Here is a 51,669-nt window from a genome sequence, read left to right as displayed (position 1 = left end):
TCATCTAATATTTCTTTTGATTGTTTCCTAAACACTAGCGGCTTGCCGTTTACAATCGGCCATGCCGCATACTGCACCCAACGGGGTGGTGTTTTATCATACTTAAATAGTTCTTTTATCTTCTCTTTGCACCACTTAATTTTTTCAGTCTTAGTTTTTAAGTCTGTAGGAATTTTGTTAATAATATTTTCAATCAAAAAATTTTCTTCATTTGGGCTCACATCTAGCCAACTGGGCTGAATGTCTAAAAAGAATTTATATCTGTTTTCGTAAAATCTATCAAATTTAATTGGTATATTGTTGCTTTCAAAATAAAAACTTACACATATATGCAGCATACTAGAATAATAGTAACTACTAATGTTTTTAATTGAATTTATAAGAGTATTTGCGGAACACCACCATCCATCACCATCTCTTTTCTTAATTTCATTGTTTATTAAAATATTTCTAATATCTTCACTTGCCTTAAACTCTTTCCAAAAATCTTCTACAGTTATTTTGCCTTCCACAAAATCAGTTAAAATCTGAATTGTTTTTTTATCATGTTCCATTTTATTTCTCCTTTAAACTTCTTTTTACCATTATTGCCCTCTCCTAAAAAATATATGTGAGACCTTGGATAATAAAAACTCCAAAATATAATAAAAATGCCGCACCTGAAACATATGGGATACCAGTTGCGGCAATTATACCTAAAGCTTCACCTGATATACCTAAGAAAGTCTGCCCTTGGGGAGTCTTAAGCCACTCCCAAATATTGTTCACCTGCTTCCCATATGCAGAAGCCACATCCCACATATGCTGTCCTACTTTACTGATTGTTCCCCATGCTTCGTCAAAGAAAGCTTTTGATGTTTCCCAAAAGTTAGCTCCTGAATTTGATGCATTGCTTGCATTAATCGCACCGTTGATTACAGCGCCTCCAACAATTCCTCCAACCCCTATCAGCAGAAGTATTAACAACAGCGGGTTTCTGCCATTTGGGTCGTGAAATTTGTTTGGGTTATTAAGACAGTAAGCGTATAGGTTTAAGCCGTTGATGGCACTTGGGTTTAGCTTCTCTAAGCTATCCATATTAATAAACCTACCCGTCTCGCTATCATAATACCTTGACTTTAGGTAATACAGACCCGTCTCTTGGTCAAAGTAATAACCCCTGTACCTAAACGGATTCAATGTGCCTATGCCGTCAACATCTGTCACAATCGTGCAGTTTCCCCAGGCGTCATATGCATATTGTGCTACAACTGTGCTGTAATTTATTATAATAAAATTTTAAAATCATGTCAAACAATTAAATTTTGAATAATATTGTAGAACAATATTAAAGAATAACAGCCGGCATTTTGCCGACTGTTATTTTTTTAGCCTAGCTTATCTTTTCTAAACATTGAAGCAAAACATATACACAACATAATCCATGAGCATATATGTATGCCCCCTGCAATACTGAAATAGAGTAAATCTATTATATCACACAAAACCAATATAGAAAGTACTATGACTATGAAATATGAGACGACATAAATAAAATTAATAATAATATAGAAAATATTTACATATCCCATAAATTTGATTCTGAAAATTGAAAGTTTTTTAAATTTAAAAGGATTTTCTTTAAAATTTTTACTTTTTTCAATTTTATGTACAAAAACCATAAAATGTACCCAATTAACCAGAATAAGCATAAAGGTAATAGCCAAAATACCTGCAACATAATTAAAAATCTCCATTTCAAACCCTCTTTTCAAGTTCTAAAACCAATATGAAAATAATTTTTCCAAATAATACGTTCCTGTTCCACCCATAAATCTCAACAAACCCGCCTGAACTGCATTTATTGAAAAAGGTTGTATAAAGTGTCTGCCAACCGTCCTACCAAAAGCATCAATCCCCGCCATCAGTCCTCTACTATTTACAGTTTGTATAACATTATTACTTAGCCCATTTGCCATATTAAAAGCTTTGGCGCCATAAGTTAAACCATTTCCACGAAAAGCTCCAGCCACAAGTCCAATTCCGAAAGACATGAATAGACCTGCTTCTATTATTTGGGTACCTTGAACTGCCGAAGCTAATGCATAGTTTGCCATTGATAACATACCGCCAACAGCCATTTGTCCTAGTACTCCAATGGGAGAAACAGCCAATACCCCTGTTAGAGCACCAAACAACGCATCTACTCCAGCAACGCCCCAATTAATGTCATTCCAACCATTGGTAGCCCATTGAGTTCCAACTGAAACTCCAAATCCAACTCCAGCTCCCACTAAAGCTGCTACGCCGAACAAAAGCAGTATCGGAATAACATTTCCATTGGGGTCAGTATGTGCAATCGGGTTATTCAAGCAATAGGCATAAAGATTAAGACCATTAATAACACTTGGCTGTAGATAGGATATATCATCTTGATTAATAAATCTGCCCGTTTGCGGGTCATAATAACGACTCTTGAGGTAGTAAAGTCCAGTCTCAACATCGTAGTAATAACCCCTGTACCTAAACGGATTCAATGTGCCTATGCCGTCAACATCTGTCACAATCGTGCAGTTTCCCCAAGCATCGTATACATACTGGGCCACAACAACATTGCTTGAATTCAGCACGTGTGTTATGTCACCCTGCAGGTTTTTACGATAGTTGTATTGTGTCCAGTTGGCTTCACCTGTCTTTTTTACTCTGAAGCCGTCTATACCGGTGGTATGGTTGTAAGTGAAGTGGATAAGTGTTTCCTTAATGCTGTCAACTGGTTTGGCAATAGAATACAAGTCGTCTCCACAGCGCATATCGTCTCCGCAGTAAATGTTTAAGTCAATGCTGCTTGTGTCAACCGTTCGTTTCTCAGCCATCAGCCTGTCACCATTCCAGATGTATTTGGTTTGTGTGAAGCCATTGGTCTTTCGGGTTCTGAGCCCTGCAACATTGTAATCAAAGATTACTCCGCCTATTGACTTAAGGTTTTTAAGCCTTTCCCATGTCAAGGTCTTTCCTCGGTAAGTTGTAGGGTTGCCAAGTATGTCATAAATGCAACTCTGACCATTAAATAAAGTGAGCTTGTCACCACTGTAAGTATACGCAATCACATCACCGTTTGTCAAATTATTTGTTGGGATATTTGGGCTGAATGGATAAACGGTTTTTGTCAAAATATTGCCATTGTCGTCATATGTAAATACTTCTGTCTTGTTAAGACTTTGATTATCCTCACGCTTCAGACGGTTGATGCCGTCATACTCATATTTTGATGTGTTTCCGCCTGCAGCATATTCTGAAACATTCCCCCTGTCATCATAGTCGTAGGTATAAAGGGTGGCTCCATTCTTAATTCCAAGACTGTTTGCAAAATTTGTGGTGTATACCCCGCTGCCGCCGGCATGACTATATGCCACACCGTTTTTGTAACCGATTTTGTAGGTGACACCGTTCATCTTAAACTCATCCAGCCTGCCAAGCTTGTCTTTAGTTGAACTACTCTCTTTTCCTACCCCATGATTATACTCCCAGATAAAATCACCCTTATTGTCATAACTAAAACTATAGTTATCTATTATACCGGTTTCTCTGTTTCTTATTAAAAGGCTGCTTGGCTGTGCTGAGTTGTTTAGGCTGATGGAAGTAAGGGCTGAAGGTATTTGATTGTTTTCAGTCCCTATGAGTGTGCCCAAAGTGTCATAAGTATAATTGATAATTTCACCTGTAATGCAGTCACAGCTTTGGACAATGCCATGTTCACCATAAACTTGTGTTGACAGGGCTTGTTCATTCCCGCCTGCATCATAGTAGTATGTTTCAACCACACCACCTACAGCATCAACACGGGTTTCAATCTTTTCTCCGCTTGCATAAGTTGAGGTAACAATGTCCACGCCACTCACTCGCTTGTGCGCTGTGCTCACATATACCGTTCCGTCAATTTTAATGTCCTGCTTTGAGTTATATAAACTGCCGTTTTTGCTGTAATATTCAAAGTCGTACACTGTCTTATTGCCCCCGCTATTGCTCGATAAACTCGTCAAAAAATCTTTTGCGTGAGATATGTCGGTTTTGTTAACTATGCCTGAAACATTAGCATTAATCTCCGTGACCTCATAAGTGTCTGGCTTAAAGTTAACCGAAATTTCATTGCTGTCAGGGTCAGTGACTTTTTTCGCCACATTTGTGTCTGGTAAATATTCAATGGATGTCTTCTTTAACGGGTTAAGTTCGCTATACTCCTCAGTAGTGCGCCCCTCCTCCACTTTAACTTTGTGATAAAGCCTCTTGGCAGGCTCATTTGCATGATAAGTCTCCCATTCCTGTATATCAGGAGTTAAAGGATTGATTGGCAATCTCTTTTGAATAATTCCAACTGTTTTGCTGTAACTATTTGTGAAAGTTCTTTGAACTATCTCTTCAAGTTTGTCATCTAAATCATAACTATAATTAAGTTCAGATCCCCTACATATTAATTCTCCTATTACAACAGGACCATTTTCAGTTACCCAAGTTGTTAATGTCTCTTTCTCCAGTTTACCGTTGCCATACTCAAAAGTTTTTGAAACGTCTTTGCGCACAATGTCACCGCCAGCTGTTTTATAGGTACTCGTACTTCCTTCTTCTGTCACACTATTTTGCGGGTCAACCAGCCTACGTTTGCTATGATTTCCACAATAACAATAATCACGTGTATTATTGCCAAACATATCACGTGAATATGTAATATCCCCTATTAAAGGATTATTAAGAACTGTTTCAGCAACCTCAAAACCATTAGTTTTATCCGTACGCTCATAGTCGATTTGCAAACCTGTAGCAACATCATTTTTGATTGCTTTGGTGCCACTTAGATAAGTAAACGCCATTTCCCCACAACCATCAACACCTCCGCTGCCATAATCTGCAACCCCTGATGGTTTTATACTTGCAAAATGAAGAGTGTTTTTTATGTTTGACACCTTATTATTTGTCCAAGTAATTAATACACCCGCCTTTGCTTCACCATAAATTTTGTTAATAAAACTTCCTCCGTTTTGTGATTCAATATAAGTACAATCTCCGTCAGGATAAGTTATTTTACTAATTGTATTATTTGAATAGTTAAACTGAATCTCTCTGCCATTTGCATAAATAATTTTATTAAGCATTCCCGTTATATTATATTGAAATTCAATTAAAACGACCTGTGTCTGATGATCCCTTATTTCCTTATATTTATATTTTGTTGCAGGGTCATAAAAAACCACATCAACTTTCTCTTGATAAAAATCACTTGGATCATTTTTATTGTAGTGCGGTCTGAGAGATATATCAAAATTCTTTCCGTAAAGAGGGTCGGTGGTAGTAGCCGTATTTTTATTGGGGTCCTGATAACTGCAATATGTATGTATTACACTAACACCCTTTACATTGCTTATCGGCGATACATCTTCATGCACATAAGTTAGAGAGCCGCTAGTTAAAGTACTGCTTATCATGTCTATTCCACCGTTACCCGCTTTTCCCAAATCAAATGTATGTATCATTTTTTCTTTCTCCTTTTGTTAATTTTTACAGCCACGACTTGGCGGCTATTTGCTCCTGTGTTTTATTGGTTACTACTTGTTCAATTTCTTTTGCCATTTCTGCTTTTTCTTTAGCCTTCATTCTTACATTTACTTTACGGGTAAGCTCTACAAGCTCTTCCACCTTTTCGCTTACCTGGTCTTCCTTAAAGGGAATATCATTCTTTAAGGCAAACTGACTTGCTTTTGTCATAACATAAGCCTTTTTCTCTTCGCCGGTGTAAGCAGTAAATTTTTTCGCCTCTTTAATAAACGGCAGAACGGCATTGCCAATTTTTATCGCCTGCTCAGCAACCCTTTTGGCTTTTGAATTGCTAACGGTTTTTGCAATAAACGTAAAAACCGTTATTAGCAAACCCAAAATGGTGCCCGACATCGATAATATAACTTCTAAATTTGCCATAAAAGCCCACTATATCCAAATTGGATTATTAAGAGTGTCGGAAGCTTTACCTTCCAGCCATTCAGGTTTTTTAGGTGCCTGCTTTGTGTTAGTAACATTTAGCCAAGTTTGATACCACTGTGATAATTCTTGTTTTTGATCAAATGTAAGACTGTCATACCAAAATTGACCTCGGTTAATTATTGGAAAACATTCCTGTTCACGCCTAAATCGCAAAATATCTACTTCATTCTCTTGAACCGGATCAGGTTTTGTGACGATATAATAATCTTCAAAATCTTTAATAATACATTGATTACTATTGCACCAGTTGGCTAATTCTGTATACTGCTTTTCAGTTTCACTGTTTAATGGTTTTAAAATTTTAGTTCCTATCATGATTTCATCCTCCTTATCCTTTACCAGCGGCGTACCATGTTAAGCCGCTTGAGTCTGCTCCAAAAGTTCCGATTTTCATTCCTGTTTGATTTCTGCTATAAATATTGCCTCTGCCGTCACGATTTTGCCATGCACTGTTATTTTTAAATGCTGAAACCACGGAATAAAAATTTAAATCTGTAAAAGGTTTTGGAAAAGTCAGTGAAAAGTCTCGCATATCCCCTATGTTGTGAACGCCGCTATTCCAATATCCGCCTTGTTCTATCCATCCGCTTTTATACTTGCGCCACCAAGTGTTCATTGTCTTCCCATTCCAAGCGCTATTGTTTAATCCGTTTATGGTAACACTTCCGGTTCCGGAATCAACTACGTAATCAGCACCTGCTTTAAAGTTGTTTAGTTCAGAAATAATATCGGTTGTTATGGCATTTAAATTTGCAGCATTAATGAGTGTGCCCGCAACATTTGGCGGACCGTCATCTCTTTCGATATTAACATAAATATCAGGTTCCCCCGTAGGGACATTATTCACATCTACCTTAATTAGTCTCTTTTTACCAGCCATCCCTTGTGCTGGTACTCTGTCTACAAAATTCATAATTTTCTCCTTTTGTTTCTTTAAAATTTATTTGACCTTTATCTTCGGCATACCCCTCCTAAATATACTTTTGAAAGTATACAATAAAAACAAGTGCCTCAAAGTACAGAAAATCCTGTACTTTGAAGCGCCTTTAAATGTGGTATAATAAAAGTTTTACTTCAATAATGATTTAAGCTTAAATAGCAACGCTCCATAAGAAACCTCATCTCTTTCCATAAACTTTTTTGCTATTTTATCAAATCTACTCACACAATCCCTGACGGTTTGTTGAGATACATAATAGATTTCCCCAATTCTTCTATAAATAATATTCTTATTACTCAAAAATAGCATATGGAAGATTTTGCTGTGTTTTGTATTATTAATCAAATCATCATCAATCACATATTCATGCACCTTTTTAAACAACTTCTTAAAATAAATAACATCTTTATCCTCCAATATAACCGAATTTAACTTACAAACTTCTTTATAGCAAAACAATATGCTTTTTCTTTTGTTCATTACTTAATCTCCTGTAAAAAAACTTATTTTTCGTCAAAATATGTTTCATTTTACCATTTTATTCAAGTCTGTTTGTGTAACTTTTTGCTTATTTTTAGATATAATTAAATAGGAGCTCAGTAAATAATTAAAAAAGATTTGGGTATGGTAAATATAGTTAACAAAATCGATAAGTTGAGACAAGAGCGAGGCTGGTCAATGTATAGGTTATCCATGGAAACGGGGCTGACACAACAGACTATTCATGCGTGGTATAATCTAAAAAAACCAGCCGTTCCTTCTATTGCTACACTTGAAATTATTTGTGAAGCTTTTGGAATAACATTGGCTGATTTCTTTACGGAAAGCAATCTTATTGAAGTAACTCCTCAGATGAAAGAATTTTATGATAATTGGTGCGCTCTCTCATCCCAAGAACGTGAAGCACTTAATAACCTTACGAAAATAATATTAGATAATAAAAGGTAACTTCTTGTTCGTCTACAACCCCTTGACTTTTTTCCCAAAATTTGGTGTTTTCAATTATAATTAAGGGGTGTTTTTGAACTACAGAGGACAAAATCTGCTGCTAAAATTTATTGATATGGAAAGCGACAGCTATGACGCTGTTTTCAATGCCGTTCAAAAATATACAGTAAATAATAAAAAACATATATTTCGAAAAGAGTCATTGCAAAATGGATATATAAACTCGGAATATACTGAACTTGACTTTAAGTTCGCAGACAAAATAACTATCAGTGAAAATACCGTAAATTTTGACTTGATTGTTGAAGGCACATTTGCCACACAAGTCAAGACGAAATATGACTATGAAGATGATTCGGATACGGCATGGTTTAGACTTAACTGTCAGATGGTTGTAACCGACCATCTTTACAATTTCAAAGTTATTAATACCAACGAATACTCAAGAGTTAATTATGCAAAAGACAGCAAGTCCGCTACACAAGACTTGGTGCCCATAATTGAAAGAAAAGATTTTGATAGGGAAGCAGAAGCATTTTTAAATAAATACTGCCCTGAAGCGTTACAAAGCCCCATGCCCGTTCCTATTTATGAAATTGCAAAAAATAAAATGGGGTTAGAAGTTGTTTTGGATAAAATGCTTACTTCCGAACACGCAATATTTGGTCAAGTTTGTTTTCTAGACGGAGTAATAAAAACATATGATGAATTATCGAAACATTACATAGACACCGCCGTAAAAAGAGGGACAATATTCATTGACCCTCAAACTTATTACTATCGAAACTTAGGTTGTGTAAACAATACCATTGCACACGAAGCCTTTCACTGGGAAAGACATCGTATTTTTGCAACTATCAAAAGCCTGACTCTGAAAAAAGATATTATTGTTCACCGCTGCCCAATAAGCCAAAGCAGATTATCTAAAGATTTAGATTCCTCACCCGAGGCTTGGCTTGAATGGCAGGCAAATAATATTGCTCCCAAAATTCTAATGCCTAAAATAACAGCAGATAAAAAACTGCGTGAATTAATAACTAAATATGACTATCTGCCGGACGATAATCGCTTAGATGAGCTCAAGCTAATTATTGATGAGTTAGCTGAGTTTTTTCATTTGTCAAAACAGGCAGCCAAGATACGTGTAATTGAATTGGGCTGTGAGGAAGCGACCTTGGTTTACAATTACGACTCCGACACTTCCTTCTTATCAAATAATATCTCTAACATTGATGCTTTTTCCGAATTAATGAACAATCTCGAGTTTCAGACGCTATTCAATCAAAAATCTAATCTCTTCCGTTTTGTCGAAAACTGTTTTGTAATTAACAGCCCTGATTATATACATCATGGTAAAAATGGTTTAGAACTGACAGATTATGCAAGAGAGAATATAGAAAAATGCACCTTACAATTTAAACACAATTTAGAATTAATAGTTAAGACCAATAGAAAGAACGGTGTGTTGTACAGAGACGGTGTGGATATTAAGGATGTGGGGAAGTTTGTCAGCACACAACAAAATGAGCAAGTTATAAATGAGGCTTTGATAGCCGCTGAAAAATTTAAAAAAGATTTTGACCTTACAAAGAATCTATCCGGAACCACAGCCGAATGCATAGCCAAAGTTATGAAATCTAAAAAGTAGAACAGCAGCATATTTACGGATAAAACTGAACTGTCGGCAAACATATACAGTCAGATAAATAATGACAAAGATAAAAAGTTTGAACTGCCAACATTAATTGCAATTCTTGTGGGACTGCAAATAAGTCCAATTGTTTCTAACTACATAATCGCCAAAGCGGGCAGAATACTCAGACATGATGATATAGAGGAAAATGCATACTCATTTTTAATAACCAACTTATCCGGCAAATCTATTTTAGAATGCAATGACTTTTTAGATAGTGTAGCCGAGCAGCACAACTGTGCAATAAGAAGGCTTGGGACATTAAGCCATGCAGAAAAAGCAACGAATGAATGAAACATGATTTAAAGAGTTCAACCAAATATTAGCCGCATTTGCAAAAGTTTGTGAAAAATTTGTGAAAAACGGCACTTTTGGGGGTAATTGACTAAAATTCTAATTAATCATAAATTAGAATTTTTTTAACAGTTTTGCGATTTGATAAAATTATAACAAAAAAACCACTTGTGTTTGTAAGTGGCTTTTTTGAGTTTTTACCACAATATATTGTGGTTTTTGGTGCGCCCGTCAGGATTCGAACCCGAATCAATAGTTCCGAAGACTATTGTGTTATCCATTACACTACGGGCGCAGATTGCAATTTTTAAGGGATAAATGCGAACCCCCGTCTACCCTCTCCGAAGACCGGTGTGATATCCATTTCACTATAGGTGCAAATTTAAGCACATGCACCACCTATAGTAAGTTTATTTCAAAAACACTAATTGGTGCCTGTGTTACCTATTATACACTAAACGCACAATTTATTCAATTGTTTTTTTGTTTAGAATTGTGTTTTTTAGCAAGCCCGAAAATTTTAGAGATAATTGAATATATAGCACTTAATCGGTGTATTTACGGGGCTTTTAAATAGGCGACCAAACGGTCAGACGGTTAAAACCGCGCAGTCGGACGAATATTTGAGGTTTTGGAATGATATTTTGACTTTCAAAAATACTATAAATATAGAAACTACCCGTGGGAGGGATACTCAAAAACAAGTTTGCTAAAAAATAAATATTTTGATATAATTATAACATGAGCACAGAAAAAGAGTTTCATGATATATCTCAGTCTGAGGATATAGCGGCCATACAAAACCAAAGCAAGAAAAAAATGCCGTGGTACGCCGTTTTGCTTGCGGTTGTTTTTTGTATCGCGGCATTTATCTTGCTGTGCTATTCTGTGTTTACTTTTATCTTTGTCCGCACCGAGGTAGTAGGAGTTTCGATGCAGCCCACCTATAACATAAACCTGACTATCGGCACCGACTATGAAAACTCACCTTATAAAGATATTGTATACGTCAACCGCTTTAACAAGGGCGGACATGAAGACATTGTTGTAATAAAGCAAACCGCCACAAGAAATATAATCAAACGCATTGTTGCAGTTGAAGGCGACAAAATTGATATATTGAAAGACCCGTCTGATAATCTTTATTATGTATATATTCAATATGCCGGACAGGGTGAATTTATAAAACAAGACGAGCCCTATATCAATAGCCGTCTTGAAATGCAATTTGTATATACCGAGTGGCAAAGCTATAAACTAAACAACGGAATACCATCCTCAAGCCCGCTGACTGTGCCTGAAGGCCATGTGTTCGTAATGGGTGACAACAGAGCCCACAGCGAAGACAGCATCAATCTGGGGCCGATAAAACGAAGCGATATTGAAGGCACCGTTTCGTTTAGCCTAAGGTATAATCAAAGCTTTTTAGAGTATTGGTGGAAACGTATTTTTGGCTAAAAAATTATTTACCTCAATCAATCCTTTAGGAGTTCCTATATCAAACCTTATTCCCTTTATGTCAGCAGCATAAAGGGCTTTTTCTTTGGCCATCATATTAAACGCATCAATGATACCCTGTTCCTCTCTACCACATTCTGTGTGAATATACTCAAAAATCTGTGGCTCCAAAATGGCTGATCCGATATATGCCAGATTGCTGGGAGCCTGCTCGATTTCCGGCTTTTCAACAATTTCTTCTATCTTTATAACGTCTTGATAAATAGGTTTAACAATGCCATACCTATTTACCTCCGCTCTTTTTACTTCTTTAACGGCTATAACTGACGTACCTGTCTTATAAAAACTTTCAATAAGCTGCTGCGTACGCGACGGGTTAGCCACAAAAAGTTCGTCACCGTAATGCAACAAGAAAGGATTTTCTCCCACAAAAGTCTTTGCGCAAAGCACAGCATGCCCCGTGCCTCTGGGTTCAATCTGTCGTATAAAATGAATATTAGCCATGTTGGTGAGCTTATTTAGCTCCGCAAGAGCTGCCCCATTCCTGGTTTTCTTCATCTGCTCTTCAACTTCTATGTTTTTATCAAAGTGATCTATTATGCTTTCCTTTCCGCGTCCTACCACAATCAATATGTCTTTTATTCCGGCTTCGGCAATCTCTTCAACCACATACTGAATTATCGGTTTATTGATAGCGGGCAGCATTTCCTTTGGTATGCTTTTTGATATAGGCAGAAACCTTGTTCCAAGGCCGCCGCACAAAACAACTGCTTTTGTAATCATACAAATATATATGAAATTTTCTGCACCATTGTGCAAGTTTGTGCCGCAGGCAATTAGCAATTCACAAGACCAGAGTAATTACAAAGACGCGGTACCCATTGCGAAGCAACAAGATTGATGGGCCACAAGCGACGCAAGCAATTATTGTTTGAAAAACGATTGAAGTGTGTTAAACTATTAACATAAAAAGGAGAAACACTAAATGAAAAAAGTTTATGATTTTTTAAAAAAATGCAAAACATTTTATGTAGCTACAATTGACGGAGATCAGCCCAGAGTGCGCCCATTTGGCGTGTGTGAGATTATTGAAGATAAGTTATATTTCTCCACATCCAATACCAAACCCTTTTGGAAGCAAATAACTAAAAATCCTAACATCGAAATCTGTGCTTATGACGGCCAAATTAATTATCTGAGAGTTTCAGCAAAAGCAATCCCTGACAGCAGGAATATAGTCAAAGACGCGATGCTGAAAGGAAACCCTCACCTTGAACAAATATATAAAGAATATGATAAAACGGTAATATTGTTTTATATATCTCAGGCCACGGCCACTTTTGAGGATTTCAACGGTAAAAAAGAAATCATAAAGTTTTAATCGTTTTTACTATTCACTATTATTTATTTTTATATAACACAACATTTTATCAACTGCAATTAAAACAAACATTTGGTTGTGTTGAAATCTGCGTTCGCTCGACTTTATTCATGTAAACATGACTTATTCTCACTCTCTTGATTATAACACAATAATTGCCCGCAGGAACATGAAAGTGAGGCACCCCACCCCAGCAAAGAAAAAGACGGTATCTCCGTCTTTATTTTTTCTTATTCTTTATCACCAAGCAACTGAAGCAGATAATCTCTTCCTGCGGCTTTTTCATCGCCGCCGCCACCCATGCCCGGAAGGTTCATTGAGGCACCTTTGTTTCCGCCAATAGGTTTTGCCTGCGGAGCATCGTCATCATCGTCGTTAATCACAGGCTTTGGCGCCGGTTTGGGTGCCGGTGCCGGGGCAGGAGCTACCTGAGGAGGAGGTGCGGGTGCAGGTTGAGGAGGCGGAGCAGCCTGATACTGTGGCTGCGCCTGAGGCTGTTGCTGATATTGCGGCTGCTGTGGGGCTTGATACTGCGGTTGTTGCTGATACTGCTGTTGATATTGCTGTGTCATCCCTCCAAAACTAGGTGCGCCGCTATACATCATGTTGGGATTATAAGCCGGCTGGTTATACATTGGTTGCTGGCCATAAGGAGAAAGCTGCGGCGGAAGGTTAATTCCGTTTTGCGAAAGCCGTTGCATACCAAACATAATAACTGAACTTTCAAATTGCATAAGCTGATTTGAAACATTCATGCTAAACATATCACTCTGTCTGTCCTGACGCATTACTCTAGATAAGCTTTGCACTAAATCCACAACAGACAAAATACTGCCTACAACCGCAGCATTATTGCCATATGACATTATCATTCTGTCATTCTCAATATTTCTAAGTGCATCCGCAAATTCTTTTAGTTGCATAGTCTATCCTTTCATTTCGACAAAAAGTCGCATTGACTTAATGCAAATCACGGTTGAGGCAGAAGGCAAGCCCTCAGTGCCAGCGCCGCTCATACACCGTGCCAATGCGACCAAATGTCAGATTAGAATTGTCCAAGCAGATAGAAGCCCTTAACATTTGCCATAACTGCATCTTCTTGAATAATAAGACGTGGGTCGTTAAATAGTTTCTTTAAGTATTTTTCATATTGCAAAGCGCCACCGCCGGTAAGGATTATACGGTAGAATTTGTTAAATTCAAGTCCGAGTCCCATAATGGCTTCATGAACACGTTTTGCCTGCAACTCTTTGTGCTTTTCAGCAAGCTTTTCAAGGTCATAGTTTCCAAACGGAGTTTCTACAACATAGCTTTCAAGAAGCGCCAAGTCAAGCTGGTGAGGGTTAAGCGCATAGATGCTTGCCTCAGGATATCTGTTGTTTACTTCTTCCTGAAGATCGGCTATGTAGTCACTTACACCGATATCAAAACCAAATGTTCCTCTAACACGGCTAAACTCAAGAACAGCAAGGTCAAGGGTGCCCCAACCAATGTCCACAACAAGAGAGCGCTGCCCCAGAACCTTCTGGTTAAGCTCTTTGGTTGCAGGGTCATATACAAAGTTATACAGAGTTCCAAGCGGTTGCGGAACAACAATTACTTCAACGATATTAAATTCAATATCGCTTACCTGATCCCATTTAACTGACTTAACGGAGTGCTCGCCAACCAAAGACTGTTTAAGCTCTTCAATTACGTTTGAGTTTTTACTCAGCACGCTGGGCACACCGGTAACAACTCTGATTTGTTCCTTTCTGCCGGGCTCCAAAACGCTGGTAATACCAATAATAGCTTCAATTTTAAAGGTTGCAGAGTTATAACGCGATTTACCACGTCCACCGCTACCCATAACTGCAATGTCACCAACCTCATAAACTTCTTTGTTGTAAACATACATCTGATAGTCGGTTTTAAACGAATAAACCAGACCTGCGTCATTAATCTCTTTTATAGTGTTTCTATAGGCAAGGTTCTTATCGTCAGTCCAAACCTTGATTGTAGAGTTGGCAACGTCTATGCCCACAACTCTGCTATAATTTTTGCCGGCGTACTGAGCTCCGGTTTCACTTTTCTTTGTTTCTTTCATATTTTTTCTCCCTTTCCTTTTTATCTATTTTGATTTTTTAAAACATAGCCGAAACTATATTGTTTTAACTTCTGATTTAAGCCGTCTCCAATGTGGATACTGTATGTGTTGTCGTTTTTATTAAACTTAACCATTGAGAACAATCCGGTTTTCTTTAAGGTTTCTCCGCCAAACAGAAATACGTCAATAACCTCATCATAATTGTTATAAGCCACTACCGCAACATAACTGTTGGGTTTTTCAATATTAAAAATGTCTTTAGAAAAGGTTACGGATTTGCTTGAAGTTTTATACCCCAGCGGCAGGAATTCTCCCACATATTTGTCTGCAGCAATTGTTTTAACCGAAAGATAATTTACGTTGTTCAGCGCAGCATAGCCCGTCTGAGAACATAAAAACTGAAAGTCTTTTTTTGCTTTGATGTGCAAGGGGTCGTCAAAAAATCCTTTGTCCTTAAACTGATCGGTCAGCCGCATTGCGTTTAGATTTAGTTGATCCATATCTCTTACTCCCCTTTCTTTTTGAATTGGTCCATTACATTAAAGTCAACAGGCTTTTCTTCTTTTACTTCTTTTTTGGGCTTTTCTGTTTGAGAACCAAGATTTCTATCATTCAGTGATGACTTTTGAGTGTTGACAACCATTTGGTTAATTCTTTTGTCAAACTCAGGGTCATACTCTTTTGTGTCTCCTGCTTCTTCTTGTGCTCTTTGGTTTTTAAATACATTTTCGGCCATTACTTTTGATTTTTCATCGCTTGTCTTTTTCTCTTCATTACGCTTTGCTCTTGCTTCATTTTTTGAGCTGATAGAACCAATAATTTTCTTTCTGAATATTATCAGCAGCGCAACAATAACAACCAGCAATGCAATGCCCACAAACAAGAAAGTAACTGCCACCCAATTGTTCCAAAAATCACTAGCCAACAACAAACTCATATTCCACTCTCCTTTTATCAATTGTGACTTAAAAAGTTTGTATAATTATACCTAAATCAAAAAAATAAGTAAAGCAAATAACCCAAATTTTATGCTGAACACCTTAAAAATACACGCATTTTCATAATTTTAATATCCTTTTACGGCATTTTTGATTGGTTTGTCATTTCTTGACGATTTTTAGCGTTTTATTTTCTATAATATATCCATACTGCTCAGGGTCGTCATCGTTATATTCATAGAAGTTTTTAAGTAATTTGCCTTCATAATTATACATCGAAAGCACATGTGTAGTTCTGCCGCTTATAACATCCGCCTCATCATAGCACAGCAAAATCGAGTTGTCTCCGATATAGTTGACCTCATTAAGCTTAGAAAAATTTATGGTAACTTCATCCACTTTGGTTGAGGGCTTTAGCTTGCAGAACGAAATCTGACTGACTACATCGGGCACATTGCTTTCGGCTACCACTAAAAACACCGCGCCGGTCAGCCTCTTTATCTTTATGTCAAGTTTGGCCGACAAAACTATCAGCTGCCATGCTTTTGACACCGCATCGTTAAAGATAACGATTTTATAATATTCCTCACCATAGCGGGTGATTTTACTGACCAGCACCGAAACATCGCCATATGAAAAAATAGTAGACTTAAAATCCTTGGTGATTACCGAGTGCATGGTATAATAATCTCCCTTAATCTGATGTGCACCATCTTCAATATCTACTTTTTCTGATATTTTTATTTCGGTGTTTTCTACAAATATTTTTGCCATTTCCCACCCAATTAAAAATTTTTGTATTAACCCAGCTTTTCCAGAATTTTTAAAATATCTTCCGGCTTTACGGGTCTTGCATTTCCCAGCAGAATGTGATTCATACTGTCTTGCACTATGTCATCAAGTATATCTTTTATCTTGTCTTTTATCTTCGGAACAAACACCCCTGTGTTATTTATTATTTCACCCACGGCTGCTTTTATGCTCCTTTGTTTGGTGTAACCAAACACTTCCTTCAGATTGTCATATTTTGGTTTGTTTGCCTCATAATTAAATTCACAAACGCTTGGAGCCACAATGGCAAGCGCTATGCCCGTGTGCAGGTTTAGCCTGCCGCTAAGTGCTTCACCAATTGCGTGAATTGCGCCAAGACTGCTCATCCCCACCGCCATAGTAGAGTTAAGTGACGCTATAGCCATCTGTTTTATATACTCCACCTTGTTGGGCTCTTTGAGTATCTTTGGCATAGTCTTTACATATTCCTTAAGTGCCTCCAGCGCGAAGTTGTCGCTGGACACATTGCTAAGTGTCGAAGTATAGGCCTCAATAGCTCCGGCAAAGCATTCAAATCCGATGCCTGCCCAAAGCTTAACGGGAATATTTTTCATAAGCTCTGGGTCTATATATGTGGCCTCAGGCACCAGATAAGGGCTGAATATTCTTTGCTTGCGCCCATTTATAGTAACAGCACTTATGGCGGATATTTCCGCTCCTGTGCCACAGACCGTCGGGATTGTTATGTGATGAATGAGATTAGAGGTTATGCTGCCGGTGCCCAAGCTTCCGCCCAAAACATAATCATGCAAAAATCCACTGTGAGAGAGCAACAAACTCACCAACCTGCCGCAATCCATAACCGAGCCTCCGCCAACCGAAATTATGCAGTCTATATTTTTGTCCCTCACAGAATTGGTTATAAGATAAACCTCACCGTCAGCGGGGTTTGCGCTTATCTGCGAATATACAATATACTTGCCTTTTTTAAGATGCGGTTCTACTTTCTGCTTGAATATATCGAGTGAGTTTTTGGGCCCCGTCAAAACCAAAATGTTTTTAAATTTTTTGGTGTCAAGACGGTTTATCACTCCTATATCCAGATTGATTTTGGTAGAAACTTCCTTTTTTAGTTGTTCCATACAAAACTCCTAGTAATTAATTATAACATAACTAAGTTATGTTTAATTTATCTTCGTTCACAAATACCTGTGCAAACACGGTACTTAGCTCACTCTATGTAAATTATAACACAACAAACAAAAAAGAAAAAATCATTTGGACTGTTTTTTGCTTTTTTATAGCCTATATAACTATTATCTGCTCAAAAAACAGCGTTAAATATCCAACCGCTACGCTCAAAACAAACAATGAACCCAAAATTGCAAGATTTTGTTTAATATTTTTATTTTGCTTAAACAAAATTATAAACCCAAGTCCGGCATTAATACATAACCCGGCCAGGCACGCCCCAAACGGAATTCCGCCCACAATATAAAGCTCGGTAATAACAACAGACGAGGCGCAATTTGGAATAAGCCCCACAGCAACCGCCAACAGAGGTGTAAACCAATAGCTCTGCATCAAAAAGTCAGTTAGGGCTGCTTCCCCAACAAAATAGATTATAAACCCAAACAAAATATTTATAGCCAGAATAAATCCAAATATCTTAAGCGAATGAATTAGCGGGTGCAGAAGATATCTATGCCATCTGCTGTGCGAGTGCCCGACGCCGTTTTCACAGTCTACATGGTGCCCGCAGCAGCCTATGTGGTGCTCGTGCGGATTTTCTCTCATACGGCTTCGGCCTCTTGCATTTTTCACCGTCACCTTGAGAAGTGTAGCGTCAAGATTTTGCGCCGCCGGCTCCGCACTTGGCTGGTGCACAAATTCACCGACAGTCTGTTTATTTTTCTTAAGCCTCAGCGCTGCGTCAACCAAAAGACCCACGCTGAGCGCAAACACAAACTTAATAAGCAGCAACGGCAAAAGTGCACCTATGCTTTCAGGATTAGCTAAAATCACGGGTATCGCTTCGTCACTTGTTGCAATAAAGACTGCAAATAATGCTCCAAGCGTAATCTGACGCTTGCTATACATATCTGCCGCAACTACGCTGAAGCCGCACTGCGGAATAAGTCCGAAGCCGGCGCCGGCGATAGGCGTCCACCATTTTTTGCCTTTGATTTTTTTGGCGGTCACCGCGGTTTCAATTAGCTCTATTAATATATAGGCGGCAAGCAAAATAGGCAGTATCTTTGCGCTGTCTATCAAAGCTTCAAGCAAAACTTCCCACCACATAAAAAACTCCTTTGGTGTTTCATAATACACCAAAAGATGCATGTCCGTCAATAAAAAAACAAAAATCGTGCAGACTTCGACATTTTTTGGCATAATATATAGTAGCTAATGTTTTTTTGGTTTTATCTTATTTACTATTTACAAATTTTCTGTATAGTGCTATACTATATTTAGTAAATCTTATTAGGGGGATAAATTTATGCTTAGAGAATTTTTTGGTTTTTTAAAGAACCCACAAGAAGTAACGCCCGGAAAAATGTCCGACATGGGATATTTCATGGCTACAGCCGCACCTGTCTGCATTATTTCCGACAGCAAAACAAAAGAAGAAAAACCGCCGGAACAAAACACCTAATTTTTTGGAGGTGCATTATGTTTCTGTTTGACAAACAACAGATTGACAACATATCGTCAATAAACGATAATCAGTTTTTATTCGCAGATGGTCCGGAACCAAGAAGACCTAGTCCATGTTCATGTGAAAGCCAATCAGGGCCGGGACCAAGGGGAGGAACTCCCGTTGGGTGTCTTAAAAACGATTCACCTTGCGTGCCTTGTTATGATTGTGAGCCCGGCTTGTTTGGGCGTTTTCTAAAATTATTTGCATTATCAATGATTATGCATCAGCACTGCACCGAAGATGACGGAAAAGGACTTTTCTTATAAAACATTTTTTAAAACAGAAAAAACCCAAAGCCTTGGGTTTTTTCTGTTTTAAGTTGTCCACAACGGGGGGTGGATTTACCACTGTCGTACCCCCGCTGAAAGGTTTAAGAGTGAAGATTAAAATTTTTACGTCGCAACGACAACGTCTCCCTGAGGCAAATCCTCTTCATCCACAATTTCAACTGAGTTTTTGCTGAACTGACTGTTATAAAGCTCGGCATAAAATCCGCCTCTTACAATAAGCTCTTTGTGTGTGCCGCTTTCAATGATATTGCCGTCTTTCATAACAAGTATCAAGTCTGCATTTTTGATTGTAGAAAGCCTGTGAGCAATAACAAAACTAGTTCTTCCTTTCATAAGCTTATCCATAGCTTTTTGTATCTGCTCTTCGGTTCGGGTATCCACCGAGCTGGTGGCCTCGTCAAGTATGAGCATAGGTGCGTTTTGAACCATAGCGCGCGCTATGGTAAAGAGCTGCTTTTCACCAACACTGAGATTACTCTCTTCGCTAAGCATCATATCATAGCCTTTGGGCTGTGCCTTGATGAAATGGTCAATGTTGGCAGCCTGACAAGCCTGTTCAATCTGTTCCTGAGTGGTGCTTGGGTTTCCAAAGGCCATATTTTCTTTTATGGTGCCTTCAAACAGCCATGTGTCCTGAAGTACCATCCCAAACAAGCTTCTGACAAACTCTCTGTTCATGTCTTTTATGGATACACCGTCTATAGTTATTTCACCGCCCGTAGTCTCATAAAAGCGCATAAGAAGGTTTACGATAGTAGTTTTTCCGGCACCGGTCGGCCCTACAATCGCCACTTTATACCCGGGCTTTGCTACACAGCTGAAGTCATGAATAACTTCTTTGTCAGGGTTATATCCAAAACTTACGTTCTTAAATTCAACAAGACCCTTAACCTCAGGAATAGTAATCACCTTTTCACTCTCATCCTGCTGTTCGGTTTCATCCAAAAATTCAAATACTCTTTCGCTGGCGGCAGCCGTCTGCTGAAGCGTGCTTGCAGATGTCGCCAAGTTTTGAAGCGGCTCGTTTAATCTGTTGATGTATACAATAAAGAACGGGAGTGCTGCAAGCAAACTATAGTTTCCGGTCGAGATAACTTCCATACCCGCAACAAGAGCTATAAGCACCATATTAATGCTGCCTACTGCCCTCATCATCGGCATCATAAGTCCGCTTAAAAACTGTGATTTATACGCGCTGGCAAACAGTTTGCCATTGCCTTCATCAAATTTTTCAAGCGCTCTTTTTTCGCCGTTAAAAACTTTTACCACCGTGTGAGAAGAAAATACCTCCTCAATGTGTCCGTTGACCTCGCCCAAAGAGCGCTGCTGACGTATAAAATATTTTTGTGAAATTTTAATTATAACAAACATTCCAACCAAAACCAGCAAAACCACGCCAAGTGCTATAAGCGTCCACTTAACGTTTATCGTAAACATTAAGACCGGTATGCCTATTGCAGTAACACACGCCATCACAAGACTGCTTAAGCTCATGTTCAATGTTTGTGCAATGGTGTCAATGTCGTTTGTTATGCGGCTCAAAGTGTCTCCATAAAGGTTGTTGTCATAATACTTGAGAGGCAGCTTGTTTATCTTTTCAATCATTTCACTTCTAAGTTTCTTTGTTATTTTGGCTGTGATGCCGGCAAATATAAAGCTCTGAATAAAGTTAAATATTGCGCTCAAAACATACATTCCCAAAACAATAAGGCTGAAATAAATAATCACGCCCATATCAATCGGCAAACCTTTAAGCACATTAGTGATTTCATCTGTTATGTTAATTGATATTTTTGGTCCCAATATTGATATTACGCTGGCCATCACCACGAGTGTTAAGGCTACCACTAAAATCACACGCATAGGTTTGAGATATTTTAATAGTTTGCCTATACTCTTCTTAAAATTTTTCGGCTTCTCAGCCACTCTCATGCGGCCGCCCGGTCCGCCGCCCATTGGAGGACCGCTCTTTTTCTCACTCATTTTTCAGTTCCTCCTTGCTCAATTGGCTGAACGCAATTTCTTTATATATCTCGCAGGACTTAAGAAGCTCTTTGTGTGTGCCGCACCCTACAACCATACCCTTTTCAAGCACCAAAATTTGGTCAGCATCCATAATTGAACCTACACGCTGCGCCACAATAAACTTAGTGGCCGAGGTACAGTTTTCTTTAAGGCTCGCCCGCAGTGCCTTGTCAGTTTTATAGTCAAGGGCCGAAAAGCTGTCATCAAATATGTATATTTCCGGATTTTTAACCACGGCACGTGCAATCGATAATCTTTGACGCTGTCCACCCGAAACGTTTTTTCCGCTCTGGGCTATCTGATAGTCAAGCCCGCCTTCCATCTCAAACACAAACGACGACTGAGCAATTTCAAGTGCTCGGTTTATTTCCTGATCATCGGCATTCTGTTTGCCGTATTGTATGTTTTCTCTGATGCTTCCGCTAAAGAGCACTCCTTTTTGCGGAACAAAACCAAGCTTATTGTTGAGTGCCTCAAATTTATAATCTCTTACATTTATACCATCAATCAAAATTTCGCCGTCGGTTGCGTCAAAAAATCTTGGGATAAGATTTATCAGCGTACTTTTTCCGCTGCCGGTAGAGCCTATAAAAGCAACCGTCTGCCCGCCGTGTGCCGTAAACGAAATATCTTTCAGCATATATTCATCGGCATCGGGATATTTAAAGCTTACATTTTTAAATTCCACCTGCCCATGCAGATTCTGCGAATTTCTTTCTCTTATTTCCTCTTCACCCAAAGCTCCCTCTATAATTTGGTTTCGGGTGTTAAGCACTTCTCTTATACGGTTTGCCGACACCTGACCGCGCGGTATCATAATAAACAGCATAGCAATAATCAAAAAGCTCATAATAATCTGAATTCCGTATGTTGCAAACAAGACAACAGTATCATAATTTGTTGCGCCTGTTCCAATAAGCTCAGCCCCCAGCCAATAAATCATTACCGTAAGCGTTCCGAAAATAAGCATTACTATAGGCATAAGCATAGCTGAAATACGTGCAACAAACAAGTTCATATTAGTAAGAGAGGAGTTGACCCCTTCAAACTTTTGCTGCTGAATATTTTCGGCTCCGTTTGCTCTTATAACTCTGATACCTGTCAGATTTTCTCTTGACACCGAACTCAATTTGTCGTTAAGTTTTTGAATTTTTGAAAACTTGGGCAGAATAAATGCTGCAAGAGTTCCCAGCAGAATAATCAGTACCGCAACAGCTATCCAAATTACTGACGACAGCTCTATGCTTTTACCTATAATCTTTGTTGCCGCAATTACGACCATAATGGGAGAATATACCGCCATCCTCAAGGTCATAACCAAAACCGTCTGAAGCTGAGTTATGTCGTTGGTTGTTCGCACAATCAAGCTGGGAGTAGAAAATTTATTCATCTCCTGCATCGAAAATCCGTTTACCTTTTCAAACAGCTTTCTTCTTACCGTGCGGCTAAGCCCTGCCGCTACGCGGGTAGCAAACCAAATGCTTATAACCGAACAAGCAATTGAGCCTCCTACAATAAGAAGCATGTGCCAGCTCTTGTCCCATATCTCTGCGCTTGTGGGAGCCTGCCCGGGTCCGAACAATCCTATTATCTGGGTCATATATTCGGGCACGGTCAAATCAAGCCACACACCTGCACCGGTAAGTGCCAAAACCAGGACCACCATAACCCATTCATGCCACTTTAAATATTTTAATATCTTTATCATAATTTCTCCTCAATTGCCTTCATACAATTTTCAAGCATCTTTTTTTTAACGCGCCTAAACACTTCTATGTCTTTTTTGTCTATTCCTTCAAAGCTGGTTTTATACCACTTCTGAGTAATCTCACGAATTTTTCCGGCAATCTCCTGCCCATCTGAGGTGAGCCGAATTAGCGTCCGCTTATCCTGCGTTATCTTTTCTATAAGCTGTTTATTTTCAAGCTCAGACATCACCCTTGATGAATTTGCTTTGTCATAACCCAATATTCTGGTGGCCTCAATCTGAGTTATCCCCTCACCTGATTTTGCAATCAATGCAATGTAGGGTACTTGAGGGCCGGTTATACCCAACTCTGCCGCCTTTTTGTCAAAATAACTCTTTAGTATCATCTTAGCCCTGTTTATCTGCACTGACGGAAAGTCTCCCTCTGAATACATACCCCTACCTCCTGTTTTTTTTGTCTGCTGAAATCTCGTTATAATAAAAAATATCTTGCGGCAATTCTTTCATCGGTAAATTTATAAATTATTTAACCGCAAAAAGCCTGCTCGATATTTTAGAGATATCAGTATTATATTCCAACATGGTTGAGTTGTCAACTACTTTTTGTGAATATTTTTGTTTTTTTTATTTTCTCATTTATATATAAAAACCGTTGGCAGAGCCAACGCCATAAAAAATAAGTCTGTATTGGTTTGATAAAAAAAATACTTAATAGCTGTTTTTCTTTGCTACAAAAAACAGACCGACCGTTCGGTTCTAACCGTCTGGTCGGTCTATTTTTTAAAACTTAAACTTTTCTATTCTTTTTTTCAAACTCTGTTATACGTTCTTCAACTCTATCCCAATTTATTATATTAAGATAGTCATCAATATAATCTGTTCTGACGTTGTAATGCTTCAAATAATACGCGTGCTCCCAGACGTCCAGGTTCAAAATCGGATATAAATTCAGCGGAATGGGTGTATCCTGATTTGCGGTCTTTATAAGTTTCAGTTCACCAGCCTTGTTAAATCCCAGCCATGCATAGCCCGAGCCAAACACACCAAGACCCATAACTTTAAGTTGTTCCTTAAACTTATCCATGCTGCCAAAGCTTTTGTCTATAAGCTGAGAGGTTTTAGGTCCTATCTTGGTGCCGCCGTTTATCAGCCCGTCAAAATACAGCCTGTGATTATATACCCCGCCACCGTTGTTTATGACCGCGGTCTGTATGTCAGCCGGAAGCCTGGCTGCGTTATAAAGCAGTTCTTCCAATGTCCACTCCTGATATTTGGGCTGATTATGCAGCACTGTGTTCAGGTTGTCGATATAAGTCTGTAAATGCTTGTCATGATGAAGCATCATAGTTTTTTCGTCAATGTATGGTTCCAACGCATTATAGGCATAAGGAAGAGGAAGATTTACAAAGGGATATTTGTTGTTTGTTTCCATATATGTCTCCTTTTTCACTCAGCACCAAACTGTTCTTTGGCTTTCCTTTTGTCAGACAGCTTTTGAAAGAATTTCACTATCTCGCACACCGGAATAATCATCAGCGACATCACGATTGTGACAATCCACTGCATCAGCGACAACTCTGCCACCTGGAACAGATAACTCATAAACGGCACGAAGCAAACTACCGCAATAAGCGCCAAGCCTATTATAAATGCTATCCAGAACATTTTGTTTTTGAAAGGATTGCTCTTGAATACTGAACCGGTTGTTCTCACATTAAACATGTGCAGTATCTGTATCAGGTTAAGCGAAATAAATACCATTGTTGCCGCAATTACATCTGAGTTAAACATATACAGTCCTGCCATAAATGCGCCTACAACAATTATAGCTTCAAATATTCCCTGATAGAGAATATTTACGCCAATCCTGCCGCCGATAATGCTTGCACTACTCCTTCGCGGCGGCCGCATCATAACATTACGTTCGGCGTTTTCCATGCCAAGGGCCACTGCCGGCAGCGTATCGGTAACAAGGTTTATAAACAAAATCTGTATGGGCAGAAGTACGGTAAGTTCGGGATAAGCAAGTGTCAAGGAGAATAAGACCAAAACTTCAGCAATGTTACAACTTAACAAGAACTGTATGGTTTTTTGTATATTACTGAATATCTTTCGGCCCTCTTCAACTCCCACAACAATAGTTGCAAAGTTGTCGTCGGTCAAAACCATATCTGCCACTTCCTTGGTCACTTCGGTGCCGGTTATGCCCATACCGATGCCTATATGTGCAGATTTTATGCTCGGCGCGTCGTTTACTCCGTCACCCGTCATAGCTACAACCTTTCCGTTTGCCCTCAAAGCTCTTACTATTCGCACCTTATGCTCAGGGCTCACTCTTGCAAAAACCGAAAACCTGACAATTTCCACTTTAAGCTCTTCGTCATTGAATTTATCCAGATATGCTCCTTCAATTACCTCTTCTCTCGATTTTATCATTTTCAGCTCTTTTGCAATGGCATAGGCTGTGTCCATATGGTCGCCTGTTATCATAACAGCTTTCATTCCGGCAGTTTTACATTTCTTGATTGCCTCCTCAACCTCTGCTCTTGGCGGGTCCATCATGCCGCTGAGCCCCACAAATGTCAGGTTCTTTTCTGCAATGTCACCTGCCTCAATGTGTTGAGCAGACACACCGCTAAAATCGCTTATGGCATAACCCAAAACTCGCAGAGCCTTGTGCCCCATGGTGCTTGCTATATTCATTATAACCTGCTTGTCTTCATCAGTTATTTTTCGTCTGGTGCCGTTTATTATAATATGCGTTACGCGTTTCAAGATTTCGTCGGCGGCACCTTTGGTATACACTACCACTCTTTCGCCGTCAATGTTGGCTGTTGACATAAGCTTTCGCTGACTATCAAACGGAATTTCTCCCAAGCGCTTATGCTTCATTTCAAGTCCGCGTTTTTTATAGTCAAACTTTTCGGCAAACTCCGCAAGAGCCGTTTCAGTGGGGTCACCCAAATAAACCTCATCATGCTTGTGGCTGTCGTTGCAAAGCGTCATACATTTAAGAAGGTTTATGGAGTTGGGTACCTGAGGGTCAAACTCTTCGGTAACAATAAGCCTGCCGTCCAGATACACTTCACGCACTGTCATTTTGTTTTGAGTGATTGTGCCGGTTTTGTCAGAACATATCACGTCGCAGCACCCCAGCGTTTCGACTGCGTGCAGTCTTTTGATTATAACATTCTTTTTAGCAAGCCTCATTACTCCAAGTGACAATATTATGGTCACTACTGCAGGCAAGCTTTCAGGGATTGCCGCAACGGCAAGGGCTACCGCCGTCAAAAAGGCATTGAGCGGCTCGCCGGGTTTTACAAATATATCCACCGCAAAAATTACAGCAGCGATAGCAAGCACTGATATTGTGATTATTCCGCCAAGCTTTACAAGACTTTTTTCAAGCGGAGTTTTGTCGGTCTCTTTGCTGCCAAGCATAGTTGCAATCTTTCCTATCTCGGCCTCAACGCCAGTAGCCACTGCAATACCCACACCCCGGCCATACGCCACCGTGCTTCCGCTAAAGCACATATTACGCCTGTCGCCGATAGGGGTCTTTTTGGGAAGAACTACTCCCGCTTCTTTACGAGCAGCTCCGCTCTCACCCGTAAGGGCAGCTTCGGAGCATCGCAAACTTGCAATTTCAGTCAGGAGTATGTCCGCAGGAACTATGTCGCCAGCCTCAAGGACTATTGTATCTCCTACAACTATCTCATGGGTAGGAATACTCATTCTCTTGCCACCTCTTATTACTCTGGCGGTAGGCTCGCTCATCTTTTTAAGCGACTCCATAGCGTTTTCGGCCTTCATTTCCTGAACAAGCCCCATAAAGGCATTTATCAAAACTATAATAATAATAATTATGGCGTCAATGACCTCCGTCATATCACCGTGGGCACTGAAAAGGCCTACAAACAACGATACTACAGCCGCAGCCACCAAAATGATTATCATAATGTCTTTAAACTGTTTAATAAAACGTAAAAACATACTCGGCTTCTTGATTTCGGGAAGCTTGTTCTCTCCATACTTTTTCAGCCGAATTTTTGCCTCTTCGTCGCTCAGCCCCTCTTCGGTGGCACCAAGCTCACTATATACCTCTTCTACTTTTTTGTTGTGAAAATCAGGCATAATAACCCCTTTAAAAATTAGCAACTGCTACATCTTTGGTATGCTTGCAATATTTAAAAGCTCAAGTCCCGTGTTCAAAACTTTTTTTGTGGCATATGTCAGCATAAGCCTGCCTATGCTCACTTTGCCGTCTTCAATGATGCGGTTGGTGTTATAATACACATTATATGCATGGCTTAAGCTGATTATTAGTTTGCTGATTATGCTTGGTTCGTAGCTTTGCAAGGCACTTTCAACAGCCGCCGGAAATTGATTTATCAGTTTAATTAGCTCAAATGCTTCGGTATTATTTATATCTTTAGTTTCAATTTTGCCACTCATAATTTGCTCTATAGGTTTGTTTAGCACTTCCTCAGCTTTCTTCAAAATGCTACAACATCTGGCATATGTATATTGCATATACGGCGCGGTCTCACCGTCAAAACTAAGCGCGCTTTCAAGATCAAAAACCACATCCCTATTTTTTTCGTGTTTGAGGGGGAAGAATACTACTGCCCCAATGCCGATTTGACGAGCTACAGTTTCTATGTCAATGCCTTCGGCGCCGCGCTCCTGCACAATCTTTTTGGCTCTCTTTATTGATGCATCCAGAATGTCTTTTACTACTGCCTGTTTACCCTTACGGCTTGCAATCTTGCCCTCAGGCAGACTAAACCTCCCATAGCTTATATGCACAAGCCCTTTTGCATAAGTTTTTTTCAAAAGCTCACAAACCTTAAACCATTGAGCAAAATGCAGCTTTTGCGAAACATCGGTTATATATATTCCTTTGTCAAACTTATATGTTTTATACCTATCCTCAACTGCTGCCAAGTCCCTTGTGGCATAAAGGCTTGTGCCGTCACTTTTTTGCACCATGCACACACCAAGCCCATAGTTTTGCAGGTCCACAATTTTGGCCCCCTCGCTTGCAGTAACAAGCTTGTTTTTTTCAAGCTCCTTCAAAACCGGTTCCATAAGCTTGCTGTATTTGGCTTCTCCGCTCCAATCGTCAAAGGTCACCCCCAACATATCATATATTTTGTTAACTTCTTGTTTGGCAAGTGTTATAAACCAATTATAAATCTCCAGAGCCTCGGGGTCCCCTTCTTCAATCCGCCTGAACCAATTCCGCGACAAATCCGCGAGGCTGGGGTCTTTTTCAATTTCGGCGCTGATTTTAATATACAAGTCCTGAATTGCGTCAACACCTCTTTTGTCGACGTCATCTTTGTTCCCCCAAAGCTTATAAGCTGCGACCATTTTTCCAAACGGTGTTCCGAAATCTCCAAGATAGTTTATTGCAACTACTTTATATCCGCAAAATTTTAAAATACGCTTAATGCTTTCTCCAATTACAGTATTTGCTAGATGCCCTATGTGCATATACTTGGCAAGATTGGGCGACGAAAAATCAAGGAATACAGTCTTGCCCTCTCCGATATTATTTCTTCCGAAGTTTTTATCTTGTTTTAAAATCTCAGCCAAAATTATTTTGGTCACTTCTTCACGTTTTACAAAAAAATTCAGATATCCTCCGACCACTTCTGCTCTGTCAATAATTCCGTTAGTGTTTATCTTATTCTTCAGCTCCTCAGCTATCATGAACGGAGCTTTTTTTAGTTCCTTTGCAAACGGAAAACACGGCAGACAAAAGTCTCCCATATCACTTGTGGGGGGCACCGTTAAAAGTTCAGCACTAAAGCCGCTGATTTTATTCAGATTTGCCTCTTTGATAATATAATCTCTGATGTCCATAGCTACCTCTCATCATATATTATCATAAAAAAACCAAAAGTAAAAACAAATACGCTATTGTGCCTTCTTTATGCTATCATCTGCCACACGGTGAGCCCCACTCCAAGCACAACAAGATAAGCCACAAAACACCAGAAATTGGCACGCTTTACTACTTTAAGCATAACGCTTATTGCCAAAAGCCCAAACACAAAAGCAAATATAAAACCCGGAAGCATTGGCAGAATTCCCGCCTCAAAGCTGTTGGGGCTCAGCTTAAAACATTCAAACACCAAAGAGGCCAGAATTATAGGAATGCTCATAATAAAAGAAAAGTTCGCGGCTTTTTCTTTATCTGCGCCAAACAAAATCCCCCCGCAAATAGTGGAGCCCGAGCGCGATATTCCGGGAAATATCGCAAACGCCTGAAATATGCCCATGACAATAGCGGTTTTAATATTAAACGGTTTTATCTTGCGCTCACTACCCCTCATAACAATGCTGGCAACAGTCAGCATAGCCGCACTGACTAAAAAACCAAAAGCAAGATAGGCTCCGCCAAAACTCTGCTCGACAAGGCTACGAAGTAAAAGCACCATAACCACTGCCGGAACGGTGGCAACAGCAAGATACCCCACTTCTTTTTGAAAGGGTTTTTTAATATATTCCCAGAGTGCTTTGCGATAGTATAAACACACAGCGAAAAACGTTCCTAAATGCAGAACTACGTTTAGAAATATAAGGTCGCCTTCCACACCAAAAATATTTTCAAACAGCACCAAGTGCCCGCTGGATGAAATTGGCAAAAATTCCGTCAGCCCCTGAATAATACCCAAGATAATAAAAATCACCATACATATATTATGTGTGCTACGATATGGGTATATGAAAAAAATCGCAAGCAACTTATAGTTGTTGATTTTTTGATTGTGTGATATAATCCCATCAGAGGTAAACATGAAACTCGGAGTAATCGGCCTTCCTAATGTAGGCAAAAGTACACTTTTTAACGCAATAACAAAAGCGGGGGCAGAGAGTGCCAACTATCCCTTTTGCACCATTGAGCCCAATGTGGGCATTGTTGATGTGCCGGACGTCAGGCTTGAAAAACTTGCTAAGCTTTATAATAGTCAAAAAATCACGCCCGCCCAAATTGAGTTTGTTGATATTGCGGGCCTTGTAAAAGGTGCCAGCACAGGCGAAGGGCTTGGAAACAAATTCCTTAGTCATATCCGCGAGGTAGATGCCCTTATTCATGTGGTCAGATGTTTTGAAAGTAATAATATTATCCATGTTGAAGGAAGTGTCAACCCCAAACGTGATATTGAAATAATAAACCTTGAACTGATTTTGGCTGATATTGAAACAGTAAACAAACGATACGAAAAATCAATTAAACTTGCCCGAAGCGGCGATAAAGATGCCAAGGCCGAGGTTGAAATTCTTGAAAAAATAAAAGCCGCACTTGAGCGTGAAAAACCAGTACGAAGCATAAAATTCAGCGCAGAAGAACAAGTGATGGTTGACGGTTTCTTTTTGCTTACCACAAAGCCGATAATATATGTAGCCAATGTCGGCGAAAACGAAATAAACGACCCTGAAAACCTCCCCAACGTAAAATTTGTGATAGAGTTTGCCAAAAGCGAAAATGCCGGATGCATTGCCCTCAGCTGCCGTCTTGAAGAAGAGCTGATATCACTGAGTGAAGAAGAGCGCGACATGTTTAAGCTTGAGCTAGGCCTTAATCAAAGCGGCCTTGAAAAACTAATTATTGCCAGCTATGACCTTCTGGGTCTTATGAGCTATTTGACCGCAGGCGAAAAAGAAGTGCGGGCGTGGACAATCAAAAAAGGAACAAAAGCTCCTGCGGCAGCGGGAAAAATTCACACCGATTTTGAAAAGGGCTTTATTCGGGCCGAAATTGTTAAGTATGACGATATAATTGCTTTCGGCGGATTTAATGGCGCCAAAGAAAAAGGCAAAGTGCAAAGTGTAGGCAAAGAATATGTGATGCAGGACGGCGACATTGTGCTGTTTAGATTCAATGTTTGAGTTTTTTGAGTGAAACTTTATAGGAGAGGCGGTTTATTGTCTCTTCTATTTTTTGCTGATACTTTACACTCAAAAAGAAGAGTATGCAAATGGCCACCGCCAAGGCACCCCACAAAATAAACCAATATCCTTTAAACGGAATAACAAACCCTCCTCCAAAAAAGCAGGTGAAAAATATAGCTATGGGTCTGAATATACAAACACTTGTCACAAAAAACTTTTTGGTCATAGTGGTTGTGCCCGCAATCAGACACAATAGGTCGTCGGGTGAAAACGGAAACAACAGCATTAAACAAAACATATATTTACAGCGGCTGAGCTTATCTCTGAATTTTGTAGCGTCCTCTTTGCCCGCAATCCATCCCAAAACTTTGATTCCGTATCTGCGACCCAGCCAGAAGGCCACCAGACTACCCGTAAGTATAGCACAGGTGCTGTAAATAAAGCTGGTTAGGGGACCGAAAATTACTGTTCCCGCCAGAGTTGTCAACATAGACGGAATAGGTAAAAACGTCACCTGCAAAAACTGCAACGCAAAAAACATAACATAGCTCAGCGCACCCGCACTCAAAATCAGCTTTCTGATTTCTTCTACACTGTCAATTTTTTCAAGCAGGTTAAAGTGTTCAAGAACGGTATACCCTATCAGCACAACAATCCCGATAACACCAAACAACATAAGACCGCGCAAAACTTTGCGCAAAAAAGACTGTGTAATAATGGCAAACTTTCTGGTCATGGTTCATTATATGTTTAGGCCATCCACAAAAGAATATAAACCATTAAGTTGGAAACTCCGGATTTGTGCACTTCAATTCGGTGTAATTAAGGATGTTATATTTAGGCATAAAAAAGCCCTATGTTTTTACATAGGGCGAAAAAACTTTTTACAGCATAGTTTTGTTAAGCATCTTAAGTGTCCCGGTACTGGTGATTTCATAAAGAATTTTGCAAATACCCTTACCCTGCTTCAGTTCCTTAACTAAAAAATATTTGGCATTGTCCTTACTTGTGGGCTGTCTATTTTCATCCAAAAAAGCCCCTATTGCTCTGTCGCCGCCGTTTGGTGTCGGGCATATTTTTTCAACTACATCAGGAACACCTTTACTCATATCAAAACCCCTTAAATTATTTTGCAAAAATATTATATCATACCCATAAAATATTGTAAATTATATTTTGACATTTCTTAACGTATACAAAATCCAAATAATATTCCGGCAAATCAATTTCACTTTTTATTGCTCGTGTTTTTTAGATATTCTTTCATTCTGATTTCGTCTTTAATTTCAAGTCCGCGTTCGCCAGCGAGCGATTCCAAATGGTGGGTAAATTCATGAAATACTGTCTCGCGCAGCTCTTTACGCAATACGTCCTCAGATACGTCCGAATATAGTCGCATAAAAGAACCATAATAAATGCATATCCAGCGGCCCAGACTGTCATGATGATATTCTCCCAATGTGCATAATTTTACCCCATCTTGAGAGAGGGCCTCACATCTATCCAGCAATACTACTCCGCCGTTTAGGTGTTTAAAAAACTCATCTGGAATTTCATCCGCTATTTCGTTTAATATTTTTTCAATATCATCAATAGTATACACAGGGCACTTTTTATTCCTCTATAATGTCCTCTTCATCCTGATGAGCGGTGACAGACGCGCACACAATTTTGTAGTTCTGGTCTTTTATTCGCATAATTCTTACGCCCTGAGTGTCACGGCCTATTTTACTTATCTCTTTTGCTCGAAGGCGAATAATCATGCCGTTGTCGGCTATTATGATTACGTCCTCGTCCTGCGCTACCTGTTTGAGGTTGACAAGGTTTCCGGTCTTGGCGCTAAATACGCCCGCCTTAATACCTTTTCCGCCGCGCGACTGCAATCTATAGTCAGCGGGATCTGTTCTTTTTCCATAACCATTTTCAGTTATAGTCAAAATTTGATAGCCGTTTTTGAGCACCGCCATGTCAACAATATAGTCGTTTTTGCCAAGCTTCATGCTTCTCACACCCTGAGTATCACGGCCCATAATTCTTACATCCTGTTCGCTGAACCTTATACACTTGCCCTCGTGGCTGGCTATCAAAATTTCATCTCTGCCGCTTGTGACATTTACGCAGATAAGTCTGTCGGTTTCGTTCAGCTTTATGGCGACCTTGCCAACTTTTCTGATTTTAATAAATTCTTCAAGCTTGGTCTTTTTTATTAAACCCTCGCGGGTAGCCATAATAAGGTTGCCCTTAGTGTTTTCGTCAATCTTAATCACAGCTGTCACGCTTTCGTCATCATCCAGCTGAAGAAGGTTTATAATTGCTCTCCCCTTTGCATTGCGCTGAGCTTCGGGCACGGTATAAGCTTTTTTGCAATACACTTTGCCAAAGTTGGTGAAGAACAGCAAATCATCATGCGTCGAGCACACAAACATATTTTCGACAAAGTCTTCCTCTTTAGTCTTATGGCTGGAGACTCCAACGCCACCCCGTTTCTGGGTTTTGTATTCAATAAGCGGCAAACGTTTAATATATCCGAAGTGAGTGAGTGATATCACCACATCCTGCTTTTCAATCAGGTCTTCTATGTCAACCTCGCCCTCGTCTATGCTTATTTCAGTCTGTCTGGGAGTGCCGTATTTTTCTCTCACTTCGCCAAGCTCGGTTTTTATGATAGTAAGCACCTTGGCTTCGCTTTTGAGGATGCTCTTATATTCAACAATCAAGGCTTCAAGCTGCTGAAGCTCTTCTTTTATCTTAAACACTTCAAGAGAAGTAAGCCTCTGTAAGCGCATTTCCAAAATCGCGTTGGCCTGACGTTCGCTAAGCGCAAAATTTGAACAAAGCTTTTGCGACGCTTCAATCTTATCCTGACTTGCTTTAATGATTTTTATAACCTTGTCAATATTGGCAAGTGCGATAACAAGCCCCTCAAGAATATGTGCCTTTTCCTGAGCACGCTCCAGATCATATCTTGTTCGTCTTATAATGACTTCTTTTTGGTGGTCAAGATAGTGATAGAGCATTTCTTTAAGGTTCAAAATTCTAGGCTCACCCGCAACAAGAGCCAGAAATATTATTCCGTTTCCTATCTGCATGGGAGTATGCTTATACAGCATATTTAAAACGACCTGAGCATTTGCATCCTTTTTGACTTCCACAACAATACGCATACCGTCGCGGTCACTTTCTTCGCGGATGTCGCTTATACCTTCAATCTTTTTGTCTTTAACAAGCTCTGCAATCTGCTCAATAAGTTTTGCTTTGTTTACCTGATACGGAAGCTCGGTTACAACAATTGATGACTTTCCGCCACGCTCGTTTTCTTCAATTTCAGCCCGGGCTCTTATAGTTATTCCGCCTCGGCCTGTTCTGTATGCGTTACGTATGGCAGCCCTGCCCATGATTATACCCTTAGTTGGGTAGTCAGGAGCGGGGATAATTTTCATAAGGTCATCAATTTCAATGCCGGGGTTGTCAATAAGCGCTATAACTCCGTCTATAACTTCGTTTAGGTTGTGCGGAGGAATGTTTGTAGCCATACCCACCGCTATACCATCGGCGCCATTAACTAAAAGGTTTGGGAATCTTGACGGAAGCACCTCTGGCTGCTGCAGCGTGCCGTCAAAGTTTGGGTAAAAATTTACCGTTTCTTTATCGATTTCTCTAAGCATCTCACCCGCAATTTTACTGAGGCGGGCTTCGGTATACCTTTGTGCCGCCGCAGGGTCGCCGTCTATGCTTCCAAAGTTACCTTGTCCGTCCACCAATGGGCAGCGGATAGAAAAGTCCTGAGCAAGTCTAACCAGCGCCTCATAAACAGCACTGTCGCCGTGAGGGTGATACTTACCCAGCACGTCACCGACAATACGTGCGCACTTACGGTAGGGCTTGTCATTAAACAGGTTAAGCTCGCCCATAGAATACAAAATTCTGCGATGCACAGGCTTTAGTCCGTCACGCACATCAGGTATGGCCCTGGATACGTTTACGGCCATGGCGTATGATATAAAGGACTTGCGCATTTCCTCGCCGACCTGCACCTTTATATACTTTGTGTTGTCTACAAATTCCTTTTCCTTATGCTGTTCTTTTTCTTTCATAACTTTTTCCCACTTTTTACTAACTTTAATTTCTAAAACATGACATATTAGTTTTCAACACGCAACATCAATTGTTCTTTTATGTTATCAGGTGCCAATTCAATCAATTTTTTAAAAACTCCCCTTGTCTGCTTGCCACCATCTGCCCAAAACGTTATGTATGCTTTATTTCTTCCTAAGTCCCAACCCATCTCATACCATGCAGTATTATGTCCGCCTCCGCATATTTCTTGCAGCCGTTCGCCCATTTCTTTATTTATTTGTAAAATGTCATTAATCTGATTGTTTTGGAACCAGACCCAAAAACTTTTTAACTGCTCTTCATTAAACTCCGGTTTTGAAAATATACCCATGTATTTTTAATCCTCCGTTTGTGAATAATGAATTTTACTTGCCTTGTAATTTCTTTATGGTTCTCTCTATTTTCTGCTGCCGCAGTTTGTCAACCTCTTCGGCCCCAAAAATCAACTGCATTTGTTCTAAAAAGTTCAAGCAATCCGCCGTTTCTTCAATTATGTTCTGTTTAACTTTTTCAAGCTTTTCGGTGTTTGCGCTGTCAAACTGCACAACGCGCATATACTTACAAATTTCCTTGGTGAGCTCCGACATTTCTTCGATGCAGTGTATCATCTGCGAATCCTGCCCCTTGGCTTTTATAAACATTTCATATTCCTTGGCAAATTTCATGATTTCTACCTCCTGCAATAAAACTGTTTTAATGACGGGTTTTAACACCGCAAAGCTTACTTAGAAATGACAATTATGAGTTACCTCTCCCTGTTCGCGGGAGCATCTCCGTTAAATATCAAGGTCCTTAACAAGCGTTGCGTTCTGTTCAATAAACTGTCGTCTAAGCTCAGGGTTCTCTCCCATCAAAATATTGAATATTTCATCCGCCTCAACGGCATCCTCAAGCTTAACCTGAATTAGCGTACGGTTGGCCGGATTCATAGTCGTCTGCCACAGCTGCTCGCTGTTCATTTCTCCAAGACCCTTATATCTCTGAAGCTCCACATTCTTTTTGCCCCATGTTTCCAGCAGTTTCTCAAGTTCTTCATCGTTATAAACATACTGCTCGTCTCTGCCCTTAGTAACTTTATACAGCGGAGGCATGGCGATATATACGTGTCCATTTTCAATCAGAGGCCTCATAAACCTGAAAAAGAAAGTCAGCATCAAAATACGAATGTGGCTGCCGTCTACGTCAGCATCAGTCATACAGATTATTTTGTTATATCTAAGCTTATTTTCATTATATTCGCTGTGAATACCACATCCGAAAGCGGTTATCATAGCCTTTATTTCGGCGTTTTCCAAAACTCTGGAAAGCCTTGCTTTTTCAACGTTCAAAATCTTGCCTCTCAGCGGCAAAATTGCCTGAAAGCGTCTGTCTCTGCCTTGCTTTGCCGTTCCGCCCGCACTGTCACCCTCAACCAGATAAATTTCGCACTTGGTGGGGTCTTTATCGGTGCAGTCGGCAAGTTTTCCGGGAAGAGTGGTGTTTTCAAGTGCACCCTTGCGGCGCGTAAGCTCCCTTGCATTTCTGGCGGCGTCCCTTGCTCTTTGTGCTGTAATAGATTTAAGCACCAGCTCCTTTGCTATATTGGGATTTTCTTCAAGATATTCGCCCAAACCATCCTGCAACACCTTTTCAACAAGTGTTCGCATTTCACTGTTGCCAAGCTTGGTTTTGGTCTGCCCCTCAAACTGCGGGTTTTGGAGCTTAACCGATATAACGGCAGTCAGCCCCTCACGGCAGTCCTCGCCCGAAAGCTTCTCGCTCTCTTTAATTATTTTGTTCTTCTGCCCATACTCGTTTATTACTTTGGTCAGGGCATTCTTAAACCCTATTACATGGGTTCCGCCCTCTTCGGTGTTTATGTTATTTGCATACCCGTGGATTACTTCACTATAGCTGTCGTTATACTGCATGCTTATTTCAACTTCACTTGTCTTGGTGGTTTTGCAAATATATACCGGCTCAGGAAAGATTGTCTCGTGTGTTTTGTTGAGATATTTTACAAACTCTATAATTCCACCCTTAAACAAAAACTCATCTTTCTTTTCTCTGCCCTTGCGTCTGTCCTCCAAAATAATACTAAGACCTTTGTTTAAAAAGGCAACCTCTCTGAATCTTGATTTCATATTGTCGTAATTAAATTCGGTTGTTTCAAAAATTTGTTCATCCGGCAAAAAGGTAACTCTTGTCCCTCTGTTTGAGGTGGCCCCAAGATTTTGAAGCGGATACTGCGGCATGCCGTATTTATACTCCTGCTTAAAATAAGTTCCGTTTTGAAAAACCTCAACCAAAAGATATTTTGACAGAGCATTTACCACCGAAAGACCCACACCGTGAAGTCCGCCGGAAATCTTGTAACCGTTTCCGCCAAACTTTCCGCCGGCATGAAGCTTTGTAAGAACTACTTCAACAGCGCTCTTCTTTTCGGTTTTGTGAATGCCTGTAGGAATACCTCTTCCGTTGTCGTTGACCGTAACCGATCCGTCATCATTAAGCATAATTTCTATGCGGTCACAAAAGCCAGCCAGAGACTCGTCTATGCTGTTGTCAACAATTTCAATAATAAGGTGATGAAGCCCCCTCTCATCAGTTGAGCCGATATACATTCCAGGGCGCTTTCTAACGGGCTCAAGGCCTTCAAGCACCTGAATATCAGCCTCATCATAATGGGTCGATTTTTCCAGCTCTGCTGCTTTTTCGCTTATTTTTTCTTTTCTCATAACCACTCCTAAAAAGGCAATTTAAAGCCCATCGTTTCTACCAGACCGGCAGTCTTTCAACTATATAATTAAACTTGATTTATTATAGCACAAAACCCAAAAAAATTAAAGTAAAAACTATCAAGTTTTTTGCGCTTTTTGGGTATAATGCTAGAATTTAGCCTTTAATTGGGCCCGTGTGACACAAAACAGCAAAAACAATAAACCCCCTTCTAGGTTTATCAAAACAAAAAACCGCACAATTGCGGGTTTTTTAATGTAGCGTTTTTTTAATTTAAAATAGTTTATCAATATGCCCGCTGGTGACTTTCTTGTTTAGTTTGGCGCCATAATTCTGACAGGCAAAATCAGATAGATATATTCGTCCCCTTCCGGCGGAGTTATAATACATGGACTTGACGGCATATTAAAGCTAATATTCACAAATTCCTGATTTACAGTCCTCAGGCTTTCAGTAAAGTACCTTGCATTAAATGCTATCACTAAATCTTTGCCTTTAAGTGAAAGCGCTATGTTTTCTTTAGTGTTTCCGATATCTGAGGTGCTGGTCAGTGTCAGCACTTTTTCTTTTATGTCAAACTTAACAAGATTGTTTCGGTCAATACGGCTGAACACCGAAGTTCGGTCGATGGCATCCTCTAGCTGAAGCTTGTTTATGGTGATCATTGTAGTAAAGTCTTTAGGTATAATCTGTGAATAATTTATAAAATCTCCATCAATAAGCCTTGTAATAATTTTAGTATCAAAAAGGTCAACCATTAAAAAGTTTTTCTGGATATAAACCTTGATTTCTTCATCACTGTCTTCAAGAATTTTACTTATTTCAGCAAGGCTTTTGGCGGGAACTATTATGCTTGTTCGGGCCGTGGTTTGTTTTATCGGCTTTTTAATCAAGGCAAGCCTAAACCCATCAAGCGCTATAGCCCTAATGCTTTCCTGCTCAATTTCTAAAAGCACACCCTTTAAAATCGGCCTGCTATCGTCAATAGCTACTGCAAAAATACTTTTGTTGATAAGTGTTTTTAAATTGTTTTGAGAAATGACAAAATATTGCCCGTCGTCTACCTTGTTAAGGTTGGGAAACTCCAGGCTGTTAAGACATTGAATATAGCTTTCGCTGTCGGTGTAGTTTATTCGAAGCTGGTTGCTTTCGTTTAGCGTAAGAGTAATTTGTTCACCGCTCAGCTTTTTAATAAACTCACTGAAAGACCTGCCGTGTATAACAGCCTCCCCATCCTCTTTAACCTGAGCTTTGATGGTCTTTTCTATTCCTATTTCAAGATTGGTGGCACTTAGCGTCAGCGTGTCATTTTCGGCAATAATCTTTATGCCTTCTAAAACAGGATCTGCACTTTTGGCACTAATAGCTTTGCTCACCGTTTGAGCAGCAGCTGCCAATGTTAAACCTTCACATACTACTTGCATTTTCTCTCCTCTCTGCAGGCGGCGGTGCCGCCGCTTACAATGATTTATTCTGATTTTATTATACCTCAAATAGTGGTAATTTGTCAATTTTTAAAAGAGCATTGCTAAAATTTTTCATTTTAACAATTCCCTTTTAAATCTTTGTTTTTACCCTCTTTTTAAGTTGTCTACAATCAGTCTTCGTTTTGCTGCTGCCTTTTTGTCAGTAAACATCGTGCCAACACCGCTGTGAGAAATAATTTCGTCAAACAGACTATCTTGCTTTGTGCCGTTAATAATATGTACCGCAGAAACACCATTTTGTAAAGCATCAACAGTCACATCAAATTTTGGATATAGGTTTTCACTTATCTGCTTATCTTCTCTGAGCTTCTCAGCTTCAGCTATATCAATTTCATACATAAGATTGCCGCTTTTATCTAATATCCCATCAACAGTAGACAGAAAAATTAACTTTTCAGCCTTCATTTCTTTGGCAATTGAAGCTGCCGCATCCTCGGGGTTAATGTTATAAATATACCCATCACTTCCAACACCTAAAGGGCTTACAACGGGGATAAATCCGTCATTGAGCAATTTGTCCAACAAAGAGCGGTCTACCGACTTTATTTTGCCCAAAAATCCCATACACTGCCCGTCTATTTTCTTTTTTTCACACATTAAAAAATGTCCGTTTATTCCTGAAATTCCTATGCCGGCACCATCCATCAATGAAACCAGACGCGGGTTAATCAGTTCAAGATAGGTTTCTTTAATTATATCCATGACCTTAGGGGTAGTAACACGCCGGCCTTCCACCATTTCCGAAATTACACCGCTGTTTTTTATTTCCTTTTCAATATAAGGCTTGCCGCCGTGCACCAAAACTATTTTAATGCCGCTTTGAGCCAATATTTTAATATCATGCAAAACCGACTCATGAGCACTTCTTTCAGCAATAGCCTCACCGTCATACTTAATAACAAAAATCTTGCCGCGATATAAATTTAGATATCCTAAAGCTTCACGTGCAGCATTTCGCTTTTCGGCCGACCAAACATTGATTTTAATTAAAGATTTTGCCATACAAACAGCTGTGGGGTCAGCCTCATAAGGCGAATAATTTTTAATTATAGCGTACCCTACACTTCTATATAAATCAACTGCAGCCCTAAGCGGCTCCCCTGTTTTAAGCACCATTTTTTTCATACCGCATTCGCGCGCATCATCTTCAACCATAGAGATAAGGCTGGTAGCAATACCAATGCCTCCAAAACCCTCTTTTACAAACATTTTTTTAAGCTCTGCAACTTCGTTGTCTTTTATAATAAATCCGCAGCAGCCGATAGGCACACCTTCGTCATAAGCAACATACGCCCCTGCCAAATTTATGTCAGCATCAGCCTCCCTATATTTTGCACGAAGCTGAGGATTATATTTTTTATACTGAACATCAAGATATTTTTCAAGTTCCTCTTTAAGGCCCTTAAAATCAGGATTTTTAAAGTCTACTTTCACAATTTTTAAATCCATATTTTTACCCTTCATTTACCGATTTATTCTATATCAATAACACTGTTGGGGCAGCTTATATTTAATAGTGGACTAAGTATAACAAAAACAGCTGTTAATGTAAAATATTAAACATATATTTTTTTATAATTTATCATACTTTTTATAGCAATAAAATAAGAGAAATCCTCTTTCATAAAAATTTAAAAAACGTCCCCATTTACTTTTATTATTGTTTATTTAAATCGTCTTAATCTTTATTATAATGTTTAAAAGTGGATAACTTTTATAAAAAATAATGAAAGCACAATATATTGTGCTTTCTTACTTTATCTTTGTGGTTATTTATACAAAATGTAGATTAATAAATTTTGATAAAATGTTTATAAGTTGTGGGTTCTAAGTTTAAGTTGTCAACATATTAACATGGAATTTGCTTTACTCCAACCTTAGCAGATGTTTTATTATTTATATTTTTTTTATTTTTGATGAATAAATATTAAATATGAGCATCCTAGAACCCCGCTAGTTTTCTGTTTTTATCATGGCTATAAGGTCACTTATAGTAGTGCTGAGAGTGTAATTTGACTTTATGCCTCCGGCAATTTTATCTCTTGCGTGAATTATTGTGGTATGATCTCTGCCGCCAAACATATTTCCGATGGCTGCAAGTGGTAGGTCTTCAAGAAGCGTGCATATAAGATAAATACACACCTGACGCGGGTCTACAATTTCTTTATTTTTCTTTTTTCCAACCATGTCGGTTCGTGAGACATTATAATACTTACAAACCCGCTCCATAATTCCGTCAGCGGTTATTTTTTCTTTAGTGGTGGTAATATGTTCTTTAAGCGCTTCTTTTGCTTCTTCTATAGTAGCTTCTTTTTTTCCCAAAAGGCCGGCGTAAAAGATAACTTTGCTGAGCACTCCCTCAAGCTCACGGATATTGCTGTCAATGTTTTTTGCGATAAACTCCAAAACATTATTGTTTACATTAAACTTTTCTATTTGCACCTTTTTTTGAAGGATAGCAAGTCTTGTTTCATAATCGGGCTGTTGAATATCCTGAATAAGCCCGCTGGTAAATCTGGATACCATTCTGTCTTGAAGTGTTGCAATATCTTTTGGGTGACGGTCGGAACAGATTATAATCTGCTTGTTGTTTTGATAGAGGTCGTTAAAGGTATGAAAAAACTCTTCTTGAGTGCGCTCGGCACGCGAAATAAATTGAATATCATCAACCATCAAAACATCAACATTACGGTATTTTCCTCTAAAAAGGCTGTTAGAACTGTCTTTGCTGGATCTAAGTGAGCTTATATAATCATTAGTGAAGTTTTCGCAGGTGGTGTATAAAACCTTAAGGTTAGAGCTGTTATGCTTCATAAAGTTTCCGATTGCGTGAAGCAGGTGTGTTTTTCCAAGTCCTACCCCACCATAAATAAACAGCGGATTATACTTAAGGCCCGGCTCTTCGGCCACACTCCTAGCGGCGGCGTATACAAATTGATTACTCTTTCCAACCACAAAACTATCAAATGAATATTTCTCGTTGAGCGCATTTTTGGGCAAAATCGGCTCTTTTATCGAAACCGTCTCTTCAGTGTTGCGGATAACCTCTTTATTTTGAAAAAACTCATTTTTTTCAGCAGGGTCCAATACAACAAATTCGGTAATGTTTTCAAAAACCGCTTCTATTGCGGTTTTAAGTTTTTCACTGTGAAGCTTCAGCAGCTGATTTTTGGCGCCGGTTGTGGGTGACATAATAATAAGCTTTCCGTCAACAATATCAATCGGCTCCAGCGTTTTAATCCATAAATCAAAACTGACCGCAGTCACTTCACTTTCTATTTTATTTAAAACTGCATTCCATTTGGGTTTTAAGTCCTGCATAGCTCCCCTCTGTTTTTGTTAATATATAACATTTTACTAAGGCCGGCTCAAAATGTCAAGAGATTAAGGCATACAGCAAAAATTAGCTATTGACTAGGGGGGGGGGTGCTGTGTTATAATGTTAAAACGAAACAAGGGAGATAAAAATGTTATTTTCAAATTATGATGAAAATGAGAGAGAAGTGGCAATCAAAAGAATAAGGGAAAACGATAAAAAAACAAGACGGAAAATAAGCGAAGAAATGGAGCGGATAAAATGCTTTTTTAAAGTATTTGAACAGTGTAAAGAAAAAAACCTATTAGTCTGGATATTCAAGAAGAAATTGATGAAATCAGCTTATATGATATAGAAGTTATTTCAGACAACATTATGTCAAAAATAAAGCTCTTTTGAAAACTGTTATTCTAGCAACCCAGTGGAACTGTTTTCTCTTTCTGATACAAGTAACTGCCATTATTATAAAAAGAGGATGATAAATGAATACACACTTAGAAGAGTTTATGATACCGATATAATTGCAGAAACAAATAATCTATATGAAGAACAATTTGCAGCGCAGTAAAAACAAGTTGAAAAATACAAACCGACCGCTTGGTTCTAACCATTCGGTCGGCTTGTTTTTATTAATAGAAATGCCGAATATTCGGGTGTCTATTGATATTGCCGAACAGCGGTTCGGGTGTTTTTTAGTGTTTAGTTAGGTAATGACAGGTAACACTACTATTGCTAATCAATCATCAAGACTTTTTATAAGTGTATCCAGCGCAAGCTCGATTATGGAGGCGTTTGACTTTTGACGCTCATCGGGCGTTTGAGAGTTGGTGTGATTTAGAACATCGTCAGATATGCTTAAAATCGACAGCGCGCGTTTGCCCAAAATTTTGGCGTTAGCATAGAGTGCTGCAGTTTCCATTTCAATTGACAAAATACCCAATTCTTGATAGCGCTTGATTGAGGCAGCCATATCCGCTTCATAAAAGGCTTCGCTGGTAAAAATCTTTCCGGAAATAATGGGTTTGTTTTTTTCTTTGGCTAGGTTCACAGCAATGCTCAACAACTTTTTGTCGGCAACAAGCGGACCTGTATAGCCAACATCTTTTGGAAAGCTTGAATTGGTAAAGGTTTCTTCCGCCACAATAATGTCACCCAGATTCATGCGGGCAATCATACCTGTTGTGCCCATTCGTATGATGCTTTTTACACCATAAAATTTGAATAGCTCATAGCTGTAAATTCCCATACTTGGGATACCCATGCCTGAACCGAAAACTGTGACACGCTTTCCTTTATGAATTCCCGTGAAGCCCAGCATATTGCGCACAGTGTTGATTTCGATTGCGTCCTCCAAGAAGTTGTCTGAAATGTATTTTGCCCGCAGCGGGTCGCCCGGCATCAGCACCACTTCAGCAATGTCGCCTTCCAATGCCAAGATATGCGGGGTTGATACGCTCATGTTTTGTTTATATATTTCGTTGTCTTCCGGGTCAAAAATGTTAAAATACAATTTCATCAGAGGCTCGGTGCCGCTGGGGCGCATTAAAACTCGGGAGTTTTTCCCTAACTTAAACTCCAGCACATTTACCTTTGGAATATCACCTATTCCGTCAAGGTAATCTATTTTTTGTGTAACCTCAAGTCCTCTGATTGTTTTTATGTTGTCGGTTCTGAAATGCTTCATAAGACTGTCAATATGTTTTTTGCCCTTTTCTCCTTCAAGCTTATGGGTAACTGAATAGTTTTTATAAAAGCCATAAATAACTTGAAGGTCATCGAGCACATCTATCAGTGTTTTGTGTTGAGATTTATAAAAGCTTACCATCTCGGCAATCATTCGGGCAGCTCCAATTCCCCCTTTGTCGCGGGCGTAAGTGCCTTCCATAAAGCCTATACTTTCTTCAAAACAGAGAATTATATTCTTTTCTTCGCCTTTTTCGGCGAGAGTATTCATAATTCCGCCCAGACTCGGAAATCCTGTAACACCATTAAAAACCCGCACATCGTTTTGCTTAGCCATAATATCTATAAAAGTTGTAGTTACTATTGATTTTATGATAATCGGGTTTTTAGGAAGTTTCTTTTTGGCTTTGAGCTGAGTAAGAAGAAAATTAAAAATAAGTGTTCCGGTGTCGTTTCCGTTGAGCTTAATATATTTATCCTTGTGCCTTACTACTATTCCCAACCTGTCAGCGTCGGGGTCGGTGGCAAGAAGCACATCACATTTATGCTGCTCGGCCGTTCGTATACCCAAAGTAAGGGCATCCAGATGCTCAGGATTTGGACTGGGGCACGAAGAAAAACTGCTATCTTTTTTGCATTGTTTTTCTACTTTGACAAATTGACAGTTTTTGGTAACTCTATTAAAAAGCTCCGGCACAATTTTATATCCGCAACCGTTGAGAGCGGTATAGCATATGCTGATATTTTCAATCGGGTGAAGCTGCAGGCTGATGATTTTTTTAAGGAAGGATTCAACGACTTCAGTGTCGTATATAATCATGCCCTGCTTAACAAAACTATCAAAATCATATTCATAAGCAAAATCAAAGGGAACAGCTTCCATAAACTCCGCCACTTTTTTGGCGTCATCACTGTTAAGCTGACTGCCCTTGTTGTTATATAGCTTATAACCATTAAACTGCTTAGGGTTGTGGCTGGAGGTTATCATTACTCCGCCGCCTAAGCCTAGATGGCGTACGCCAAAGCTTATCACCGGCGTGGCGGTTATATCGTTGAAAAAGTACACTTTTATGTTGTTGCTTGCAAAAATACAGGCGCAGGCTTTTGCAAAAATATCACTGTTAAGCCTATTGTCATAGCCTATAATCACACTTTTTGCGTCTGTTTCTTTTAAAAGCTTTACATAAGCGTTTGTAACACGGGCTATATTATAAAGATTAATGCGGTTGGGCCCCAGCCCCATTTCGCCTCTTATGCCCGCTGTGCCAAAACTCAGGCTGCCGTCAAAGGCACCCTCAATCTGCTTTTCAGTCATATTTCTGAGAATATCCCAATCTTCTTTGTTTTGGATATTTCTCTTCCAAAAATCATAACTTCTCAAAATTGTTTCATTCATGACTATATTATATATAATTTTATCTAAAATTCAAAACGAATGAAAGAGATAAGTTCCGCGTCATTAAGGTCCATTGGTCTTGTTGTTTAGCAATAAAAAATCCCGTTGATACGGGATTAATATATTACTTTTTGGGTATGATTATCAAAAATCTTCTGGGTTCCTCACCCTCGCTTTTTGTGGTGACACCGGGATTTTCCTGAAGCGCGGAGTGGATTATTTTGCGCTCGTAGGCGTTCATCGGGTCAAGCCTCACGGGTTTGCCGATTTTGATGCATTTTTCGGCCATTCTTTGTGCCAGAGCACTAAGTGAATCCTCTCGTCTCAGCTTATATCCTTCAACATCCAGATAAATTCGTGTGCCTTTTGCTTCTTTTGTTTTGGCAATTATACTAAGCAAATATTGCAGTGAATTCAAAGTTTCGCCTCTATGTCCGATAAGCTCGCTGACATTGTCGCCGGTTACACTAAAGGTTATACCCTGTTCGGTTTCGGTTACGGCTACGCTGGCACTTATGCTAAGCTGTTCAAGCAGACCTTGCAAGAATTTTGTTCCAATTTGTGCTACTTCTTTGGCTGCTTCGCTAAGGTTGGTTGACTGAACTTTTGCGCTTGCCTTTTTTTGTGCTTCCGCTTTTGCGGTGCTGGATGCCTCAAAGGGCAGGTTGCCGGCAGTTTTTGTTTTTTCCGGTTTAGTCTCAGTCTTGGCAGGTTTTTTAATTTCTTCTTTTATTGCAGCGATTTCGGCTTTTACTTCCTCTTCTTTAGCTCCTTCCAGCGACAATTGTACTTTAGCTTTTCTGAAAAATCCGCCCTCGTCAAGGATTTTGATATCCACTTGGTCTTGGGTTACTCCGAGTTGTTTCAGCCCTTCTTCTATTGCTTTTTCCACGGTCTTTGCGCTTACTTCTATTGCTTTCATGTTTCCTCCTGAAGTTTTTGACAAGCTTGTGATATCGTGTTGTCAAAAACACTTATATTTTTAGTATACATTAAACCCATACATTTGTCAAAGGTGTTTTTAAATGTGGCAGCAAAAAAACGCTAGCTTAACCAGCGTTTTTTTAAGTTTGTGATTATTTTCTTCTATAACTTACTTCAACCTTTTCTTTTTCGGCTTTTTCTTTCTTTTCATCAATCTTTTTGCTGATAAGCGTTGTCAGCGGTATTGTAGCGGAGCTCACCAAATAGGTTGTAATAAGGTATATTGCGAAGGCCGCGTTTGCGGTAAGTGTGAAGAATAGCATGATTATAGGAAGAATTATCATCATTATCATGTTGGGCGGAATTTTAGGCAGAGGCTTGGGAGCGCCCGGGATATTTGCGTTGACAGGCTTTGCCGGCTTAACTTCGTTCTTTTTATTTTTCTTACGTGTGCCAAGCCACAACAGTAATTGACTGAGCGCTGTCACCAGAACTGTTATAATTACAAGGCCATAATATCCGTTGCCGCCCATATCATTCATGAGCTTACCCATAATCATATCATATTCGGCGCGGTCTCGGGTTTTTTGTTGGTCGGCAGTCAACCCTCCTGAAATATCTTCATATTTGATGCCCGCAATAGAAACATAGTCGTCAAAGCTGGGTATGGTTGAAACTACAGTATCAGACCTCCAAAGACTTTTTACCCACAAAAAACTTTCGTTATTATCGTTATAAGTTGCTTCTGCCACGGCAAGTGCTTGGTCGATATCTGCCTGAGAGAAGGTTCCTTCTATGAAAGCAGGCGTGCGGTTGGTTGGGTCATCAAAAAGGTATGTGTCAACGTTTGGATCGTAGGCGCCTCCGTAATATATTTCGTTAAGTGTGTGATAATATGAATTTTGTATGGCCGGATATTGCTGCTTTAGGTTTTCATTGGCTATGCCTGCCATAACAGAATATAGGGTTATAAATATAGTCATGGTTATGGCAATATTGGCAAGCATACCCACACACGAACCAATTATGCTATAGTTGTGTTTTTTATAAATCTCCATCTGACGCTGGTTGTAAAGCTGCTGATTGCCGGCACACTGCTTTTTCAGTTTGTCAAGCTCAGGCTTCATTTTTTCTTGCATCTGGGAGTTTTTGGCGGTAATTCGTCTCTGCCAGAAGTCAAGAGGCGTCAGCAATACTTTTATGATAAGCATTACCACAACAATAGTCCAGGCATAACTGCCTATGCCGTCATAAAATGCGTGCAGCAAGGGTGACCATACGGCTCCGCCCGGCCAGAACATAGCTATCATATCAACCATCTTAAATCTCCTTTAATGTTGTCTTTAACGGGGTCAAACCCGCCTTTGTTCCATGGATTACACCTAAGCACTCTCCATGCTGCCATTGCTCCGCCTTTGAATATACCATATTCGTTTATGGCACGAAGCCCGTAATTTGAACATGTCGGCGTAAACTTGCACGAGTGTGGCAATAGAGGTGAAATGCAGAACTTATAAAACCATATGACACCCAGCCCCAATATTCTTAGGGGAAAGAATATAATAAATGTTATTTTTCCGAAGAAGCTGCGGTTTTTGAATTTCATATTTTTCCGCTCCTTTTGGTGGCGGGCATCGGTGCCTGAAATGGCGGGTATTAGCAATGCTTTCTATTTTCAGAATAACATTAAGTTTTTGCCGGCGGCGGCTTTGCTATAAAACCGGTGTTGCCGGCAGTGGCTTTGCTTAAGCCAACTGCAGAGGCCTCGTAGCTTGGGATTTTGGCAATCGCTTTTTCTACGCTTTCTTTAAGCTGAGAAAACTCGAACTCTTCTATGCCGGGGCGCGCCAGAAACACATAGTTATAGTGAGGGTTCATCTGCGGCAGCAACGGCCTTATGATATGCGTTAGTCGTCGTTTAAGTCTGTGACGCAGCACGCTGTTGCCCACCTTGTGGCTTATTGAAATCCCCACCTTAAATGGATGTAGCCTTGTTCTAACATAAAAAAGGCCGAGGTTTTTGGAAAATACGCTTTCGCCCTTTTTATAAACATAATTAAACTCTTTATTCTTTTTTAAACGATACTTCTTTTCTAACATAATCCATCATTTTATTTTTAGATCTGTTACAATGGTGTCTGCAAACAATTCTGCGGGCACTGCAGGTGCCAAAGTTTTAGTGAACAGATATCATTGAAACAGACTGCCCTTTTTAGGCAGAGAGTTTTTTCTTGCCACGGTTTCTGCGGTTCTTAATTACATTTTTGCCGCCCTTGGTAGCCATTCTTTGTCTAAATCCGTGCACTTTGCTGCGGTGTCTTTTGTTTGGCTGATAAGTTCTTTTCATGGTATGCTCCTTTTTTAATTCAGCGGGCTTCGGTCAGTGCGCCGGCTGCTTTTTTCCGTGAAACAATTATACAGGATTTAATCTGTTCTGTCAACCATAAAAGAAGCCCAAACCAAAACTTTACAATAAAAAAACCACCCGTTTGGGTGGTTTTTATGATTAGGTGTTGTATACCGACAAAGTGATGCCGAGATAAGATCCCATACCAATGGCAAATCCAACATGGTTGCCGCTGAATATGCTGGTTGCAACGCTGTTTATGAGTGATGGGTTCATCATAGCTGCCATAAGCGTAGGAACATCCGGAGTCGGGTTCATCAGCAAAGCCATAAGAGTGTTGTCAGAGGGGTCGAATGCCCAAACTCTCTGCCCTGCTGCTCCATCGGGATTGACAATCAAAAGTTTGCCGTCTGCCCCAACAAAAGCTGGAGGAAGTGCACCGATTGCGCCGGCAATTCCGCTAAGGATAGTCATGCCGGCTCCGCTCATATCAAGCGCAAATGAGCCGTATTGAACAGTGCCGACTGCGGTAAAGCTGTCTAATATGTCGCCCGGCATTTGAAGTGATATCATATTGAAGTGTCCGGTTGAGTTTTTCAAAGTTTTGCCAAACTGTGCAAGTTCGCCGTTAATTATGCCCATTGTGCTTGGAAGCGGGCCTGCACCGTGACTACTAAACCATACTTCTTCGCCTGTTACGTTAACAGCAATGATGCTTTGTGCATCAATATAAACATCAGGATATCTGGAATCTTCCGGATTTGAAGAGGAGTTGTCTGAAGAGTCAATAGAAATTATAGCAGGACCTCCGGTGCCGTTAATATCAGTGTTGATGATATGCAGTTTGCTGTTCCACGTGCTCAAACCATTTGAGAAAGTGTCAAAAACCTTGCAGTTTTCAACATATGTGGAATAAGGTATACTGTGCTGAGCCAAGGTAAAGGTTGAAGTCAGAATTGCAGTTTGGAAGGCTGTAAAGATTGAGTTTTCAAATCTTACTTCAGTTCCGGCAACGTTAGCAAATTTTACTCCTCCTGCAAGAGCCTCTCTTTCTTCACGGTTGGAGTTACCCTTAGAACGCAGATTTTTAAAAGTATAATTTCCGTGTATTTCATTCTCCAAAGTCCAATCTCCGCCCGTATCAGCACCGAGGTTGAACAGTACAGAATGGGAATCAGCTACAGTGGTTTTGTTTGCTCTGAGCGGGAGAGTTGAAGCATCTAACTCAAAATAGTTTCCGATAAAGGTGAAGCTTTCGCTGTCTGCTATGTCAATTTCAAAGATTGTGGTACGGTCAGCCACCAAAGACCAGACAGTGGTTTGAAGTTCATCACTGAAAGTCTGCTCAAAGAAAGTTGCCGGCAGGTTGTTTCTGTTAAGAGAGATGTCGTTGTGTAAAATGACAGAGCTTACGTTGGCACTGTCAACCCCGTTTGCAAATTTATAAGCGTCCCAATAGGGTCCGTTATTATTCATTCTTGAGAGGTCTGCAATGGTATAAGCGTTGTAGCCCGCAACAACCTTAACTTCAATTGTAATTGTAGGATTGTTCAGTGGAGTTGCATAAGCATATTTCATGCTGATTTTGTATGTGTTTCCGATAGCTGCAGGGCCAAAATGGAACAAACCTCTGCTGGTATCGATGCTGTCAAAACGCACGATAATTTCGTCTTCGTCATCGGTTATGTCAACAAAGGTTGATTCACCGCTGAGCTTCTGTTCTATCTTTACAAGGTTTTCAAACATTGAAGGATAAAAGGTTGTCAGCTCGTCGCTGGCCAGCAGCGTAAGCTTTGGCAGAAATTTAAAGGCGTTGTCGGTCCCTACATAATATCCGTCGTTTTTAATTTTAAATTCGTTTCTAGGATCCTGCTGTGTTCCTATGTTTGACAGATATTCGGAATATGCGTTTGGATTTTCATAGCCTGCAAAGAGGGCGTCCTCGTCAATAATTTCAAGAACTGTTATATCTACCTGAGTGGTAACCTCCTGATAAACTATGTTTACCGCCTTTTTTCCGGCAGTTGTGGTGTCAATGTATCCCACCACTACATCTGTTCCGGATATCTTTTTTACGGAATTATTGTCGTATTCAACAAAAATTTCCACCCCTGAAGTGTCAACTATTTCGCCCAAATGAACTTCAATGGGTAGTGTGCCCGGTTTCAGACTGATTGAGGTAATTTTGCTTTCAGTACATGCTGATAGAGTAAAGCCGATTGCAACCATGAGACATAAGCATGCTACTGCACTGAGTATTTTTTTCATTTTTTATCTCCTTTATTTTAATTTGTGCAAAAAAAATATTTTAAAACGTCCATCAATAGGTGAGGACAGTATAGCATAAATAATATAATTAGTGAATAAAAAAAACCCTTATTGGGTTTTTTTGAGCAAATGCACCATAAAAATTGGGATTTATTATATAACAAGAAACTGAATGTTGGTCTTTACGTTGCTTCCGTCACTTGCCGTCAGCAGTATTGTTATTGCTGTATATCCATGGAATTCTATAATCAATTCTGTGTTTGACAT

The 51,669-nt window shown here is 39.6% G+C and carries 47 protein-coding genes and 1 tRNA gene; 8 read left to right on the top strand and 40 right to left on the bottom strand.

Going from position 1 to position 51,669, the window contains the following annotated elements:
* The 7 genes from LBN07_05275 to LBN07_05245 all read right to left on the bottom strand — a co-directional run.
* On the bottom strand, positions 1-554 hold a 554-nt coding region (locus LBN07_05275; GenBank protein ID MDR0850852.1), incomplete at its 3' end, for a hypothetical protein.
* 43 nt (positions 555-597) lie between these two features.
* On the bottom strand, positions 598-1,266 hold the full coding sequence (locus LBN07_05270) for an RHS repeat-associated core domain-containing protein (GenBank protein ID MDR0850851.1): 669 nt from the start codon (positions 1,264-1,266) through the stop codon (positions 598-600).
* Positions 1,267-1,757: 491 nt separating this feature from the next.
* The gene (locus LBN07_05265; protein ID MDR0850850.1) at positions 1,758-5,504 is read right to left on the bottom strand and encodes an RHS repeat-associated core domain-containing protein; all 3,747 of its coding nucleotides are present in this window, start codon (positions 5,502-5,504) and stop codon (positions 1,758-1,760) included.
* A 25-nt stretch (positions 5,505-5,529) separates the two neighbouring features.
* A complete protein-coding gene (locus LBN07_05260) occupies positions 5,530-5,946 on the bottom strand; it encodes a hypothetical protein (protein ID MDR0850849.1) in 417 nt (138 codons plus the stop codon).
* A gap of 9 nt (positions 5,947-5,955) precedes the next feature.
* Positions 5,956-6,324, bottom strand: coding sequence for a hypothetical protein (locus LBN07_05255; protein ID MDR0850848.1), 369 nt, complete (start codon positions 6,322-6,324; stop codon positions 5,956-5,958).
* 13 nt (positions 6,325-6,337) lie between these two features.
* On the bottom strand, positions 6,338-6,922 hold the full coding sequence (locus LBN07_05250; protein ID MDR0850847.1) for a hypothetical protein: 585 nt from the start codon (positions 6,920-6,922) through the stop codon (positions 6,338-6,340).
* A gap of 156 nt (positions 6,923-7,078) precedes the next feature.
* Positions 7,079-7,429 (bottom strand): hypothetical protein, encoded by a 351-nt coding sequence (locus LBN07_05245; GenBank protein MDR0850846.1) that lies wholly within the window; start codon positions 7,427-7,429, stop codon positions 7,079-7,081.
* Positions 7,430-7,573: 144 nt separating this feature from the next.
* Between LBN07_05245 and LBN07_05240 the strand changes: the two genes are divergently transcribed.
* The 3 genes from LBN07_05240 (at position 7,574) to LBN07_05230 (ending at position 9,884) form a co-directional block, all read left to right on the top strand.
* Entirely contained in the window at positions 7,574-7,897 is a 324-nt protein-coding gene (locus LBN07_05240; GenBank protein MDR0850845.1) for a helix-turn-helix transcriptional regulator, read from the top strand.
* A gap of 115 nt (positions 7,898-8,012) precedes the next feature.
* Entirely contained in the window at positions 8,013-9,545 is a 1,533-nt protein-coding gene (locus LBN07_05235; GenBank protein MDR0850844.1) for a hypothetical protein, read from the top strand.
* A gap of 108 nt (positions 9,546-9,653) precedes the next feature.
* Positions 9,654-9,884, top strand: coding sequence for a hypothetical protein (locus LBN07_05230; protein MDR0850843.1), 231 nt, complete (start codon positions 9,654-9,656; stop codon positions 9,882-9,884).
* A gap of 220 nt (positions 9,885-10,104) precedes the next feature.
* Here the strand turns inward: LBN07_05230 and LBN07_05225 are convergent.
* Positions 10,105-10,179, bottom strand: a tRNA-Arg gene (locus LBN07_05225).
* Between the two features lie 446 nt (positions 10,180-10,625).
* On the opposite strand from LBN07_05225, the gene lepB reads away from it, so the two are divergent.
* Entirely contained in the window at positions 10,626-11,342 is a 717-nt protein-coding gene (gene lepB, locus LBN07_05220) for a signal peptidase I (protein MDR0850842.1), read from the top strand.
* On the opposite strand, the gene LBN07_05215 is transcribed toward lepB, so the two are convergent.
* Positions 11,310-12,125, bottom strand: a complete 816-nt coding sequence (locus tag LBN07_05215) for a UTP--glucose-1-phosphate uridylyltransferase (GenBank protein ID MDR0850841.1) — start codon at positions 12,123-12,125, stop codon at positions 11,310-11,312. The genes lepB and LBN07_05215 overlap by 33 nt on opposite strands.
* Positions 12,126-12,327: 202 nt before the next feature.
* On the opposite strand from LBN07_05215, the gene LBN07_05210 reads away from it, so the two are divergent.
* Positions 12,328-12,723, top strand: coding sequence for a pyridoxamine 5'-phosphate oxidase family protein (locus tag LBN07_05210; GenBank protein MDR0850840.1), 396 nt, complete (start codon positions 12,328-12,330; stop codon positions 12,721-12,723).
* 230 nt (positions 12,724-12,953) lie between these two features.
* Here LBN07_05210 and LBN07_05205 read toward each other — a convergent pair whose 3' ends face one another.
* From LBN07_05205 to LBN07_05175, 7 genes are all read right to left on the bottom strand, one after another.
* Positions 12,954-13,646 carry a hypothetical protein gene (locus tag LBN07_05205; GenBank protein MDR0850839.1) on the bottom strand — a complete coding sequence of 231 codons (693 nt, stop codon included), beginning with the start codon at positions 13,644-13,646 and terminating at the stop codon, positions 12,954-12,956.
* A gap of 122 nt (positions 13,647-13,768) precedes the next feature.
* Positions 13,769-14,809 carry a ParM/StbA family protein gene (locus LBN07_05200; GenBank protein MDR0850838.1) on the bottom strand — a complete coding sequence of 347 codons (1,041 nt, stop codon included), beginning with the start codon at positions 14,807-14,809 and terminating at the stop codon, positions 13,769-13,771.
* A 20-nt stretch (positions 14,810-14,829) separates the two neighbouring features.
* Positions 14,830-15,309 carry a hypothetical protein gene (locus LBN07_05195; GenBank protein MDR0850837.1) on the bottom strand — a complete coding sequence of 160 codons (480 nt, stop codon included), beginning with the start codon at positions 15,307-15,309 and terminating at the stop codon, positions 14,830-14,832.
* Positions 15,310-15,314: 5 nt separating this feature from the next.
* A complete protein-coding gene (locus tag LBN07_05190; protein ID MDR0850836.1) occupies positions 15,315-15,746 on the bottom strand; it encodes a hypothetical protein in 432 nt (143 codons plus the stop codon).
* Between the two features lie 163 nt (positions 15,747-15,909).
* On the bottom strand, positions 15,910-16,521 hold the full coding sequence (locus tag LBN07_05185) for a hypothetical protein (protein MDR0850835.1): 612 nt from the start codon (positions 16,519-16,521) through the stop codon (positions 15,910-15,912).
* Between the two features lie 26 nt (positions 16,522-16,547).
* Positions 16,548-17,660, bottom strand: coding sequence for an iron-containing alcohol dehydrogenase (locus LBN07_05180; GenBank protein ID MDR0850834.1), 1,113 nt, complete (start codon positions 17,658-17,660; stop codon positions 16,548-16,550).
* Between the two features lie 163 nt (positions 17,661-17,823).
* Positions 17,824-18,819 carry an arsenic efflux protein gene (locus LBN07_05175; GenBank protein MDR0850833.1) on the bottom strand — a complete coding sequence of 332 codons (996 nt, stop codon included), beginning with the start codon at positions 18,817-18,819 and terminating at the stop codon, positions 17,824-17,826.
* Between the two features lie 199 nt (positions 18,820-19,018).
* Here LBN07_05175 and LBN07_05170 point away from each other — a divergent pair, with 199 nt between their 5' ends.
* Complete coding sequence (locus tag LBN07_05170; protein ID MDR0850832.1) at positions 19,019-19,174, top strand: hypothetical protein; 156 nt, start codon at positions 19,019-19,021, stop codon at positions 19,172-19,174.
* A gap of 437 nt (positions 19,175-19,611) precedes the next feature.
* Here LBN07_05170 and LBN07_05165 read toward each other — a convergent pair whose 3' ends face one another.
* The 7 genes from LBN07_05165 to LBN07_05135 form a co-directional block, all read right to left on the bottom strand.
* Positions 19,612-21,492: an ABC transporter ATP-binding protein/permease gene (locus tag LBN07_05165; GenBank protein ID MDR0850831.1), complete on the bottom strand. Its 1,881-nt coding sequence runs from the start codon at positions 21,490-21,492 to the stop codon at positions 19,612-19,614.
* Positions 21,485-23,242 carry an ABC transporter ATP-binding protein/permease gene (locus LBN07_05160; protein ID MDR0850830.1) on the bottom strand — a complete coding sequence of 586 codons (1,758 nt, stop codon included), beginning with the start codon at positions 23,240-23,242 and terminating at the stop codon, positions 21,485-21,487. The genes LBN07_05165 and LBN07_05160 overlap by 8 nt, the downstream gene beginning before the upstream one ends.
* On the bottom strand, positions 23,239-23,676 hold the full coding sequence (locus LBN07_05155; protein ID MDR0850829.1) for a MarR family winged helix-turn-helix transcriptional regulator: 438 nt from the start codon (positions 23,674-23,676) through the stop codon (positions 23,239-23,241). The genes LBN07_05160 and LBN07_05155 overlap by 4 nt, the downstream gene beginning before the upstream one ends.
* Positions 23,677-24,029: 353 nt before the next feature.
* Positions 24,030-24,674, bottom strand: coding sequence for a superoxide dismutase (locus LBN07_05150; protein ID MDR0850828.1), 645 nt, complete (start codon positions 24,672-24,674; stop codon positions 24,030-24,032).
* Positions 24,675-24,688: 14 nt separating this feature from the next.
* Positions 24,689-27,376, bottom strand: coding sequence for a calcium-translocating P-type ATPase, PMCA-type (locus LBN07_05145; GenBank protein ID MDR0850827.1), 2,688 nt, complete (start codon positions 27,374-27,376; stop codon positions 24,689-24,691).
* 27 nt (positions 27,377-27,403) lie between these two features.
* Positions 27,404-29,113, bottom strand: coding sequence for an arginine--tRNA ligase (gene argS / locus LBN07_05140; protein MDR0850826.1), 1,710 nt, complete (start codon positions 29,111-29,113; stop codon positions 27,404-27,406).
* 68 nt (positions 29,114-29,181) lie between these two features.
* Positions 29,182-29,946 (bottom strand): undecaprenyl-diphosphate phosphatase, encoded by a 765-nt coding sequence (locus LBN07_05135; protein MDR0850825.1) that lies wholly within the window; start codon positions 29,944-29,946, stop codon positions 29,182-29,184.
* A gap of 103 nt (positions 29,947-30,049) precedes the next feature.
* On the opposite strand from LBN07_05135, the gene ychF reads away from it, so the two are divergent.
* Complete coding sequence (gene ychF / locus LBN07_05130; protein MDR0850824.1) at positions 30,050-31,144, top strand: redox-regulated ATPase YchF; 1,095 nt, start codon at positions 30,050-30,052, stop codon at positions 31,142-31,144.
* Here the strand turns inward: ychF and LBN07_05125 are convergent.
* From LBN07_05125 to dnaA, 10 genes are all read right to left on the bottom strand, one after another.
* Positions 31,134-31,883 carry a VTT domain-containing protein gene (locus LBN07_05125; protein ID MDR0850823.1) on the bottom strand — a complete coding sequence of 250 codons (750 nt, stop codon included), beginning with the start codon at positions 31,881-31,883 and terminating at the stop codon, positions 31,134-31,136. The genes ychF and LBN07_05125 overlap by 11 nt on opposite strands.
* Positions 31,884-32,031: 148 nt before the next feature.
* The gene (locus LBN07_05120; GenBank protein MDR0850822.1) at positions 32,032-32,256 is read right to left on the bottom strand and encodes a hypothetical protein; all 225 of its coding nucleotides are present in this window, start codon (positions 32,254-32,256) and stop codon (positions 32,032-32,034) included.
* A 119-nt stretch (positions 32,257-32,375) separates the two neighbouring features.
* Positions 32,376-32,750 carry a metallopeptidase family protein gene (locus LBN07_05115; protein MDR0850821.1) on the bottom strand — a complete coding sequence of 125 codons (375 nt, stop codon included), beginning with the start codon at positions 32,748-32,750 and terminating at the stop codon, positions 32,376-32,378.
* A 10-nt stretch (positions 32,751-32,760) separates the two neighbouring features.
* Complete coding sequence (gyrA, locus tag LBN07_05110; protein ID MDR0850820.1) at positions 32,761-35,241, bottom strand: DNA gyrase subunit A; 2,481 nt, start codon at positions 35,239-35,241, stop codon at positions 32,761-32,763.
* 47 nt (positions 35,242-35,288) lie between these two features.
* The gene (locus tag LBN07_05105) at positions 35,289-35,594 is read right to left on the bottom strand and encodes a hypothetical protein (protein ID MDR0850819.1); all 306 of its coding nucleotides are present in this window, start codon (positions 35,592-35,594) and stop codon (positions 35,289-35,291) included.
* A gap of 34 nt (positions 35,595-35,628) precedes the next feature.
* On the bottom strand, positions 35,629-35,928 hold the full coding sequence (locus tag LBN07_05100; protein ID MDR0850818.1) for a hypothetical protein: 300 nt from the start codon (positions 35,926-35,928) through the stop codon (positions 35,629-35,631).
* A 111-nt stretch (positions 35,929-36,039) separates the two neighbouring features.
* On the bottom strand, positions 36,040-37,980 hold the full coding sequence (gene gyrB / locus LBN07_05095) for a DNA topoisomerase (ATP-hydrolyzing) subunit B (GenBank protein MDR0850817.1): 1,941 nt from the start codon (positions 37,978-37,980) through the stop codon (positions 36,040-36,042).
* A 315-nt stretch (positions 37,981-38,295) separates the two neighbouring features.
* Complete coding sequence (dnaN, locus tag LBN07_05090) at positions 38,296-39,405, bottom strand: DNA polymerase III subunit beta (GenBank protein ID MDR0850816.1); 1,110 nt, start codon at positions 39,403-39,405, stop codon at positions 38,296-38,298.
* Between the two features lie 147 nt (positions 39,406-39,552).
* Entirely contained in the window at positions 39,553-40,917 is a 1,365-nt protein-coding gene (gene argB, locus LBN07_05085; GenBank protein ID MDR0850815.1) for an acetylglutamate kinase, read from the bottom strand.
* Between the two features lie 504 nt (positions 40,918-41,421).
* On the bottom strand, positions 41,422-42,789 hold the full coding sequence (gene dnaA / locus LBN07_05080) for a chromosomal replication initiator protein DnaA (protein ID MDR0850814.1): 1,368 nt from the start codon (positions 42,787-42,789) through the stop codon (positions 41,422-41,424).
* Positions 42,790-42,935: 146 nt separating this feature from the next.
* On the opposite strand from dnaA, the gene LBN07_05075 reads away from it, so the two are divergent.
* Positions 42,936-43,139: a hypothetical protein gene (locus LBN07_05075; protein ID MDR0850813.1), complete on the top strand. Its 204-nt coding sequence runs from the start codon at positions 42,936-42,938 to the stop codon at positions 43,137-43,139.
* 381 nt (positions 43,140-43,520) lie between these two features.
* Here LBN07_05075 and deoD read toward each other — a convergent pair whose 3' ends face one another.
* From deoD to LBN07_05040, 7 genes are all read right to left on the bottom strand, one after another.
* Positions 43,521-45,863 (bottom strand): purine-nucleoside phosphorylase, encoded by a 2,343-nt coding sequence (deoD, locus tag LBN07_05070; GenBank protein MDR0850812.1) that lies wholly within the window; start codon positions 45,861-45,863, stop codon positions 43,521-43,523.
* 124 nt (positions 45,864-45,987) lie between these two features.
* On the bottom strand, positions 45,988-46,785 hold the full coding sequence (locus tag LBN07_05065) for a protein jag (protein ID MDR0850811.1): 798 nt from the start codon (positions 46,783-46,785) through the stop codon (positions 45,988-45,990).
* 154 nt (positions 46,786-46,939) lie between these two features.
* Positions 46,940-48,106, bottom strand: a complete 1,167-nt coding sequence (locus LBN07_05060) for a YidC/Oxa1 family membrane protein insertase (protein ID MDR0850810.1) — start codon at positions 48,104-48,106, stop codon at positions 46,940-46,942.
* Positions 48,094-48,393 carry a membrane protein insertion efficiency factor YidD gene (yidD, locus tag LBN07_05055; GenBank protein MDR0850809.1) on the bottom strand — a complete coding sequence of 100 codons (300 nt, stop codon included), beginning with the start codon at positions 48,391-48,393 and terminating at the stop codon, positions 48,094-48,096. Before yidD ends, LBN07_05060 begins: the two co-directional genes overlap by 13 nt.
* A gap of 80 nt (positions 48,394-48,473) precedes the next feature.
* Positions 48,474-48,887, bottom strand: coding sequence for a ribonuclease P protein component (gene rnpA / locus LBN07_05050; GenBank protein ID MDR0850808.1), 414 nt, complete (start codon positions 48,885-48,887; stop codon positions 48,474-48,476).
* Positions 48,888-48,999: 112 nt separating this feature from the next.
* A complete protein-coding gene (gene rpmH / locus LBN07_05045) occupies positions 49,000-49,134 on the bottom strand; it encodes a 50S ribosomal protein L34 (protein MDR0850807.1) in 135 nt (44 codons plus the stop codon).
* A 159-nt stretch (positions 49,135-49,293) separates the two neighbouring features.
* Complete coding sequence (locus tag LBN07_05040) at positions 49,294-51,402, bottom strand: hypothetical protein (protein ID MDR0850806.1); 2,109 nt, start codon at positions 51,400-51,402, stop codon at positions 49,294-49,296.
* Between the last annotated feature and the right edge of the window lie 267 nt (positions 51,403-51,669).

The sequence above is a fragment of the Christensenellaceae bacterium genome (genome assembly GCA_031260975.1).
GTDB lineage: Bacteria > Bacillota > Clostridia > Christensenellales > UBA1242 > JAISKJ01.
The sequence above is the reverse complement of the archived record's forward strand: the minus strand, read 5'-3'. Positions and strand labels throughout refer to the sequence as shown.

What these genes read in the sequence shown, in the direction of transcription:
- LBN07_05265 (MDR0850850.1), bottom strand. Translation starts at nt 5,504, where the DNA reads ATGATACATACATTTGATTTGGGAAAAGCGGGTAACGGTGGAATAGAC.
- LBN07_05260 (MDR0850849.1), bottom strand. Translation starts at nt 5,946, where the DNA reads ATGGCAAATTTAGAAGTTATATTATCGATGTCGGGCACCATTTTGGGT.
- LBN07_05255 (MDR0850848.1), bottom strand. Translation starts at nt 6,324, where the DNA reads ATGATAGGAACTAAAATTTTAAAACCATTAAACAGTGAAACTGAAAAG.
- LBN07_05250 (MDR0850847.1), bottom strand. Translation starts at nt 6,922, where the DNA reads ATGAATTTTGTAGACAGAGTACCAGCACAAGGGATGGCTGGTAAAAAG.
- LBN07_05245 (MDR0850846.1), bottom strand. Translation starts at nt 7,429, where the DNA reads ATGAACAAAAGAAAAAGCATATTGTTTTGCTATAAAGAAGTTTGTAAG.
- LBN07_05240 (MDR0850845.1), top strand. Translation starts at nt 7,574, where the DNA reads ATGGTAAATATAGTTAACAAAATCGATAAGTTGAGACAAGAGCGAGGC.
- LBN07_05235 (MDR0850844.1), top strand. Translation starts at nt 8,013, where the DNA reads ATGGAAAGCGACAGCTATGACGCTGTTTTCAATGCCGTTCAAAAATAT.
- lepB (MDR0850842.1), top strand. Translation starts at nt 10,626, where the DNA reads ATGAGCACAGAAAAAGAGTTTCATGATATATCTCAGTCTGAGGATATA.
- LBN07_05215 (MDR0850841.1), bottom strand. Translation starts at nt 12,125, where the DNA reads ATGATTACAAAAGCAGTTGTTTTGTGCGGCGGCCTTGGAACAAGGTTT.
- LBN07_05210 (MDR0850840.1), top strand. Translation starts at nt 12,328, where the DNA reads ATGAAAAAAGTTTATGATTTTTTAAAAAAATGCAAAACATTTTATGTA.
- LBN07_05205 (MDR0850839.1), bottom strand. Translation starts at nt 13,646, where the DNA reads ATGCAACTAAAAGAATTTGCGGATGCACTTAGAAATATTGAGAATGAC.
- LBN07_05200 (MDR0850838.1), bottom strand. Translation starts at nt 14,809, where the DNA reads ATGAAAGAAACAAAGAAAAGTGAAACCGGAGCTCAGTACGCCGGCAAA.
- LBN07_05195 (MDR0850837.1), bottom strand. Translation starts at nt 15,309, where the DNA reads ATGGATCAACTAAATCTAAACGCAATGCGGCTGACCGATCAGTTTAAG.
- LBN07_05190 (MDR0850836.1), bottom strand. Translation starts at nt 15,746, where the DNA reads ATGAGTTTGTTGTTGGCTAGTGATTTTTGGAACAATTGGGTGGCAGTT.
- LBN07_05185 (MDR0850835.1), bottom strand. Translation starts at nt 16,521, where the DNA reads ATGGCAAAAATATTTGTAGAAAACACCGAAATAAAAATATCAGAAAAA.
- LBN07_05180 (MDR0850834.1), bottom strand. Translation starts at nt 17,660, where the DNA reads ATGGAACAACTAAAAAAGGAAGTTTCTACCAAAATCAATCTGGATATA.
- LBN07_05175 (MDR0850833.1), bottom strand. Translation starts at nt 18,819, where the DNA reads ATGTGGTGGGAAGTTTTGCTTGAAGCTTTGATAGACAGCGCAAAGATA.
- LBN07_05170 (MDR0850832.1), top strand. Translation starts at nt 19,019, where the DNA reads ATGCTTAGAGAATTTTTTGGTTTTTTAAAGAACCCACAAGAAGTAACG.
- LBN07_05165 (MDR0850831.1), bottom strand. Translation starts at nt 21,492, where the DNA reads ATGAGTGAGAAAAAGAGCGGTCCTCCAATGGGCGGCGGACCGGGCGGC.
- LBN07_05160 (MDR0850830.1), bottom strand. Translation starts at nt 23,242, where the DNA reads ATGATAAAGATATTAAAATATTTAAAGTGGCATGAATGGGTTATGGTG.
- LBN07_05155 (MDR0850829.1), bottom strand. Translation starts at nt 23,676, where the DNA reads ATGTATTCAGAGGGAGACTTTCCGTCAGTGCAGATAAACAGGGCTAAG.
- LBN07_05150 (MDR0850828.1), bottom strand. Translation starts at nt 24,674, where the DNA reads ATGGAAACAAACAACAAATATCCCTTTGTAAATCTTCCTCTTCCTTAT.
- LBN07_05145 (MDR0850827.1), bottom strand. Translation starts at nt 27,376, where the DNA reads ATGCCTGATTTTCACAACAAAAAAGTAGAAGAGGTATATAGTGAGCTT.
- argS (MDR0850826.1), bottom strand. Translation starts at nt 29,113, where the DNA reads ATGGACATCAGAGATTATATTATCAAAGAGGCAAATCTGAATAAAATC.
- LBN07_05135 (MDR0850825.1), bottom strand. Translation starts at nt 29,946, where the DNA reads ATGGTGATTTTTATTATCTTGGGTATTATTCAGGGGCTGACGGAATTT.
- ychF (MDR0850824.1), top strand. Translation starts at nt 30,050, where the DNA reads ATGAAACTCGGAGTAATCGGCCTTCCTAATGTAGGCAAAAGTACACTT.
- LBN07_05125 (MDR0850823.1), bottom strand. Translation starts at nt 31,883, where the DNA reads ATGACCAGAAAGTTTGCCATTATTACACAGTCTTTTTTGCGCAAAGTT.
- LBN07_05120 (MDR0850822.1), bottom strand. Translation starts at nt 32,256, where the DNA reads ATGAGTAAAGGTGTTCCTGATGTAGTTGAAAAAATATGCCCGACACCA.
- gyrA (MDR0850820.1), bottom strand. Translation starts at nt 35,241, where the DNA reads ATGAAAGAAAAAGAACAGCATAAGGAAAAGGAATTTGTAGACAACACA.
- LBN07_05105 (MDR0850819.1), bottom strand. Translation starts at nt 35,594, where the DNA reads ATGGGTATATTTTCAAAACCGGAGTTTAATGAAGAGCAGTTAAAAAGT.
- LBN07_05100 (MDR0850818.1), bottom strand. Translation starts at nt 35,928, where the DNA reads ATGAAATTTGCCAAGGAATATGAAATGTTTATAAAAGCCAAGGGGCAG.
- gyrB (MDR0850817.1), bottom strand. Translation starts at nt 37,980, where the DNA reads ATGAGAAAAGAAAAAATAAGCGAAAAAGCAGCAGAGCTGGAAAAATCG.
- dnaN (MDR0850816.1), bottom strand. Translation starts at nt 39,405, where the DNA reads ATGCAAGTAGTATGTGAAGGTTTAACATTGGCAGCTGCTGCTCAAACG.
- argB (MDR0850815.1), bottom strand. Translation starts at nt 40,917, where the DNA reads ATGGATTTAAAAATTGTGAAAGTAGACTTTAAAAATCCTGATTTTAAG.
- dnaA (MDR0850814.1), bottom strand. Translation starts at nt 42,789, where the DNA reads ATGCAGGACTTAAAACCCAAATGGAATGCAGTTTTAAATAAAATAGAA.
- LBN07_05075 (MDR0850813.1), top strand. Translation starts at nt 42,936, where the DNA reads ATGTTATTTTCAAATTATGATGAAAATGAGAGAGAAGTGGCAATCAAA.
- deoD (MDR0850812.1), bottom strand. Translation starts at nt 45,863, where the DNA reads ATGAATGAAACAATTTTGAGAAGTTATGATTTTTGGAAGAGAAATATC.
- LBN07_05065 (MDR0850811.1), bottom strand. Translation starts at nt 46,785, where the DNA reads ATGAAAGCAATAGAAGTAAGCGCAAAGACCGTGGAAAAAGCAATAGAA.
- LBN07_05060 (MDR0850810.1), bottom strand. Translation starts at nt 48,106, where the DNA reads ATGGTTGATATGATAGCTATGTTCTGGCCGGGCGGAGCCGTATGGTCA.
- yidD (MDR0850809.1), bottom strand. Translation starts at nt 48,393, where the DNA reads ATGAAATTCAAAAACCGCAGCTTCTTCGGAAAAATAACATTTATTATA.
- rnpA (MDR0850808.1), bottom strand. Translation starts at nt 48,887, where the DNA reads ATGTTAGAAAAGAAGTATCGTTTAAAAAAGAATAAAGAGTTTAATTAT.
- rpmH (MDR0850807.1), bottom strand. Translation starts at nt 49,134, where the DNA reads ATGAAAAGAACTTATCAGCCAAACAAAAGACACCGCAGCAAAGTGCAC.
- LBN07_05040 (MDR0850806.1), bottom strand. Translation starts at nt 51,402, where the DNA reads ATGAAAAAAATACTCAGTGCAGTAGCATGCTTATGTCTCATGGTTGCA.